The sequence below is a fragment of the Allobosea sp. LC85 genome, from assembly GCF_000735605.1.
In the GTDB taxonomy this organism is placed as follows: domain Bacteria; phylum Pseudomonadota; class Alphaproteobacteria; order Rhizobiales; family Beijerinckiaceae; genus Allobosea.
In genome coordinates this window covers 1-57,088 of record NZ_JPKG01000016.1, presented here as the reverse complement: position 1 = coordinate 57,088, position 57,088 = coordinate 1, and the positions used below count along the sequence as shown (strand labels likewise).

Genomic DNA, 57,088 nt, shown 5'->3' with positions numbered 1-57,088 from the left:
CTGCGCAATCGCGTCTTCGACATCATCTTGCTCGATATGCACATGGGCGGAATCGACGGAATCGAAACTGCGCTCGCGGTCCGCGAGCTGCCGAACATCACGCAACCCCGAATCGTCGCGCTGACGGCCGACGTCGCCCCGGAGACGATGCGGCGGATGCGAGCGGCAGGGCTGACGGCGATCCTGTCCAAGCCCATCACCTCCGCCGCGCTGCTCCAGGTGATAGGGCGCGGGAGCAGCCGCAACGGCCAAGGTCCGGTCGTGTCCCTCTCGGTGGACCAACCGGTCGACGCGGCCTTCTTCCAGACGCAGAGTCGACTGATCGGACGCGAGCGCACGCGACAGCTCGTGTCGCTCTTCGCGACCGTATCCGAGAAAATCCTGAAGGGAATGCGAGTGGCGCTCCGGACTGACGACCGGGCTGAGCTCGGCCGCCTGGCTCACCAGCTCGCGAGTTCGGCCGGCGCCGTCGGCCTCGGGCGTGTCTTCGCACAAGCGAGCGCGCTCGAGCGCGACGCAACGGTTGCCGATCGCGAGGCGCTTATCCTTGCCATCGAAGCGCTCGACCGCGACCGGAGCGAAGCCCTGGAGGCCCTCGTCAGGTTGGAGGACAAAACGGCAGCCGGAGCTGCCCGTCAGGTGTTGCGTTCGACTGGCACACCGAGCTTGTAGCCGATCCCGCTGACGGTCGCGATCATGCCCGGCTTTCCAGCGTGTCCGAGCTTCCTCCGCAAGCGCGCGACCAGGGCATCCACGCTGCGCGCGTCGACATCGGTATAGCGATTGCTGACGACCTCGATCAGATAATCGCGACTCAAGGGGCGGCCATCGCTTTCGACAAGAGCCGCAAGCAAGTCGAACTCGCCTCGCGTCAGGCGAATGGGATCGCCATTGATCGTAGCGAGTTCACGGCGCAGAAAATCCATGATGAAGGGGCCAAAGGTGGCGGTGGTGCTGCGGCGGGCCATGTCCCGCTCGATCTTGCGCCGCCGCAGCAGGGAGCGAGTCCTGGCGAGAAGATCACGCAGGTCGACAGGCTTGTTGACATAGTGGTCCCCGGCAAGCTCGAGACCGACGATCCGATCGATGTCGGCATCGCGACGAGTCACGAAGATGATTCCAGCGTCGGAAACCGATTGAAGCTCCTTTGCCAGCTCGAACCCGTCTCCGTCAGGCAAGACGACGTCGATGAAGATCAGCTCCGGCTTGAAGCGCTGGATCGTCCGCCTGGCCTGGGCGATGGTCTCCGCCTCCTGGACGTGAAACCCCTGGTCGATGAAATAGCCTGCAATGACCGCGCGGGTGACCGGGTCATCTTCGACGATGACGAGCCGCTCACGGGGTGTCGTATCCATCGGCACTTGGTCTTCCCTGGCCATCAGAATGTCAATGAGGCCGTGCTACCTGACAGAGCGGACGATCCAACAGGGACTGACGCGCGGCAACCTGCCGAAGCCCCGATTGTGAACGGCTGTTCGCTTTTCAAGCGAAGCGGGGCGGTTTGCCTGCGGACGGTAGGACGCTCGTCCTGGCCCATCCGGACTGCGCCACTTCGGGCTTGTGCTTCTTCCAGGGCATGGCCGGCATCCTCGGCTCAAAGGCCTATTTCAGCGAGAGCCACGTTCCAGGGGCCAAATCACTACGACGGAGAAATGGACGAATGTTCGGGCGCGCTGGAGCGTGCGAGGGGCGCACCGGCAAGTCGGGACGGCTCAACCGGCGCGATCGTGACGGGAGGCGGGGGGGCGAGGCTGCTCATGTCGATAGAAACGAGCGGGACGGCGTCTTATTCCCTGAGGTCCGCACCGCAGCAGCTTGGCCTCTCGCGTGGCGGAGCTGGCGCTGCATAGACAGGGCCGGCGTCAACCTCCTGACGCCGGCCCTGTCCTGTCTTGCGAAATATGTGGCTCAGGCTACCAGCTTCAGTTCGGCCTGGGCAGCGTTGATCGCCTGCTCGCGTGCCTCGGGGCCGAAGGCGAGCTTCTCGACGCGAATGAAGGTGACATCGGTGATGCCCATGAAGCCAAACAGGGTGCGCAGATGCGGCTCCTGCGAGTCCATGATCTGGGCCGGGCCGCTGCTGTAGAGACCGCCGCGGCTCTCGACCACGATCGCGCGCTTGCCTGTCATCAGGCCTTCCGGGCCGGACTCGGTGTAGCGGAAGGTCACCCCGGCGCGCAGCACATAGTCGAACCATGCCTTCAGCGTTGACGAGATGCCGAAATTGTACATCGGCGCGCCGACCACGATGATATCGGCCGCCTTCAGTTCCTCGACGAGCGCGTCGGACAGCTTGCGGGCTTCCGCCTGGGCCGAGTTGGCTGGCTCGCCGCCGCGAATGGCGGTCGCGGAATCGAGAGTCAGATGCGGGACAGGCGCAGTGCCGATGTCGCGTTCGACGACCTTCAGGGCCGGGTTCAGGGCGGTGAGGCGGGTAACGGTATCCTGGACGAGCTGCTTCGAAACGGAAGCCGAACCGAGGGCGCTGCTGTTGAGAACGAGAAGGTTGGACATGGTTGCGATCCTGAAACGGGAGGGGTGGCTTCGATGCGATGCAACATAGCGGTTCACTTCACGCACCAGAACGCCCATAGTGGGAACCATACTGTTGCTCTCAGAGGAACGCTTTCATGTCGGAGCTCGATGACATCCGCAGCTTCATTGCCGTGGTCGAGACCGGTGGCTTCGGGCGCGCGAGCAAGGTGCTGGGTCTGTCGAAGTCGATTGTCAGCCGTCGCATCGCGCGGCTCGAGGCCGATCTCGGTACCCGGCTGCTCAGCCGCACGACCCGCGGCATCAGCCCCACGGAGGCCGGGATCGAGTTCAAGGCGCGTGGCGAGCGCATCCTTGCAGACCTGGCGGAGGCGCGTGAATCGGTGGCGCTGCAAACGGGAGGCGTTGCCGGGCGGCTGCGTCTGTCGATGCCGCTGACCTTCGGCGTGCGCCATGTCGCGCCGGTCCTGGCCGAGCTCGCGCATCGCCACCCCAAGCTGGAACTCGATGTCGAGGCCAGCGACCGTTATGTCGATCTGATCGGCGAACGTTTCGATGCGGCGATCCGGATCGGCACCCTCAAGGATTCCAGCCTGGTCGCGCGACGCATCGCACCGGTCTACGGAGCCGTGGTCGCGAGCCCGCACTATCTCGAACGCCGGGGCCGCCCCGTCTCGCCGCTCGATCTGACCGAGCATGACTGCCTCATCTACACGGGTACGGCGACGACGGACTGGACTTTCCGCATGAGCAAGCGCTGGGTTTCGGTCAGGCCGACCGGTCGGCTGCGCTCGGACAGCGGAGAGACCCTGGCGGAGTGGGCGGAGGCTGGGCTCGGGCTTGCCGTGCTACCGACCTTCATGCTCACGGACGCGATCAGCAGAGGCGCCCTCGAGCACTTGTTGCTGGACTATCCGATGAAGGAGCAGGGGCTTTTCATCGTGCGCCCGCCAGGCGCCTATGTTCCCGGCAAGGTGCGCGTTCTGATCGATCTCTTGGTCGAGCATTTCGGAGGCGAGCCGAGCTGGGATCGCTGCCAGATGGCGGCCAAGGCGCGCGGATTGTCCTTCAGTGCGGAGCCCGTTTCCGATGATGCTGTTGCGCCGGAAGCCGAGCTGCCTGCCCATCAATTGGCGTGATCTTCGCTATCACATGATTTGGCGTTGCATTCCTTGAACGAGCCGGCAGTCTGCACGCGCTCGGAAACGGAGATTGCGATGCTGCTCGTTGGAATGCTGGACAGCCCCTATGTGCGGCGTGCCGCCATCACCGGAGCCCTGCTCGAGGTCGGTTTCGAGCATCGCTCGGTCTCGGTGTTCCGCCATATGGATGCGTTCCGGGCGATCAACCCCCTGATCAAGGCGCCGTCGCTGGTTTGCGACGATGGCACGGTGATCAGCGAGTCGCTGCTGATCATCCAGCATTTCGAGGATGTCGCCGGCCGTTCCCTGCGACCGATCGAAGACACTGCGCGGGTGCGTGATCTCAGCCTGACCGGCATTGGCATCGTCGCGGCGGACAAGGCCGTCTCGGTGGAATATGAGCGCAAACGTCCGGAAGCCCAGCGCTACGCGCCCTGGCAGGAGCGCATCGTGACGCAGTTGCACACGGCGCTCGATCTGCTCGACCGGGCAGCCCAGCGCGGTGAACTCGGTTCTGGGCCGGAGCTTGAGCCTGCCGATATTGCGGCTGCCATCGCCTGGGGATTCTGCCGCTTCGTGATCCCGGACTATGTCGAGGAGAGCCGCTGGCCGGCTCTCGCTGCTCAGGCGCGCGCCTGCGAGGAGCTGGACGTGTTCAAGGCCTGGCCAATCGATAGGGAGTGAGCGGCCGGTTCAGCCTGTTCAGTTCTGCACGAAGTTCGTCGGCAGCGGCCTTACGGCAGGGCCGCTGAAGCTGCCGGTCTTGGCGTCGCTCGGATCGGCATGGCTGAAGCCGAGCGAGGCGGCAGGGCTGGGGCCCTGGACCCAACCGGATGGCGGGGCCGAGGCGGCCTTGGCGCGAGCGGTCGCAACCGTCACCTTGCGACCTTCAGGCAAGGGACGGCTGACCGCGGCGAAGAGCGAGTCCAGGTTCGAACGGTCGGCATCATATTGCGCAACGATCGGCGTGTGCGGAGCGCTGCTGCTGTTGTTTCGTTCGGTTCGGGCAATGGCCGTGCTGCCGATTTGTGGCCGGCTCGGCGGCATTGGGTGAGCGATCGTGACCAGTTTGCCTTCCTGCTGGATGGCCGGTGCCGGGTCCGCGTCGCTGCCGCGCAACGAGGCCGTGGCGAGGTTTGCGAAAGCGACCGGACGCGACGGCGGCAGCGGCGCTGCCATCGGTTGGCCCGCGACGATCGTCTCGACCAGCGTGGTCATTTCGCCGGGGCGGCGCGGCGGCAAAGAGGCCAGGATCAGTTTCTGCTCTTCGCCAGCGCGACCGCCGGGCGCAAGCTGAGGTGCGAAGGCAAGCGCTCCGCCTTGCTGCGGCAGGGCAGCGACCTGGACAGCGCCCTGCTGCGCTGCCGGCGGGGTGAGGCCACCGGGGCGTGCGATGGGGAAAGGGGCGTCGATCAGCTTCGGCCTGATCTCTTCAGCAGCGGGAGCCGGAGCAAGCGCCGCGACCTGAACCGGCTGCGGCTCAGGGGGGACCGGTGCCTGACGGCTTGGGCGCGTCACGCGCGGAGCGGGCTCCGGCGCCGGGGCTGCGAGGAGCGATGCGCCGAAGCGCGTGCCGCCATCCTCGGAGCTGCTGTCGGCATAATTCTGGCGGGCATAGGCCATGACGACCGGCTGCGGCTTCGGCGCCGCGGCGCGCCCGCGCTGAGGCCGCGCATCCGCCTCCTCGTCATCGCCGCCGAAGAGGGCGGCCCACAGGCTCTTGCGCCCGGATGAGATCACTGCGCCTTCGTCGAGATCAGCGGCAGCATAACCAGCTACGGCGCCCCCGCGCGCCAGGACGTCGGCCTTGGCCAGTTCGTATCCGGCAAGCGGCTGGCCATCGGCCGGCAGGTGCACGGTCTTCTCGTCCGGGAAGAGGCGTACCAGTTGGTCGCGGGTCATGCGCGGCCAGGAGCGGACCGAGCCGGCGTCGAGATGGACAAAGGGGGTATGCGCGCCCGGATAGAAGCCGACGCCGCCGCGTTGCAGCCGCATGCCGGCTTCGCGAATCCTGGCTGTCGAGGTATCCGGCAGGTAGAAGTCCATTGCCTTGCCGAGCGTATGCTGGCTGTGCTTGGCGACGCCGCGCGAGCGCCGGCGCAGCATCGAGTTGGTGCCGGGCGAGCGATAAGCTGAGACGACGTGGAAGGGCTGTTCGGAGCCGACGGCGCGCTGAACCTCCCAGGCGACGTCGAACAGGCGAGGATCCATCTTGATGGGTTCGTCGACGCGCCAGTCGCGCAGGGCCCAGTTCAGCTTTTCCAGGGCTTCGGCCACATAACGCCCGTCGCGCCTGAAGGTAACGGTGATCTCCTCCTTGGTGTGCATGTGCCGGATGGAGATCGTGCGGGTGTCGCCATTGGCGACGGCGTTCTGTGTGCCGCGGACACCGCAGACGAGGGCCGCGAATGCAACGGCCAACGTCAGTCCGCCACGGAAGCCCGGCATCACGCGCAGCAGAAGCCGTCTCGGCATGGTGGCTGAGGATCTGCTCAAGCTACTTGACCCGTCTCGAAGCGCCGGCAAGGAGCTCGGCAAACGTCAACGAACAGTTGCGGAGATGCGTTAACAGCAGGTTAACAAGCAGGTAACCTGCCCGCCACGATTCTTTCCGCCGAAGCTGGCTAGCTGTGGATCGTGGCGAAAAGGTGCCCGATCCCTATTTCGCCACGATCTTAGCCGCGCTGCTCCAGAGCCTGTCGCACCAGACGGTGGAAGCCGTAGATATCGTCGAAGGTCACCAGCTTGCCGTCCGGCTGGACGACGTGGGTGTTGTAGACAAGGTGGATCTGCAGCGGCTGCGGCAGCCGGATGGTGCGCTCGCCAGAGCCGATCAGACGCTTCAGGCGCTCTGTCGTCCATTCCGGGCCAAGCACCTGGTCGGCGAGCAGGAAGGGATTGTCGAGGCGTACGCAGCCATGGCTGTAGGCCCTGCGCTCCGTGGCGAAGAGCCTGCGGTTCGGCGTGTCATGCAGGTAGACGGCATGGTCGTTCGGGAACATGAACTTGATCCAGCCGAGCGCATTGCGCTCGCCCGGCGGCTGGCGCACCGAGATGTTGCTGCCGCGGCGGGTCACGATATAACCGCGCTTGGCGGCATAGTCCGGATCGGCGGCGAGGCCGGGCAGGAACTCCTTCTTCAGGATCGATGGCGGCACGAACCACGACGGATTGACGACGACATGGTCCATCCGGTGGGAGAAGATCGGCGTCGCCGATTCCGGCTTACCGACGATGGTCCGGGCGTGGTGTACCACCTTGCCGTCGCGGATCACCCGCATCTGGAACTCCGGCACATTGACCGTGATATGGGTCTGGCCGAGATCGGCCGGCAGCCAGCGCCAGCGCTCCATTTGCGCAACGATGTCCTGCTGAGCGCGGTTGGTCGCCGGCGTGCCGAGCGCCGCGATCGTCTGGGCGCTGAGGATGCCGTTGGCGCGCAGGCCGGCCTGTTTCTGGAACTCGGCGACCGCAGTGGCGGTCGAGCGATCGAACACCGCTTCGTCGGACGGACCGAGCCCGAGCCGGGCGCGGATCAGGTGTACGCGCTCGTCGCGCATGCCGAGCTTGAGCGGAGGTCCGGCCGGAATGCGCACCATGGGCGCATCGTCCTGATGCCGACGCAGTTCGGCGAGCTTGGCCTTCAGCCGGCGATAGCCTTCATGCGGCGGGTTGTAGGCTGCCAGCACCTTGCCCGGGTCGGGGACAGCCGCGAGCTCGGAGAGGACCTCGGTGGCCGAGGGCAGATACAGTGTCGGCGTGATCAGCTTGGAAAGCCGGCGCGGGTCGATGCGGGCGCCGCGCGCGTCGCGGGCATAGAGCACGGCGAGCGCGGAAAGCCGGACATCGGCCTCGGCGAGGCTGCCCTTGTCGCTGGCCTCGAAAACGGGCAGCGGATAGTCGGTCGGCCGCAGGCCATCCTCGCCGGCGCGGCTCAACTGCGCCACGAGCAGCTTGGCGGCCGCACTCCAGCCCTTGCCGTCGATCCAGAAGGGACGGTTCTCGAAAGCCTGATAGGCGGCGAGGATTTCGCTGCGCTCGCGCTCCGCGAGGCGCGGCAAGGCCAGCGCTTCCGGCGCGCGTTCAGCTATTTCTGCAGCGAGCGCGGGTCCGGCGGGAAGCTCGACCACGACCTTGGGCAGGTCCGGTGGCGCAATCACAGGTTCGGCCGAGCGCAGCGGTGCGGGCCTGGCGGCGGGCGCAAGTGCCGGATCGGAGGGCGGCAGATCGATAGCCGGGATGTCGAGAACCACAGGCTCGTCGAGGTCGACGCCGGGCGTCGTGGCAGGCGTCGCCGGGACCTCGAGCGGAGCAAGCCCGCCCTGCGGCTGGGCCGAGGGAGCAACCGTGCCGGTCACCATCTCCGGCTCGGCGTTTCCGGCCTTCGGGGCTGTCTCGACGGTGACGACAACCTCGGGCAAGACCGGTGGCGCCAGGCTCTCGGGCGGCTTGTCGCCGTTCAGGATCAGCAGCGTCGGCTGCTCGGGCAGGGGGATTCCGAGTTCGGGCTCAGCAGTGCCCTGCGCAAACGCATATGCGGTGCCGAGGGCCAAGGCCAGGACCGATGCAGAGGCAAAGCTCGCCCAGTGGCGACGACGCATGGTCCAGTTCCTCATAGCTCTGCCCGATATCCGCGATACCTGCGCGACTCGGTCTGTTTCGACAAGATGCGGGGGTGCAACAGCGGGCATCTTTCAGCTCTACAACGCCTATGCCGCATCCGAGTTCGCAGATCCGTCATTGCCCTCGATCAGCCCGTAATCCTTGAGTTTGCGATAGAGCGTCGATCGACCGATGCCGAGCTTGCGCGAGACCTCGGACATGTGTCCGCGATAATGCGCCAGGGCGAATTTGATGATCTCGCGCTCGAGCTCTTCGAGCTTGCGGATGTCGGAGCCGGCGACCAGATCGAGCGCATTGGGATCGCGCACCGGCACCTGAATGATGCGCGGCGCCTCGTCGCGCGGCTCGGGGCGGGCGGTTGCGGCTGGCGCGGCCGGGATGCGGACATCAAAGCCTTCCATCTGCGCCGCGATCTGCGGAAACTCGGCGACGGTCAGCTCATCGTCATCCGCGAGCACGACCGCCCGGAACATCGCATTCTCGAGCTGGCGGACATTGCCCGGCCAGTCATAGCCATTGATCAGGTTGAGAGCCTCGGGCGAGATCGCCCGCAGCTTCTTGCCTTCTTCGGCGGCGAAACGGACGAGGAAGCCGCGGGCCAGATCGGCGATGTCCTCCCAGCGTTGCCGAAGCGGCGGCAGCGTGATCGGGAAGACATTGAGGCGATAGTAGAGATCCTCGCGGAATTCGCCGCGCTTCACCTGATCGAGCAGGCTCTTGTTGGTGGCTGAAATGATCCGGATGTCGACGCGCACCGATTTCTTGCCCCCGACGGGGTCGACCTCACCCTCCTGGATGGCACGCAGGAGCTTGACCTGGGCATCGAGCGGCAATTCACCGACTTCGTCGAGGAAGAGCGTGCCGCCATTGGCTTCGACGAACTTGCCGATATGGCGTTCGGTGGCGCCGGTGAAGGCGCCCTTCTCATGGCCGAACAGGATCGATTCGACGAGGTTATGCGGGATTGCGCCGCAGTTCACCGTGACGAAGGGCTTGCCCTTGCGATCGCTGGAGCCTTGGATGGCGCGCGCCAGCACCTCCTTGCCGACGCCGGATTCGCCCTCGATCAGGATCGGGATGTTCGATTTCGCGGCGCGTTCGGCCAGTCCGATGACGCGGCCCATGTCCGGGCTCTTGGTGGCGAGATCGCGGAAGCCGAGCTGTCCCGAGGCGCGGCGCTTGAGATAGCGCAGCTCGTGTTCCAGCGCGCCGAGCTTCAGCGCGTTCTTGATCGATATCTGCAGTCGCTCGGCGCCGACAGGCTTGACCACGAAGTCGACCGCACCGGCGCGCATGGCCGAGACCACGGTTTCGATCGAGCCGTTCGCGGTCTGCACGATGACCGGCGTGTCGATGCCGCGCTCACGCAGCCGGGAGAGCACGCCCATGCCGTCGAGATTGGGCATGACCAGGTCGAGGACCACCGCGTCGAAGGCTCCGGTCTCGCCATTGCCGAGCAAGGCAAGCGCCTCGTCGCCACTCTCGGTCACGACGACGTCGTAGCCGAAGCGCTTGAGCATGGCGTCGAGCAGTCGGCGCTGAACGGGGTCGTCATCAACGACGAGAACGGTGGTTGTCATGAAACCTCGATACCGGTCGCTGCAGAATCAGTGTTCCGTTTCGGGGCACTGTCATCCAGAACGGTTAAGCCGCTCTTAAGCGCCGGCGCCTGGCGGTGGCGTTGATCGCGCGGCCTTGTCCGCGCATATGGGTATGGATGGTTTCGCCAGCGAGGTGCCTTTGACATGACGATTGCTTTCGACGGGACGATCTCCGCCAACGTCGCAAGAAGCGCGGCGAGCAGCGCCGCCAAGGCCGCGAAAGCACTGGGCAAGCTGCCGGAATGGGATCTCAGCCATCTCTACCCGTCGATGGATTCGCCCGAATTCAGCGCCGATCTCGAGCGCGCGCTGACTGAGTCGCAGCGCTTCGCGGCGCTCTATCGCGGCAAGCTGGCGGAACTCGCCGCCCGTGACGATGCGAGCGCGACACTCGCCGAGGCCGTGCGTGCCTATGAGCAACTGGAAGACCTGCTCGGCAAGATCATGTCCTATGCCGGCCTCGTCTACTCCGGCGACACCACCGATCCGACGCGCGCCAAGTTCTACGGTGACACCCAGGACCGGATGACGACCGCCTCGACCGAACTGCTGTTCTTCGGGCTCGAGCTCAACCGCCTCGACGAGGCGCTGCTGGCGAAGGTCGCGGCCGAGCCACCGCTGAGCCATTGGCAGCCCTGGATCGAGGATCTCGCCAAGGACAAGCCGCACCAGCTCGAAGACCGGATCGAGGAATTGTTCCACGAGAAGTCGGTGACCGGGCGTGGGGCCTGGAACCGGCTCTTCGACGAGACCGTCGCCTCGCTGCGCTTCACGGTGAATGGCGAGGAGCTGACGCTCGAACTCACCCTGAACAAGCTGCAGGACGCCGACGGTGCGGTGCGCAAGGCCGCCGCCGAAGCCCTGGGTGGGGTTTTGCGCGGCAATCTGCGCACGTTCTCGCTGATCACCAACACGCTTGCCAAGGACAAGGAAATCTCCGACCGCTGGCGCAAATTCGAGGATGTCGCCGATTCGCGGCATCTGGCGAACCGGGTCGAGCGCGAGGTCGTCGATGCGCTGGTTGCGGCCGTGCGCGAGGCCTATCCGCGCCTGTCGCATCGCTACTACAAGCTGAAGGCGCGCTGGTTTGGCCGTGAGGCGCTCGATTTCTGGGATCGCAACGCGCCGCTGCCGAAGGTCGAGCAGCGCACGATTCCGTGGACCGAGGCGCGCGACACGGTTCTCGACGCCTATGGCGCTTTTTCGTCGAACATGGCCGGCATTGCCCGGCGCTTCTTTGACGAGGGCTGGATCGATGCGCCGGCCCGGCCGGGCAAGGCGCCGGGTGCCTTCGCGCACCCGACCGTGCCGTCGGTCCACCCTTATGTGCTGCTGAACTACCAGGGCAAGCCGCGCGATGTGATGACACTCGCCCATGAGCTCGGCCATGGCGTGCATCAGGTCCTGGCGGCGCCGAACGGGGCGCTGATGGCACCGACGCCACTGACCTTGGCCGAAACGGCAAGCGTCTTCGGGGAGATGCTGACCTTCCGCAAGCTGCTTGATGGAACCACTGATCCGAAGCAGCGCAAGGCGATGCTGGCGGCCAAGGTCGAGGACATGATCAACACGGTCGTGCGCCAGATCGCGTTCTACTCCTTCGAGCGCAAGGTGCATGAGGCGCGCAAGGCGGGGGAACTGACGGCGGACCAGCTTTGCGAACTCTGGATGAGCGTACAGGCGGAAAGTCTCGGGCCGGCGATCACACTCGGACCGGGCTACGAGCCGTTCTGGGCCTATATCCCGCATTTCATCCATTCGCCCTTCTATGTCTATGCCTACGCCTTCGGGGATTGCCTGGTGAACTCGCTCTACGGGGTCTATCAGAACTCTGCCGGGGGCTTTCAAGAGCGCTATTTCGCCTTGCTCTCGGCCGGCGGAACCAAGCACCATTCCGAGCTTCTGAAGCCGTTCGGTCTCGATGCGCGCGATCCCGCTTTCTGGCAGATCGGCCTCACCATGATCGAAGGGCTGATCATCGAGCTGGAAGGAATGGAGTGAAGCCGCAATAGCGCCGGAGCGCGGGCATGGCTGACGGTCCCCTCGTTTTCGATCGTGATCTCGCCCGTCGCCGCCTGGCACGGGCGGTGGCGGGCGGCTATCCCGATTTCCTGCTGGCCCGCGCCAGCGAGGATCTCGACGAGCGGCTCGCCGCGGTCTTGCGCCGCTTCGCGTTGGCAGCCGATCTCGGCACGCCGCTGCCGGTTACAGGTCCCGTGCTGCGCGCCAAGGCCGAGGCGCTCTGGCGAATGGCGGAGACCGAAGGGGCCGGAGGCGATGTCGTCGGCGATCTCGAGCGCTTGCCGCTCGCAGCGGCTTCGATCGATCTCGCCGCCTCGCTGCTCGCGCTGCAGGGCGTCAACGACCTGCCGGGGGCGCTGATCCAGATCAGGCGCTCGCTTAGGCCCGATGGTCTCTTCATCGGCTGCCTGCTTGGCGGTCGTACTCTTCAGGAATTGCGCGAAGTCCTGGTGGCCGCGGAAGCGGAGACGACCGGTGGCGTGAGCCCGCGGGTCGCGCCCTTCGCCGATCTGCGCGACATGGGCAGCCTGCTGCAACGCGCCGGATTCGCACTTCCGGTGGTCGACAGCGAGCTGGTCACGGTGCGCTATCGCGACCTGTTCGGGCTTCTGCGCGATTTGCGCGCGATGGGCTGGGCCAATGTGCTGACCGACCGGCGCAAGGCGCCGTTGCGTCGCGACACGCTGATGCGTGCAGCTGGGCTCTATGCCGAGCGCTTCGCCGATTCCGACAGCCGGTTGCGCGCGACATTCGAGATTGTCTGGCTTTCCGGCTGGGCGCCTCATGAAAGCCAGCAGAAGCCGCTCAAGCCGGGCTCGGCCAAGGCGAGGCTGGCCGATGCGCTCGGCGTGCCCGAGATCGGGACAGGCGAGAAGCCGGGGCAGTGACGGGGAGCAGCGGCCGATGAGCGAACGCGCGGTGCGGCTTGGTCGCTCCCATTTCAGGTTGTTTCGCGCGATTCCGACGCGCTGGGCCGATAATGACGCCTATGGTCACGTCAACAACGTTGTCTATTACTCTTGGTTCGACACGGCGGTGAATGCTTGGCTGATCGAGCAGGGGCATCTCGATCTTGCCGGAAGCGAGAGTGTCGGCCTGGTGGTCGAAACGGCCTGCACCTATTTCGAAAGCGTCGCCTTCCCCGAGACGATCGAGGCCGGAATTGCGGTCGAGAAACTGGGCCGCAGTTCGGTGACCTATCGGATCGGCATTTTCCGGCGTGGTGGTGAGCAGGCGGCGGCGCAGGGCCGCTTCACCCATGTCTATGTCGGGCGCGCCAGCCAGAAGCCGATCCCGATTCCGGACGGGTTGCGCGGCGCGCTCCAGGCGCTCACCGCATCAGGCGCACCGGACTGATCTCGGCGGGCGCGCCAGTTGGGGCTTTCGCGGGCGGAACAGCTTCGAATGCACGCCTGCATGGCATCGATCGGCGGGAATGCGTTGTCTCCGGCGGACAAGCAGGCTATGCCCCGCGCATCAGAGGCGGGCCGGGCGTCCGCGATCAGGGACCAGGCGAGCCGTGATTCCCAACGAGATCAAGATCACTCCGCAACTCGTGGCCGAGCACGGCCTCAAGCCGGACGAATATCAGCGTTTCCTCCACCTGATCGGCCGCGAACCGACGATCACGGAGCTCGGCATCGTCTCGGCGATGTGGAACGAGCATTGCTCCTACAAATCCTCGAAGATCCATCTGAAGACGCTGCCGACCAAGGCGCCCTGGGTGATCCAGGGTCCGGGCGAGAATGCCGGCGTCATCGATATCGGCGATGGGCTCGCGGTGGTCTTCAAGATGGAGAGCCACAACCACCCTTCGTTCATCGAGCCCTATCAGGGCGCGACGACCGGTGTCGGGGGCATCCTGCGCGACGTCTTCACCATGGGTGCGCGCCCGATCGCGGCCTTGAATGCGCTGCGCTTCGGCGATCCCTCGCATCCCAAGACCCGCCACCTTGTTTCCGGCGTCGTTGCCGGCATCGGCGGCTACGGCAATTCCTTCGGCGTCCCGACGGTCGGCGGCGCGGTCGGCTTCCATACGCGCTATGACGGCAATATCCTGGTCAATGCCATGGCGGTCGGCCTCGCCAAGACCGACGAGATTTTCTACGCCAAGGCCTCGGGTGTCGGGAAGGCGATCGTCTATCTCGGTTCCAAGACCGGTCGCGACGGCATCCACGGCGCGACCATGGCGTCGGCTGCCTTCGGCGAAGGCGGCGAGGAACGCCGCCCGACCGTGCAGGTCGGCGACCCCTTCGCCGAGAAGCTGCTGCTGGAAGCCTGCCTCGAGATCATGGCGGCCGGCCATGTCGACGCGATCCAGGACATGGGCGCAGCCGGGCTGACCTGCTCGGCCGTCGAGATGGGCGCCAAGGGCGATCTCGGCGTCGAGCTCGATCTCGACGCGGTGCCCTGCCGCGAAGAGCAGATGAGCGCCTATGAGATGATGCTCTCGGAGAGCCAGGAGCGCATGCTCATGGTGATCAAGCCGGGCCATGAGGAACCGGCCGAGGCGATCTTCAGGAAATGGGGTTTGGATTTCGCCGTGGTCGGCAAGACCACCGACACGCTGCGCTTCGTCGTGAAGCACCAGGGCGAGACAATGGCCGACCTGCCGATCAAGGAGCTCGGCGACGAGGCTCCCGAATATGACCGGCCCTGGATCGAGACGCCGAAGCTGGCGATCGTCGAGGCCGCTTCGGTGAAGCCGCCAATGTCGAACGGTGATGCCTTGCTGACGCTCGTCGGCTCGCCGGAGCTCTGTTCGAAGCGCTGGGTCTATGAGCAGTACGACACGCTGATCCTCGGAAACTCGGTGGTCACGCCCGGCGGCGATGCCGGCATCGTCCGCATCGAGGAGGGGCCGAAGGGCCTTGCCATGACCGCCGACGTGACGCCGCGCTATTGCGAGGCCGACCCGTTCGAGGGGGGAAAGCAGGCGGTCGCCGAGGCCTGGCGCAACCTCACGGCCGTCGGCGCGACGCCGCTCGCCATCACCGACAACCTGAATTTCGGCAACCCCGAGCGTCCCGAGGTGATGGGCCAACTCGTCGGCTGCATCAAGGGCATCGGCGAGGCCTGCAAGGTGCTCGACTTCCCGGTCGTCTCCGGCAATGTCTCGCTCTACAACGAGACCAATGGCGTCTCGATCCTGCCGACCCCGACGATCGGCGGCGTCGGCGTTCTGGCCGATGTGACGAAGCACGCGACTGTCGGCTTCAAGGCTGAAGGCGAGAGCGTGATCCTGATCGGCGAGACCTCCGGCTGGCTCGGCCAGTCGGCCTATCTCGCGACCATCTGCGGCCGGGAAGAAGGCGCGCCGCCGCCCGTCGACCTCGCGATCGAGCGCCGTAACGGCGAGTTCGTGCGAGCGCTGATCACGGCCGGTCGCGTCAGCGCCTGCCATGATCTGTCGGATGGCGGCCTCGCGGTCGCCTTGAGCGAGATGGCGCTTGCCGGCGGCGTCGGCGCGACGGTGACACAGCTTCCAGCGGGAGCGGCTCATGCGGTCCTGTTCGGCGAAGATCAGGCGCGCTACCTGGTCACCGTGCCGTCGAGCGAGGCGGACGGGCTGCTGACCGAGGCCAAGGCAGCTGGCGTGCCTGCTGCTCTTATCGGCCGGACGGGCGGAAACGCCCTTGTGCTGCCTGGGGAGGCTCCGCTGGCGCTGACCGCGCTCGACAAGGCGCATGAGGACTGGTTCCCGAGTTATATGTCGGCCAAGGGCGCGTAAGGAGACACGATCATGGCGATGGACGCGCACGATATCGAAGCGATGATCAAGGCGGCGCTGCCGGATGCGGTGGTCGAGATCAAGGATCTCGCCGGCGATGGCGACCATTACGCGGCGACCGTGATCTCAGCCGCCTTCAAGGGCAAGAGCCGGGTTCAGCAACATCAGATGGTCTATGCCGCGCTGCAAGGCCGCATGGGCGGCGTGCTGCACGCCCTTGCGCTGACGACGACGGTTCCCCAGAATTAGTAGAGACAATCCAGCGGGCCTTGACCCCGCCTCAGGAGAGAAGACAGATGAGCGACGTCAACGCCCGTATCGACGCCGAAGTGAAATCCAGCGACGTGGTGCTCTTCATGAAGGGCACGCCCCAGTTCCCGATGTGCGGTTTCTCCGGGCAGGTCGCCCAGATCCTCGGTTATCTCGGTGTGCCCTACAAGGGCGTGAACGTGCTGGAAGACCAGGAGATCCGCGAGGGCATCAAGGCCTATTCCAACTGGCCGACCATCCCGCAGCTCTACGTCAAGGGTGAGTTCATCGGCGGTTGCGACATCACCCGCGAGATGTTCCAGGCGGGCGAGTTGCAGGCGCTCTTCGAAGAAAAGGGTATTACGGTCAAGCAGGCGAGCTGAGGCTCGCCTGACGCATCCGCGGAGTTTCGGCGCGGTCTTCAGGCCGCAATGCATTGCGGGTGAGGCTTGCGGATCCGCTCCTGCGAGGGCGGGTATTTTTCCAGCTTGTCGGCGGGCCTGATCGGCCTGCGCACAAGTTCGCCGCCGCAATTCGGGCAGGCACCCCTGAAGCGCGTCTCGCTGCAGTCGGCGCAGAAGGTGCATTCGAAGCTGCAGATCATCGCGTCGCGCGCCTCGGGCGGCAGGTCGCGGTCGCAGCATTCACAGTTCGGGCGAAGTTGCAGCATGGCATCCTCCAGGAGCGGTGGAGAGACCATGCGGCCGGCGACGGTGCGCCGCCAGCGCGACTTGCTGATGAAACCCATCAGCCCAGGCGATCACTTCACCAGAAGCCAGTCCTCCACGACCAGCGCATCGAGACCGCTGGTATAGAACATCAGGATCGCATCCTCGGCCGTGTGCAGGATGGGCTTGCCCATGATGTTGAACGAGGTGTTGAGGATCACCGGCACGCCGGTGATGGCATGAAAGGCCGAGATCAGCGCGTGATAGCGCTCGTTGCGCTCGGCCGTGACGCTCTGGAGCCGGCCCGTCGCGTCTTCATGGACCACAGCGGGAACGCGTCCGCGCACCGGCGGCTTCCAGACCAGCGTGCGCTCCATATAGGGCGAGTCCTGGTAGTTCTCGAACCAGTCCGCACCATGTTCGGCGAGAATCGACGGAGCGAAAGGGCGGAAGGCCTCGCGATACTTGACCTTGGCGTTGAGCAGCTCCTTGGCATTGGCCGGGCGCGGATCGGCGAGGATCGAGCGGTTGCCGAGCGCGCGCGGGCCGAACTCGGCCTTGCCCTGGACCCAGCCGACAAGCTTGCCTTCGGCAAGCAACTCGGCCGTCGCCGGGGCAACCTCCTTCGGTGCGAGGCGCTTCAAGCGGGGCTCCCAGGCCGCCATGCGCTCCAGCGGTTCGGTCGAAACGCGCGAGCCGAGATAGGGCGTCATCGGTCCCTTCGGCGCACGCCATTCCGGATGTGCCTCGGCATGGGCCAGCCAGGCTGCCCCAATGGCATTGCCGTCATCGGCGGGAGCTGAGGGTACGAACACCTCGCTGAATCCGTGACGGCCAACGATCTTGCCGTTGAACGAGGAGTTGAGCGCGCAGCCGCCCGAAAGCACCAGATTCTCGGACGGCACCAATGCGCCTGCTTCCGCCAGCAGTGCCGCCATCATCTCGGCGAAGACATCCTGGCCGCAACGGGCAAGGTCGGCCCAGCCCTGGTCGAGCGCATCGGCAGGCCGCCGTGCCAGGATCTTGGCGGAGACCGCGCGTATGGTGGCCGCATCAGCGAAGGAGAGCTTGTTCTCCTCGATCCGGTAAAGGCGGCGCAGCAGCGCCAGCAGTTCGGCATCCTGCTTGCCATAGGGCGCAAGCCCCATGATTTTCCACTCCTCGCCCCTCGCCTGGTCGAAGCCGGCCAGGTCGGTGACGAGGCCGAAATAGAAGCCGATCGACTCGCGGCCGCGATGACGCTTCACCTCGCTGATCTCGCCATCGCGTAACGCGAGGATGGCCGAGGCCCCGGTCTCGCCCATGCCATCGACGACGAGGCAGGTGGCATCGCGGAAGGGAGACGACCAACAGGCATAGGCCGCGTGGCCGAGATGGTGGCCATAGCGCTTGAGGCCGGTGACGTTCGCCTTGCCGAAGGCGCGGTCGAGCCCGAGCAGCGTGCCGAGGCCTGCACGCTGCTGGCCGAGATGCAGCGAGGCGATCAAGGCCCGCTCGGAGCGCTCCGGCACCAGCGAGCGGTTGAGCTCGGGGGACAGCTTGAGCAGTTCATCGATCGTGAAAGCGCCAGTCCGGCTCATATGCTCGAGGAAGCCGGTGAACTCCCCGCTCCAGCTCGTCGCGATCTGCACCGGAGCGCCTGCCGGGATGTAGCGCTTGAGCAGGCTTTCCATCCGCGGCGCGGAATCCGGCTCGCAATTCGGTGCGCGCTTATATTGCAGGTAGCGCTCGGTCGCCTCGGCGAAGAGGACCTCGCCATCGGGGCCAACGATCGCGATCGCGGGATCGTGGAAGGTGGTGGCCAAGCCGATCGTGTAGCTCATGCCGCAACGATATGGAGCAGTGCGCGATCAGGCAAACCGCGGCGGCTCAGCGTCCGAGCGCGGTGCGGATGAAGGAGAGCGCGTCCTGGCTCGCCCAGTCGGCGGGGCCTTGCAGCATCGCGAGTTCACAGCCCGACGCGTCGACCAGGAAGCTGACCGGCATGCCCTCGATCTTCTTGGCCGAGCGCAGATCCTGGAAGACCTTGGCCTCCGGATCGGCGTAATAGCCGAGCTGGCCGATCTTGCGCTCGGCAAGCCAGGTCTTTGGTTTTTCGAGGTTCCGGGTGTCGATATTGATCGCCAGCACCGCGAAATCCTGGCCGCCGAGCTTGCCCTGCAGCGCGTCCAGCGAAGGCATCTCATGCAGGCAGGGCAGGCACCAAGTCGCCCAGAGATTGACCAGGACGGTCCGCCCCTTGAAGGCGGACAATGTCGTCGGCTGGCCGTCAGGGCCGTTGAAGACGAGGTTGGGCAGGGGCTGGGATGCCGTTGCAACCTCCACGGCCGCAAGTTCGCCACGTGCCAACGGACGCAGTTTTTCAGCGGTCGCTGCCGCCGCAGAGCATGATCCTGAATTGCCGGCCCGGCCCTTGACAGAGTAGAAGGCCGCGACGCCGCCGAGTGCAATCAAGGCGAGAGCGCCGAAGGCGGCATAAGTTTTCGAACGAGACGTCATTGCACGTCCAAAAAGCAGGAAAGAGCGTCGTGAGCAATCGCATGTGGGGAGGGCGTTTCGCCACGGGGCCGGATGCCATCATGGAGGAGATCAATGCCTCCATCGACTTCGACCAGCGCCTGTGGCGGCAGGATATCCGGGGCTCGCTGGCGCATGCAGCGATGCTGGGCGAGACCGGCATTCTGACCCGCGAAGATGTGAACGTGATCAGTGCTGGGCTCAAGGGGATCGAGGCAGAGATCGAGGCCGGCACGTTCACGTTCTCGCGCGCGCTCGAGGACATTCACATGAATGTCGAGAGCAATCTCAGGGAGCGGATCGGCGGCGCCGCGGGCCGTCTGCACACGGCCCGTTCGCGCAATGATCAGGTTGCGACCGATATGCGCCTCTGGGTGCGCGATACCCTTGAGACGCTCGATCGGCAGATCGCCGACCTGCAACTGGCTCTCGCCGAAAAGGCCGATGCCCATGCCGGCGCGGTGATGCCCGGTTTCACGCATCTGCAGTCGGCGCAGCCGGTGACTTTCGGGCATCACTTGCTCGCCTATGTCGAGATGCTGGCGCGCGATCGCGGCCGTGTCCGCGATGCGCGCGAGCGCCTCAACGAATGCCCGCTCGGCGCGGCGGCGCTGGCCGGCACCTCCTTCCCGATCGACCGTTTCCACACGGCCAAGGCGCTCGGCTTCGACCGGCCGACGGCGAATTCGCTGGATTCGGTCTCGGATCGCGATTTCGTGCTGGAGACGCTCGCGGCGGCATCGATCTGCGCCATGCATCTCTCGCGTTTCGCCGAGGAGATCGTGCTGTGGGCGACGCCCCAGTTCGGCTTCGTCAAGCTCTCGGACAAGTTCTCGACCGGCTCCTCGATCATGCCGCAGAAGCGCAATCCCGACGCTGCCGAGCTGGTGCGCGGCAAGGCGGGGCGCGTCTTCGGGCATCTTCAGGCGCTGCTGACGATGATGAAGGGGCTGCCGCTCACCTATTCCAAGGACATGCAGGAGGACAAGGAAGGCACCTTCGACGCTCTGCAGTCGCTCTCGCTATGCCTCGCCGCCACGTCGGGCATGGTCCGCGACATGGAGCCCAATCTGAAAGTGATGAAGAAGGCAGCGGGCCTCGGTTACGCCACCGCGACCGATCTCGCCGACTGGCTGGTCCGGGTTCTGAAGATGCCGTTCCGGGACGCGCATCACGTCACCGGCAAGCTGGTTGGCATCGCGTCGGCCAAAGGCGTCGGGCTGGAGAAGCTGACGCTCGCCGAGATGCAGGACGTCGAGCCGAAGATCACCGAGGCCGTCTTTGCCGTGCTTGGCGTCGAGCAGTCTGTGAAGAGCCGTGTCAGCTATGGCGGCACGGCGCCGGCGAATGTCCGTCGTCAGGCCAAACGCTGGCTGAAGCAGCTCGCCAAGGAGCAGCAGTGACGATTCGCGGTCATGCCCGGGCTTGACCCGGGGCATCTCCCACCAGGGATTCCCGGGTCTGCCCTGCACTCTGCCCGGGAATGACGATCCGTCGCTGCAAAGGCTCGCAAGCGCGCACGCCATTCGCTACAGTCCCCGCCACATATTGCCCGAGGATTCCCGTTCGTGCCGCATCCCCGCCTGAAACTCGGCCGCGCCATCGTGGTCGCCGGCCTGCTAAGTCTCGCTTTGACGGCCTGCGGCCGGAAGGGGCCGCTCGAAGCGCCGCCGAACGCGACAAACGCCATCGACCTGCCTGATGCGGACATCGGCGCGGTCGAGAATCGCGTGCCGGAGACCACAACCTCGCCGATCGCCAAACCGCCGAAATCGAGCCGCGCCATCGTCATTCCGAACAAGAGCTTCGTGCTCGACCCTTTGCTCTGAGATCCCGATGCATCACTTTGCCTATCGCGACGGCGCGCTCTTCGCCGAGGATGTCGATCTGCGCCGGATCGCGGCCGGGGTCGGGACGCCGGTCTATGTCTATTCCTCGGCGACGATCGAGCGGCACTACCGGCTGTTCGAGAGCGCGATGCGCGGCATCGATCCCACGGCCCCGGCCCCGCATGTCTTCTATGCGGTGAAGGCGAATGGCAATCTCGGCGTGCTGAAGACGCTGGCTGCGCTTGGCGCGGGTGCCGACACGGTCTCGGAAGGTGAAGTGCGCAAGGCGCTTGCCGCCGGTTTCGCTCCCGAGAAGATCGTCTTTTCCGGTGTCGGCAAGAGCGAGAGTGAACTCGCCTTCGCTGTCGGGGCCGGCATCTTCCAGATCAACATCGAGTCGGAAAGCGAGCTCGAACTCCTGTCGAAAGTGGCGGCAAGGCTCGGCAAGCGCCAGGAGGCGGTCTTCCGCGTCAACCCGGATATCGGCGCCGGCGGCCATGCCAAGATCACCACCGGCTCGGCCGCCAACAAGTTCGGCGTTTCCTTCGAGGAGGCCAGCCGACTCTACGCACGCGCCGCCAATATGCCGGGCGTCCGGATGATGGGACTGGCGGTCCATATCGGCAGCCAGATCCGCGAGACCGAGGCTTTCGAGGCGGCTTATGCCAAGATGGTGGGCCTTGTTGGCAGTCTGCGAGCCGAGGGGCACCGGGTCGACCGGCTCGATCTCGGCGGGGGCCTTGGAATTCCCTATGAGATCCCGAAGGATTTCGATCACGGTCCGAGCCTGATCGAGGATTACGCGGCCATGGTCGGGCGCGTCACCAAGGGGCTCGATGTCGAACTTGGTTTCGAGCCCGGCCGTCTGATCGTCGGCAATGCCGGCATCCTGCTGACGCAGGTGCTGCATCTCAATTCGCGTCCCACAAAGCAGTTCCTCGTCGTCGATGCGGCGATGAACGACCTGATGCGGCCGGCGATGTACGAGGCCTATCACGAGATCTGGCCGGTGGCTGAGCCTGCAGCCGATGCGCGCAAGCTGGCCTATGACGTGGTCGGCCCGATCTGCGAATCGGGCGACACCTTCACCACCGATCGCCTGCTGCCGGAACTGAAGCAGCACGACCTGATCGCCTTCATGACCGCAGGGGCCTATGGCGCCAGCATGTCTTCGACCTATAATCAGCGGCCGCTGGTCGCCGAAGTGCTGGTCAAGGGCGCGGAATTTGCGGTGACGCGCCCGCGCCAGAGCTATGAAGACCTGATCGGCACGGATCGTGCACCGCCCTGGCTGGCCTAACGCTGCGGTTCACGAAACGCGGAGCGGCCTGTGTGTGACGGGTCTGCGCTCTGGCCTTGCCACATTCACGTGCTAGCGTGGTGTTACTTGGTGAGGCTCAGGCAGAGCGGGGGCGGCTCGGAGCGACGGCATGAAAGAGGCGCAGCGCCGCACGGCGCTTGATCCGATCGGGAGCATCCGCCAGCGCCTTGGCAGGCTGGCCGCGGTGTCGCGCGCCTCGCTTGCCTGGGAGCGCCTCTGGCCTCGGTTCTGGTTGCCCGCAGCAATCATCCTCAGTTTCCTGGCGTTGTCCTGGCTTGGGCTCTGGACGCATCTGCCCTGGCAGGGCCGCGCCATCGGCGTCGCGCTCTTCTTCGCTGCGCTGGTTGCCGGCATCTGGCATGTTGCGCGCACGCCTTTGCCGTCGCGGCGTGATGCGCTGGCGCGGCTCGACCAGTCGCTGCAAGGGGCGCATCGCCCGGCCTCGGCGCTGGAGGACAGTCTCGCAGTCGGTTCAAACGATCCGGTTTCGCAGGCGCTGTGGAAGCTTCACGTCGAGCGCCAGGGTGCGCAGGTCGCGGGCTTGCGGGTCGCTCCGCCACGGCCACGCATGGCCATGCGTGACCGGCTTGCCATTCGCGCCGTGCCGCTGCTGGCGGCCGTCACCGCATGTTTCATCGCTGGTCACGAGGCTGGACCCCGCATCTGGGCTGCCTTCGACTGGCGTGGCCCGTCCGCACCGGTCGCCGCCGCCCGGATCGACGCCTGGATCGATCCGCCCGCTTATACCCGGCTGCCGCCGATCCTGATCGATTTCGCCCGGTTGCACGGCACCGCCTTCACCGCGCCGGAGAAATCGACCGTGGTGATCCGCGTTGCCGGCAAGAGCGGCATGGATGTCGTGACGACGGGCCGGCTCGATGTGCTGCCGCCGCAGCAGGCGAAGGATGGCAAGCCGGTCGAGGCGGCCTCTGTTGCCGTGCTGGAAAAGCGCTACATGCTGACCGGCAATGGCACACTGAGGATCACCGGTGGGGGGGCACCGCAGGCGACGCTCACCCTGACCGCGGTTGCGGACCAGCCGCCCCAGATCAGCTTCGTCGAGCCGCCGAAACCGGTCAGCGGGGTGCAGGGCGGGCTGGGCCTGACATTCCGTGCCAAGGATGATTACGGCATCGCCTCGGCTGAGGTTGTCGTCTCGCGGACCGGGCCGCCATCTGGCGGGCGCTCGCTGGTCGAGCCGCCAAAGCAGGGCCTCAGCGTACCGTCCTCCCCGTCAGGCGAGGAAGAACTGAAGAACACGGTCGATTTCTCGGCTCATCCCTGGGCGGGAGCCAAGGTCAAGATGGTGCTCGTTGCCCGCGATGAAGCCGGGCAGGAGGGCCGCAGCGAGACGATCGAGGTCGTGTTGCCGCAGCGCACCTTCACCAAGCCGCTGGCCAAGGCACTGGTCGAGCAGCGGCGCAAGCTCGTCATGGATGTCGATGCGCGCAAGCGCGTCCAGCTCGCCATGGATGCGCTGCTGATCGAGCCTGATCGCTTCATGAAGGAGACCGGTGCCTATCTGGGCATGCGCCTGATCGGCGAAAGGCTGCGGCGTGCGGCCAATGACGACCAGCTGCGCGATGTCGCCGATCTGATGTGGGGCATGGCGCTCCAGCTCGAGGATGGCGATCTCTCCGATGCGGAGCGCGATCTGCGCGCCGCCCAGGAACGCCTGCAGCAGGCTCTGGAGCGCGGGGCGTCCGAGGAGGAGATCCGCAAGCTCACCGAGGATATGCGGCGGGCACTCGACAAGTTCATGCGTGAGCTGGCCCAGCAGATGCAACGCCAGCAGCAGAATGGCGACCAGAACCAGGCGCAACTGCCGGAGAATTTTCGCTCGGTGACGCCGCGCGACCTGCAGAACATGCTGAACCGGATCGAGGAGCTCTCCCGGCGCGGCGACATGGCAGAGGCACAACGGCTGATGGAGGAGCTGAACAACCTCCTCAACAACCTCCAGATGGCGCGGCCTGGCCAGCAGGATCCGCGGCAGCGCGAGATGAACCAGGCGCTCGGCGATCTCGACCGGATGACCCGCGACCAGCAGAACCTGCGCGATGAAACCTATCAGCAGGAGCAGCAGCGTCAGAATCGGGCCCAGCAGGGCCGGCGCCCTGGCCAGCAGCAGGCACGTCCTGGCCAGGGACAGCGCCAGCAGGGCCAACGCGGCCAGCGTGGACAGCAGCAGCCCGGACAAGAGGGCGAAGAAGGCGAGGGCGAGGACGGGCAGCAGGGGGCCGAAGGCCAGCAGGGTCAGCAGGGTCAGCAGGGGCAGGGATTGTCGCAGCGCCAGCAGGCCCTGCGCGAGCGCCTGCAGGATCTGCAGCGGCGGATGCGCGGCATGGGCGCCCCCGAATCTGGTGAGCTCGGCGAGGCCGAGGACGCCATGCGCGAGGCGGAAGGTCAGCTCGGCCAGGGCCAGGGCGAGGGTGCGCTCGAATCGCAAGGCAAGGCACTCGACGCCTTGCGCCGTGGTGGGCAGAACCTTGCCCAGCAGATGCAGGGGCAGCCCGGTGACGGCGACGGCACGGAAGGCGCCTTCGGCGAGCCGGACGGTCAGCCGGCCGGCCGGCCTTCGGCACAGCAGCGCGGCCGCGACGATCCGCTCGGGCGGCCGCAGCGGCAGCGCGACTGGGCCGATGGCCGCGTGCGCGTGCCGGGAGCCGATGAAAGTGCGACGCAGCGAGCGCGTCGGATCCTCGAAGAGCTCCGCCGTCGACTCGGAGATCCGTCCCGGCCGCTCGAAGAACTCGACTATCTTGAGCGGTTGCTCAGGCGGAACTGAGCGCGTTCAGGCCTTGCGTGAGCTCGCAACCAGCGCCCCGGCCACGATCAGTACGCAGGACGCCGCGAGCAGCCAGCTCGCGGCCGCATAGCCTGCGATCACGAGGATGAGGGTGGAGAGGACCGGTGCGGCATAGGAGGCGACGCCGAGGAAGGCGACATCGCCTCGCTTCATGCCGATATCCCAGCAGATGAAGGCCAGCCCGATCGAGCCAAGGCCGAGCCCGAGCGCACCCGTCCATTCAACGCTCGTCAGCGACCAGAGTGTCGTCTCGAAGGCTGCGTGGCACGCAAAAGCCGCCGCAGCGCAGCCAAGCAGGGTCACGCCAAGACTTTCGGACGGCACCTCGGCAAACCGGCGCGACAGCACCGAGTAGCTCGCCCAGACGAAGGCACCAAGCGCCGCGAGCCCGTGTCCGAGCGAGAGGCCGCCGCCGGTACCGAGCCCGCCCGAGATCAGTAGTGCGGTCGCGGCGAGGCCGATCAAAGCCCCGATCAGATGGCGCGGCTTCAAGCCACCGCCCGGCAGCAGCGCGGCGAAAAGCACAATCAGCAGCGGCCAGAGATAGTGGATCAGGTTGGCCTCGGCCGGCGGCGCGGTTTTGACCGCGGCATAATAGAGCGCGGTATCGCCGAAGGGACCGTAGAGGCCCAGCGCGAAGGAGCCCCAGGTCGGACGAACGCGGCGCAGTTGCCCGCGCGCCGCAGTGATGCAGAGGATCAGCAGGCTGCCGACGGCAAACGTCATGCCAACGAGCTGGAACGGGGGCACGCGACCGGACATGGCGGTGAACAGCGCCAGCGTCGACCAGAGCAGGATGGCGCCAAAGCCGGTGAGGGTCGCGGTGCGGGTGGTCATCAACGGAAAGCTGCTCGGGGGCGGGTGCCGCAGGCGATATCAGATCGACGGCCTGCTGCCCATCGATCGCGGCGCTGAACCGAGATGTGGGACGGAGGTCGCGTGCTCGCAGGTCCCGAGGCGCTGATCCCGCGGCCGTGGCGAACAAGATTGTGGCGCCGCCCGGCTTACCGTCCCGTTATGATCTTGATGGGGGCGCCCAGAATCTTGAGGGGCACCGAGACGATCGCTTCGAGCGAGTCGCCCAAGGCCTCCCGAGCATTCTCGGACGCGCGAGCCTGCCTGCCAACGCCGCGCTCCAGTGTGCTCTTCAGTTGGGGGGCAATCTCCGCCAATTGCGCGAATTTGCCGTGATTGCTTGAATCGGTCGCCTTGACGTCGGTCATGTCAAGGACAACGGCGCCAAGCTCCGCCAGTTCATCTGCGTTCTGGGCATCCCCGACGCGGCCCTGGCCACCGGCAATGAAGCTCGATGCGCCAAGCGCCTTGTCGTCCTTGGAGAGCACGATGAAGAATGGCTTCTTTGGCTTTCCGAAGCGCCGCATCTGAGTCTTGAAGACGTCGATGTCGATATCGGGCGCCGCCAGGATGACGATGCCGACCTTCTCGGCGCCGGCGATCCCGCCGGAGATCTTGATCTGGCGCAGGGCTTCGACAGTGACCCAGTTGCCCATGGAATGGGCCAGGATATTGACCTTCTCAGCATTGCTGGCCAGGAGCAGTCGGATCGTCCGTTCCAGGTTGTCGCGCGCCGCCGTCGCGCTGTTCGAGTCATAGACGTATTGTGTCAGTGCCCCGCGCGATGCCCAGGTGAACAGCACCGGCACGGCGGGGGCCTGGGAATCGTGCATGACCTGGGCGAAGCGGTAGAGCCCTTCTGCGAACATGGTGTTGTAGCCATGGATGAAGAGCACGACGTTGCGGCTTCCGCGCGGACGCAAGGCAAGCTGGGCATTGAGCGACCTTATGAAGGCCTGCTCGCCTTCGAGATAGCCGGCCTGGCGCACGACGAAATTGGCCCTGGGATCGCCTGGAGCCGCCGAGGCCCATTCGATCTCGCCGGGTGCGTGCGTTGGCGGAACGGATACATCGATCCTGGCGAAATCGAGTGGCATGGCACGCTCGCCGTTGAAGAGCGTCCCTGGTCGTTCATCGCGCTGGCGGGTGGTGGCGACCAGGATGGTGTGAGAAGTCGACCCGGTTTCGACTGCGGCAACGGGGGCCAGGAACCCGGTTTCGGGCCGTGAGGCGCAAGCGCCCGCAAGCGCAGCCGCCATGATTGCAGCGACGATCGCCGTCCAACGCATGCGAGACGATAGTAAAGAGCTCCGGCTCGAACGACGAATCCTGTACCCCAAGCCCGCTTGCAAAAAGGTCATTTACGGCTCCCCGGCGTACAGAGCGTATGACGCGCAGCCCAGGCCGTAAAGAAGTGGCCCTGCATGTGCTCCGATCGGCCCATTTTTTTGGGGCCGAGTGCGGCCGATTCTACGCTTTGGCACCGCAATTCGTGCGGGCTCAGCGCTTGCCGCCGCCAAAACTGTCGCTTGCGGTCACGGTGGGACTGAGCTCGCGATCAAGAATGTGCCGGAGATGCAACCGCTCGAGCTCAACGCTCGCGCAGCCAATCCATCATCTGATAGCGCCAATAGGTCGCCTGGACAGCGACAGTGCCGAATACGCCGCCGTTCCAGACGAGGCCGAAGGGGGCGAACAGCCGATGGCGATCGCTGGTTCCGAGAATGGCCTCGGCCATGACGCGGCCGCCGATCGCGGTGGTGTTGAGCCCATGCCCGCCAAAGCCAAGACAGTGCCAGACATTCGGGCCGAGCTGGCCAATCTGCGGCATCAGATGGCGGGCATAGGACATCAGGCCCGACCATGCGATCTCGACCTTCAGCGCTTCGAGCTCGGGATAAGTCGAGCTCATGGTCCGGCGCAACAGGGCGGCGAGATCGCGCGGCTCGCTGGTGCGGGTGGTGATGCGGCCGCCCCAGAGCAGGCGCCGGCCATCCTCGACGATACGGTAGTAATCCCCGGCACGGCGGTCATCGCTGATCGCAGCGCGCGTCCGGATGACCTTGGCGATCATCTCTGGCGCCGCTTCCGTCGTCAGCACATAGGTCGCGATCGGCAACTGGCTAGCGCGCAGCTTGGGCACGAGGTTGTCGGTATAGCCGCCGCAGGCGATCACGACCTGCCGGGCGCGCATCTCTCCCGATGCGGTGACCAGGCGTTTCTCGGGACCGGAGAACTCGGCCGAGACAACGCGCGAGCCCTCGATGATCCGCCCTCCCAGCGACTCGATGGCGTCCGCCAGGGCGCGCACGTAGTTGAGAGGGTGGATGTGGAAGGAATGGGGATCAAACAGGGCCTGGTGGTACTTCGGCGAACGAAGCACCTCGCGAACCTGTTCGGTCGGCCAGAAATCGACGGTGTAGCCGTGGTCCTTCGCCAGCCGGTCGCGAGCCCGAGCGAGAGTGTCGCCGCTGTCATAGCGGACGACGCCGATCTTGCCCGTCCGCGGATCGGCACTGGCGATGTCGAGATCGCGAATGTTGTCGGAGATGATGCGCATGCCCTCGATCGAAAGGCCGTGGAGTTCGTTCGCCTTGGCCACTCCGATGGCGCTCGCGATCGAGGCATGGCTGCGCGCATAGCCGGGACCGACGAAGCCGCCATTGCGGCCCGATGCGCCCCAACCGACCGCCTCGGCCTCCAGAACCGCGACCGAGCGCCCAGCCCGGGCCAGCTCATAGGCGCAGGTAAGGCCGGCGAGCCCGCCGCCAATGATGCAGGTATCGACCTCGGCGCGGCCTTGCAGCGGGCCCCTCTTGTTCGTCGTCGCGGCGGTGCGGGCATAGAAGGTATCGGGATAGGTCAGCATGATGCCCAGCAAGGCTCGTGTCGCAGGAGGAGCGAAGGAGTCCGGCTAGACCATCGGACCGGATATCGTATCCGGTCCGATGGTCTAGCCTTCTGTGTTCGCATCGACTTTGCCCCGAAAACCGCAATCCACTTTTCGGGCCGATGCTTTAGGTGGCCGGACTGCGATCGTGATCGGTCTTGAGTCGACGCTCAAGGAACCGGCTATAGGACCCCATGCCATAGCTGAACAGGGCATAGACCAGAGCGGCAAACACATATCCCTCGATCACGGCGATACCTTGCCAGTTCGGGTCGCGCAGCGATCCGCGGACCGTATCGAGAAAGTCGAGAAGGCCGATGATGGTAACCAGCGTCGTGTCCTGAAAGAAGCCGATGAAGATATTGACGAGGGGCGGGATCACGATCTTCAGCGCCTGCGGCAGGATGATCTTGCGCATCGACAGCCAGTAGCCGAGCCCGAGTGCCGCAGCGGCTTCGTGCTGGCCCTTCGAGACCGCCTGCAGCCCGCCCCTGACGGTTTCCGCGATATAGGCACCGGCGAAGATGATGATCGCGATCTGTGCCCGGAGCAGCTTGTCGACCGTGAGCCCGTCCGGCATGAACAGCGGCAGCATCACCGAGGCCATGAACAGGATCGAAACCAGCGGCACGCCGCGGACGACCTCGATGAAGACGATGGCGATGACCTGAATCGCCGGCAGCTTCGAACTGCGTGCCAGCGCCAGCACGACACCCAATGGGAAGCCGAACGCCAGGCCGACCGACGACAGCATGAAGGAGAGCGGCAGGCCACCCCAGTTCGTGGTGCTGACCACAGGCAGGCCGAACACGCCGCCATACATCAGCACGCCGCAGATCACCGGTACGGCCAGCCAGAGCCAAAGCAGCCGTCGCGACCAGAAACGCGGGATCATCGAAACGATCATCGCGCCGAGGAACAGGATCACCGCGAAGGCCGGCCGCCAGTGTTCGTCGTAAGGGTAGAAGCCGAAGATCATGAAGCGGAGCTTCGCCGCCAGGAACGGCCAGCAAGCTCCGGATCCGACTTTGCACGCCTGCGGCCCGCCCTCCAGCACCGCGCGCGTCACGAGCCAGCCCCAGGCTCCCGTGGCCAGGCGAAAGATCAGCCACATGCAGGCCAGTGTGATGACGGCATTGATCGGCGTGCCCAGGAAGGGCTTCATCCGGGCCGTCAATTCGCGTCCGCGTGGCGGCGGCAGGTCTTCCCGCGCCAGATTGAGTGTTTCCATTTCGGCGGCGCTGACCATCTCAGCGCTCCACCAGCGCGACGCGGGCGTTGTACCAGTTCATGAACAGGGAGATCGTGATCGACATGCTGAGATAGACCAGCATGAAGATGGCGATGCCCTCAATCGCCTGTCCCGTCTGGTTCATCGTGGTGTTGGAAACCATCACGAGATCGGGATAGCCGATGGCAATGGCGAGCGACGAGTTCTTGAACGTCGACAGATAGGAACTGGTCAGCGGGGGCACGATCACGCGCAGAGCCTGCGGCAACACGACGAGCCGCATGGTCTGGCGGTCATGCAATCCTACGGCACGCGCCGCTTCCCATTGGCCACGCCCGACCGAAAGAATGCCGGCGCGCACGATCTCCGCAATTCCGGCCGAGGCGGAGAGGCCGAGCCCGACCAGCAATGCCGTGAATTCCGGGGTGACCTGAACGCCGCCGGTGATGCGGAACCGGCCCTTCTCCGGCCAGTTGACCACGAAATCGGGCTGCAGCAGCAGCATCGCCAGCAGGGGAGGGCCAAGAAGGGCGGCGAGGATGAGCGGCCATGCCTTCTGGTTCTGTCCGGACGCGACGCGCCTTCTGCGCAGCCTGGATGCCGCGAAGAACGCGAGCGCGATACCGACGATCACCGCCACGAGGACGCCGGTATGCGCGGATGACCAGCGCAGCGACGGAACAATCAGGCCGCCATTGCTGAGGAAGACCTCGGGCAATGGCTGCCAGGCTTCGCGCACAGGCGGAAAAACTGCAACGATGAGCGCATACCACAGGAAGAGATAGAGAAGCAGCGGTACGTTGCGCAGCGCCTCGACATAGATCAGTGCCAGGAAGGCCAGAAGCGGATTGCGCGACAGCCGGGCGATGCCGACGATCAGCCCGAGCAACGTCGAAACGGTGACCGCGAAGATCGATACCCAGATCGTGTTGAAGATGCCGACGAGCAGTGCGCGCGCGTAGGTGTCGCCGGAATCATAGAGGATGAAGGACTGGCTGATGACGAAGCCGGCGGGCCGCGAGAGATAGTCAAATCCGGTCGCGATGTTCTGTTCCGCCAGCTTGCGCGAGACATTGCCGAACAGATAAAGCCCGACCCCGACGACGAGTGCCACGGCGACGACCTGATAGAGCACGGCGCGCACGCGCACGTCATAGAGCAGCCGCACCGGGCTGGATGCAGAGGAAGCCATCGAGCTGTCCCGGGCTGGAGTGCCGCCGGCAACGGAGCGCTGCCGGTGGTCTCAGTTCAATCGAGGGAACGCACGGTGGCTGTGATCACCGGAACGGTGGCGAATAGAGCAGGCCGCCCTTGTTCCAGAGCTGGTTGGGGCCGCGGCTCAGGCCAAGCGCGGTCTTCTCGCCCAGGCTGCGCTCGAAGATCTCGCCGTAATTGCCGTTCTGCTTGATGATGTTATAGGCCCATTTGTTATCGAGATTCAGCATCTTGCCGAGATCGCCATTGACGCCGAGCATGCGCTGGATCTCGGGATCCTTGCTCTTGAGCTGCTCATCGACATTGGCCTGGGTGACCCCGTATTCCTCAGCCGCGATCAGCGTATTGACCGACCAGGAGACGATGTCCTTCCAGTTGCTGTCGTTCTGGCGAACGACAGGCGCGAGCGGCTCCTTCGAGATCGTTTCGGGCAGGATGACGAACCGCTTGGGATCGTTCGCAACGGCGCGCACCGAAGCAAGGTCGGAGCGGTCGGTGGTGATGACGTCGCAGCGGCCCGAGAAGAAGGCGTTGCGCCACTCGTTGTTGTCCTCGAAGACGACAGCCTCGTATTTGATGTTGCGCGGCTTGAAATAGTCCTCGAGATTCTGGAGTGTCGTCGTGCCGGGCAGCAGGCAGATCGCCGCCTGCGAAAGCTCCGAGGCATTCTTCACCCCGAGCTTGGTCGAGACCATCAAGCCCTGGCCGTCATAGAAAACGATCGGCGCGAAATCGAGCCCGAGCGAGTTGTCGCGCGAGAAGGTCATGGTCGTCTGGCGCGATAATACGTCGATCTCGCCGGATTGCAGGGCCTGGAAGCGGATATTGGTGTTGAGCGGGACGAATTCGACCTTGTCGGGCGCGCCGAAGACGGCAGACGACACTGCCCGGCAAACATCTGTATCGAATCCCTGACGCACGCCCTTGTCGTCAGCGTAGGAGTAGCCGGCGGAACTTGGCGAAACACCGCAAAGGACCTTGCCACGCTTCTTCACGGCATCGAGCGTCGCCTGTGCCGAGGCCGGACCCGCAAATCCAGCGAGCGCGGCGGCGGCGATCCCGAGCGCAGCAATTTTATTGATCATTTTCGGCATTGTTCACTCCCCTAGGCCCGCCTTTTTTCCGGCGTGTAGCAACGAGCCTATTTGTGCTCGAAAACAACTTCAAGTGTCCTGACCCGCACGGTCGTCATGCGGTGGAACCCGGTTCCCAACGCTGCCATCGAGGTGCTGCAATCGCAGGGCGTGCGTCAGGCACCGGTCAAGGACGCCATCCCGGATCATGCGAGACCCAGTGGCCGCGATGGCGTTCGTGAAACCGCCGTGAGCTGATGCGTTCTTCAGCAAGGCGCGGTGCAGAATGCCGCGCCGCGACAATCTCGAGGGGGGATCACACGATGAGCGATGGCAAAGGACAGGTCGGGACGACGGTTATCCGGAACTGCGACTGGATCGTCGCATGGGACGCTTCAACATCTTCCCACGTCTATCTGGAGAACGCGGATTTCGCCTTCGCCGGCAATGAGATCACCCATGTGGGTCCGGACTATCCCGGATCGGCGGACACCGAGCATGACGGCCGCGGCGTGATGCTCATGCCCGGCTTTGTCGACATTCACAGTCATCCCGGCCACGAGCCGGGTTGGAAGGGGATGCTCGAGGAGTTGGGGAGCAAGCGACTGGGGCAGAGCTCGCTCTACGAGTTCATGCCGGTCTTCAACATCGGTCCGAAATATGCCCGTCATGCCTGCCGGGTGGCGACGTCGGAACTGTTGCGGAGCGGCGTGACCACCATCTGCGATCTCGCGGCACCCCGTGCCGATTGGATCGGCGACTATGAGAACACCGGGATTCGCGCGGTTCTCTGGGCGATGCATCGCTCCGGGGCCTGGCGGACGCGCAATGGCCATTCCGTCGAATATGACCTGGATACGGAACGCGGGGACAGGCTGCTGCTGGAGGCCATCGCGGTGGCCGACGAAGCGAACAAGCATCCAAGCGGGCTGATCAGCGGATATTTCGGCCCCGCGCAGATCGATACCTGCACCGAAGGGCAGATCCTTGGCGCCCTCGAAGCCGCACGCGAGCGCGGCCAGCCGATCCAGATTCATGCCGCGCAGAGCATCGTCGAATTCCAGGAGATCGTGCGTCGCACCGGTTGCACGCCGATCGAGTGGCTCGACAAGATCGGTGCGCTTGGTCCCGACACCGTGATCGGGCACTGCATCTTCCTCAACGATCATCCATGGCTGCATTGGCCGCAGGGCAACGACTTCGAGCGGCTTGTGCAGAGCGGCGCGCAGGTGGCCCATTGCCCCGTCGTCTTCGCGCGCCGGGGAATCGCGCTGAATACGCTTGCCCGCTATGTCGATGCGGGAATTCCGGTCGGCATCGGGACCGACAGCTTTCCGCACAACATGCTGGATGAGCTGCGGATGGCTTGTTACGCCGGCCGTATCGTTGCGGGGAGCTTCACCGCCGCGCCGACGTCCCATGCCTTCAGCGCCGCCACCAATGTCGGAGCCGACATCATTCGCAGGCCTGATCTCGGCCGCCTCGCCGCCGGCTGCAAGGCCGATTTCTCGATCGTCGACATGACGAACCCCTATATGCAGCCTGACTACGATCCGATCCGCAGCATCGTCTATTCCGCGAATGACCGGGCGATCCGGGACGTCTACGTGGATGGGCGACAGGTCGTTGCCAACGGGCAGGTGCTCCACTTCGATATCGGGAATGATATCGAGATGCTGCGCCAGGGGCAGCGGGACGTGATCAAGACCGCGAGCGAGCGGGATTGGGCCGGACGGGAAATCGAGGAACTGACGCCGCGCGTCTATGCGATCAAGCACCCGGGCCGGACAATCGGTTAGTCCCCGCCCGCCAGCGCGCGCGCTGCAATCGACCGGCATCGTGCGCGGCTCTTGTGCGGCTGACAGCCCGATCAAGCTGCCGGGTCTGAGGCGATGGAGGGCGCCATCGGAACGGCACCCAGAAGTCGGCGAGGCTGGTCCTTCCTTGCCGGCGCCTTTCCCATGGCGACGTAAGAGTGCCCTCTCGCGAGGGCAAATCAGACGCGGCGTGGAATGCCGTGAGACGAGATCGAGCCGGTCGCCATCCACTGGTGGTCGTCTGGTCGCTTGCGCGGCCCGAAACCGGTCAATCGGCTTTGCAGCACCGGTTGCGCGGCTATGCTGCGGCCGAGTGATTGAGGTAATATCGCGCGCTTCACGCTGACTGGCGATGTTGGTTGGAAGGAGAGACGGCTTTGCGTTTCATGCCCTCCGCCTTTGCCGCAGCCGCTGGCCGAATGCGGCGGCGTGATTTTGTCGCGCTCGCCGGTGCAGCGATGGCCTGGACCGTCCCGGTTCGCGCGCAGCAGCCGGCCATGCCGGTCATCGGGTATCTCGGCTCCGAGTCCCCGGGTCCCTATGCCAGTCGCCTCCGGGCTTTCCGTGACGGCCTGGCGGAAGCCGGATTTGTCGAGGGGCGCAATCTTGCGATCGAGTATCGGTGGGCGGAGGGCCAGTATCGCCAATTGCCCGCCCTGGCGATGGATCTCGTCAACCGTCAGGTGACGGTGATCGTGGCGCCCGGCGGGGCTGAGGTCGCGCTTGCGGCAAAAGCGGCGACTACGACAATCCCGATCGTCTTCGAAATGGGAGGCGACCCCATTGCCCTCGGTGTGGTGGACAGCCTGTCCCGGCCGGGAGGCAATCTCACGGGCGTGTCGAGCCTCAGCGTGGAGGTCTCGCGCAAGCGGCTGGAGTTCATGCGCGAATTGCTCCCGGCCTCCAGGGGCTTTGCCGTAGCCGTCAATCCAACCAGCCCGACCTCGAACTCGCAAATGAAGAATCTCCAGGCCGCGGCGGGCAGTCTCGGCCTCCAGCTTCACGTCCTGACAGCCAGCACAGAACAGGAGTTCGACGGCATGTTCAGGGCCGTGTCTCAGATGCAGCCGGGCGGGCTCGTCTTCACCTCCGACCCCTATTTTGCCTATCGCAGTCAGCAGCTTGCCGCGCTTGCGGTCCAGCATGCGGTGCCGGCGGTGACCCAATCCCGCGACTTTACGATCGCTGGCGGGCTGATGAGCTACGGAGGCGATTTCGAGCAGTCGCACCGTCACGCCGGAAACTATGCTGGTCGCATCATCAAGGGCGAGAAGCCTTCCGATCTGCCGGTCCAGCGGGTGACCAAAGTCGAGATGTTCATCAATCTGAAGGCCGCCAACGCGCTGGGCCTGTCCTTTCCGCCCTCGCTGCTGAGCAGCGCCGATGGGGTGATCGAATGACCTGGCCGGTGAGCCGGCGCGTGAGCTAGCCCGGTGCCCCATTCGCCCGACGCCCCACGAACCTCGCTGTTTACGAAGTATTTTCTCGCCCTGTTCGCGGCGGTCGTCCTGCCGCTTCTGATCGCGAGTGGGAGTGAAGCCTGGTTCGGCTATCACGACCAGCGCGCCAGGCTGAACGATCTTCTGGACGCAGAAGCCCGAGGGGCGGCGGCGAAGATCCAGGATTTCATGGAGGGGATCCGCGATCAGCTTGGATGGATGGTGCAATTGCCGTGGTCGGAGAATACCGACGAGCGGCGCAGGCTCGACGCGTTGCGCCTGTTGCGCCAGGTTCCCGCCGTGGTCAGCCTCCGCCTCATCGACGCTGCCGGCAAGGAACGCCTGTTCGTGTCGCGCATCGGCCTGAACAGGGTCGAGGGCGGCGAGGACCACTCCGCGAATCCGGCAGTAGCGGGAGCCCGCTCGGGGCGGGTCTGGTTTGGGCCTGTGACGTTCTATGGCGGCTCGGAACCTTTCATGACTGTCGCGGTCGCTGGCAACCGCTCGGCGGTCGGGGTGGCGGTCGCGGAGGTCAATCTCAAGTTCATCTGGGATGTCATCTCGGCGATAAGGGTGGGGCGAACCGGCGAGGCGTTCGTACTCGACCAGCCGGGGCGCCTTGTCGCCCATCCCGACATCAGCCTGGTGCTGCGCGCCGACGAAACCGCGACGCGACCGCTTCAATCCTTGCGCGCCGCCATTCTCGCGCGCCCCGGCCAGGCGATTACCGGCCAGGATATCGCGGGAAACTCGGTGCTGGCCGCGATGGTGCGCATCCCCGACGTCGATTGGAGCGTCATCGTCAAGCAGCCCGTCGCGGAGGCATTCCGACGGATCAATGCTGCACTGTGGCGCACCGGGGTGCTGCTCATTGCCGGAACGGCCCTTGCGGCGGTGCTTGCCTACTGGCTGACCCAGCGCATGGTCGGGCCGATACGACTCCTGGAGGAGGGCGTCGGACGGATTGGCGCAGGACAGTTCGACCACCGGATCAGCCTCAGCACGGGTGACGAGTTCGAGCGGCTTGCCACCCGGTTCAACGAGATGGCTGGTGAACTGGCGGTGTCCCAGGAGCGCTCGGAGCGCATCGGACGGCTCAGGCGGTTTTTGGCGCCGCAAGTAGCCGAACTCGTCGACCGCACGGGGGACGACAGCATGCTCGACGGGCGGCGCGTCGAGGTGGTCGTGGTCTTCTGCGATTTGCGGGGCTTCACCGCCTTCTCGGCACAGGCCGAGCCCGACACCGTGATGGGCGTGCTCGGCGAGTACTACGGCGCCATCGAAGCGGTGGTCAGCGCGCATGGGGCGACGCTCATGGGGTTTTCGGGCGACGGAGCCATGGTGCTGGTCAACGCGCCGGTTTCCTGCCCCGATCCAGCAGTGCGCGCCGTCACCATGGCGAGCGACATGCAAATGAGCGTGCAGAAGCTGCTGGTCGGATGGCGCACCCGAGGCCACGAGCTCGGCTTCGGCGTGGGGCTGGCAATGGGGCCGGCCACGGTCGGGCGGATCGGCTCGGAAGGCCGCCTCGATTACGCTGCGATCGGCAACGTCACCAATCTTGCATCGCGCCTATGCGCAAGCGCTCGGGATTCCGAAATCCTGATCGATCGGGTCGCGGCTCGCGCGGTCGGTTCGAGCGTACCGCTGGCTGAACTGGATCCGCGGAGTTTGAAGGGGTTCGACCAACCCGTCCCCGTCTTCGCCGTTGTCTTCGGCATCGGACAATAGATCACGCTGCGTTTGGACGAAATCGCCCAAACGCAGCGTGATCGACGCTCATAGTTTAGAGCGTGCTTTATACGAAAAACCGTTGCCACTTTTTCGCAGCATGCTCTCGGTGCCGGCGGACGAGCTCATTGAGCAGATTGGCTCCTGAGGCGTCGGCAACGACGGCGGGTGATCAGGGGCAAACATATCCGGTTGCGTCGGGGAGGCATCGCGCGCCCGTGGGCAGCATCAATGCGCCGCGCGGATCCCGCCGGACATAGTCACCGTTGGGCAGCTGGAAGCCGCCGCTTTGATCCGGTGTCACGCGCGTGCCGTCAGGCAGCACGAGATCGCTGCCCGCCCTCATGATGCGCTTCTCTGGCGTGCCGTCGGGTACGATAACCTGACGGACCGGTGTCGGGCTGCATGCCGTGAGTGTGGTGACGCAGAGCAGCGTCGCAAATGGCGTCCTGATCATGGGGCATTGTTGCCGGAGGACAGGAGCAAGCGCAAGGCGGATGCTCGCGCGTTTGCGCCGGCGAGGTCAGAGGCGATTGCTACCGTCCAGGTCCATTGCAGTTCGTCGCGGGCCGGGGCAGGCCGCACCAAGGTATGCGCGGAACGAATTTCGCCGGGACGGCCGGGACCGAGCGAAGATCGTTCCGCGCTGTCGGAAGCATCGGCATAACCAGGGATATCAGGCAGGTGGCGCGAAGGAGGCACGGCTGCCGTCTTCACGCCCGAACCTGCCTGCTACTCCACAGCGACGATCTTGCCGGCCTCCCATTTGAACATCGAGAACGCCGGCGAACTGAGGTCGCCATTCTTGTCATAGGCCAGCTTGCCGATGGCCGTGGTGATGGGCCCTCCGGACTTCAGCGCTGTGGCGACCGCGGCGGCGTTGGTGGCCTTGCCGGCTTTCTCGATGCCGGCCTTCAGCACTTCGACTGCGGCATAGGCATTGAGCGTGAAGGCTTCCGCCGGGATACCCTTGTCCTTGAGAACCTTGACCGCTTCCGCGGAGTCGGGATTCTTGAGCGCATCTGTCGCGTTGGTGAAGAGGGTGCCTGACGCCGTCTCATCGGCAATCGCCCAGAATTCCGTATTGGAAAGCCCTTCGCCGCCGATTATGGCGGCCTTGAGCCCGGCGTCGCGAAGCTGACGGGCGAGGAGGCCGCCCTCCGGGTGATAGCCGCCGAAATAGATCAGGTCGACATTGCCGGCCTTGAGACGCGTGGTGATAGCTGACAGATCCTTTTCGGCTGGGGTCAGCGACAAGTAGAGCGTCTCGTTCAGGCCGCCGGCATTGATGACCTTCTTGAAGGCATCCGCCAGGCCTTTGCCGTATGTGCCCTTGTCGTGGATGATCGCAATCCGCTTATCCCTAAGGTTCTTCAGGACATAGTTGGCGGCCACCTCCGCCTGCTGATCATCGCGGCCGCATGTCCGCAGAACATTGGTCAGCCCACGGGTGGTGAGTGACGGCGACGTAGCTGTCGGCGTCACCATCAGCACGCCGTTCTCGGCAAAGACATCGGAAGCCGGAATCGCGACGCCCGACGTCACCGGCCCGACGACGAAGCGCACCTTGTCTCCGACCAGCAGATTGGCGGCCGAAACACCCTGCTTGGGATCACCGGCATCATCGGCAAGCTTGAGCACCACCTTCTCGCCGAGCAGGCCGCCCTTCTTGTTGATGGCCTCGACCGCCGCCTCTGCGCCGTTCCGCACCTGATCACCATAGGCTGCGACCGGACCGGTCAGCGGCGCGATGAGGCCGATGACGATATCGGCCCGCGCCGCCGGCGCCGAGACGAGCAGCGTTGCGGCAAATGCCGCACTGACAAAGAACTTGAACTGGCTCATCACAATCCTCTCCTCAACTGGCTCGCCGTTCCTGTCCTGGATGCGAGCCTTCGCGGTGAAGCGGTCGAATACCCAGCCACAGCGAGGGGAACCCAGGCAGAGGCGAAACATGCATAAAGATCGCTCGCGGGTTTTATAGGGCAGAGGGCCCGCCTCCGGCACTGCGCAGGCCAGGTGGGGTGGGTGTCAAAATTGCTGGGTCGGCCGGGCGAGCGGTTGCCTTCCAGCTGTGGGCACGCCGTAGCCGCCACGCCACCAAAACTGCGTGGACGTCGTCCCTGCGGAGCTCGTGATTAGCTTTGCCGCGCTGCTGCGAACCGTGCCGCAGCCCGCAACATCTCCGCCTCCGCGCCAAAGCCCGACAGCGCCGCGACAGCCTCGTCGCAGAGCCGGTCGCGCTCGCGCTTGGCGCCGGCGAGACCAAGCGCGCTGATCAGCGTCGCCTTGCCCTTGTCCTGGTCCTTGGCCGTGGCCTTGCCCATCTGTTCCTGACTGGCCTCGACATCGAGCACGTCGTCGGCCACCTGGAAGGCGGCGCCGACCGCCCTGCCGTAATGCCCAAGTGCGGCAAGGGCGGTCTCACCGGCTCCGCCAAGGCGCGCACCGATCTCGACGCTGGCCGCCAGCAGCGCACCCGTCTTCATCGCCTGCAATCGGCGGATCTCGTCCTCGCCAAGCCCGTTCGAGCCCGGATTGAAGCGTCCCTCCGCCGCAAGGTCGAACATCTGGCCGCCGACCATGCCACCGAGCCCGGACGCCCGGGCGAGGCACAGCACCAGCGCGGCGCGGACCGCACCCGACTCGTGGGTGGCAGCGTCCGCAAGGACTTCGAAGGCGAGCGTCTGCAGCGCATCGCCGGCCAGAATCGCGGTCGCTTCGTCGAAGGCCTTATGGACCGTCGGCCGGCCGCGGCGCAGATCGTCATCATCCATCGAAGGCAGGTCGTCATGGACCAGCGAATAGCAATGCAGCAGCTCGACGGCTGCGCCGGCGCGCAAGGCCTGCGCTTCGTTCGCCCCGAAGAGCAGTGCCGCCTCGACCGTCAGAAAGGGCCGCAGGCGCTTGCCGCCGCCGAGCGCGCCATGGCGCATGGCCGCGAGCAGCCGTTCGGGCCGTGCGAGCTCGCCTGCTGCCGGAGCAGCCTGAAGCAGATCGTCTAGCAGGGCCTCGATCGCATCGGCCGTCTGTGAAAGCCGGGCCGGAAGGGCGTCATCTGCGGCGGAACTCATGCGCTGATCTCGCGTTCGCAACGGTGGCGGGGGCTTGCCGGATGGGGGCGGGATCGTCAAGTTGCGGGGGCATGACGGTCATGGCGGGTTACGAGCAAGCGCGGCGGCGAGGGATTGTCGGCCGCGCAGTGGGGTGGTGTTTCCGCATCCTCGTCGGGCTCGCCGTTGTCCTCGCGCTCGGGCTGGTGATCTTCCGGTTCATGCCCGCTCCATCGACACTGATGCTCGCGCGCTGGCTGACCTTGCAGCCGGTGGAACGGCAATGGGTGCCGCTTACGCAAATCTCGCCTGCGCTGATCCGCGCCGTGATCGCTGCCGAGGACCAGCGCTTCTGCAGTCATTCCGGCGTCGACTGGATCGAGCTCAACGCCGTGCTCGATGATGAGGATGGCCCAAGCCGCGGCGCTTCGACGCTGACCATGCAGACGGCCAAGAACGTCTTTCTCTGGCCCGGACGCTCTTATCTGCGCAAGGCGCTCGAGATTCCGCTCGCCCTGGCGATCGACCTGGCCTGGCCGAAACCGCGGATCATCGAGGTCTATCTCAACGTTGCCGAGTGGGGCGACGGCGTCTTTGGCGCGGAAGCCGCCGCCCAACGCTATTTCCGCAAACCGGCCGCGCGCCTGAACACCGGGGAGGCTGCGCGACTCGCCGGCGCGCTCCCGAATCCGATCCTGCGCAATCCCGCCAAGCCGAACCGCGGCCTGCAATCGGCGAGCGGGCGAATCCAGCGCCGTATGGCGCAGCTCGGATCACTTGGGGATTGTGCCGTGCCTTCCGGCATGAAAGATGTCGATTAGGCCTAGTCATCCCGCCTGCGAGCGTGTATGGCCATCGCCTCACGAGATTGATCCGTCGTCGTGGCGGTGGCGTGGCTCTGCGGCCTGCGCTTCCGGACGGCGGCACGATGGAGAGTACAATGGCCGTTCCGAAGAGAAAGACTTCGCCGTCGAAGCGCGGCATGCGCCGCTCGGCCGATGCGCTGAAGCAGCCCACCTATATCGAAGACAAGAACTCCGGCGAGCTACGCCGTCCGCACCATGTCGATCTGAAGAGCGGCATGTATCGCGGTCGCCAGGTGCTGAAGGCCAAGACCGAGGCCTGAGCCCCGGTCGGAGGCTTGCAAGTTTGGGAGCCGGCCGTGAGGCCGGCTTTTTCTTTGCCCTGTTTCCGCTGGCGCCTGCCAGGCCCTCTGCCGAGGAGCGATCTGTGATCGCGCCTCGATAGAAGCCTCCGGCGCGGCTTCCGGATGTTCCATCGCGACACCGCTATGCGGCTCCTCGGCAGAGGGCCTGGCCTCACGCGACCAGGCGCTGCCGCTTCCGCCCGACGCGCTGTGCCTGGGCCTCGTAGCTCCGCGCCGCGACCTGTGGCGTCTCGCGCGCCCGGCGCGCGAACGGGCCGATTTCGGCATGGCTGGCCGCGATCTGCAGCAGCAGCATCGTCGATGTCTCGGGAAGCGCTTGGCGGCTTCTCGCCCCGTACTGCTGATCCCGCATGTGCCACTCCGGAACGCTAGGGTTGCGCTGGAGCGAAAGTTGCAATCCTGGGGCCGGCCTTAACCGGGCGTTAAGCCAGAAACCTGCATCGTTTCGAAACATCTCCCGATCTCGTTCGGCCAGGACGGCACGACGCCAAAAGTGTCCCGCGGCCTGCGTCCCTAAGGCCCTGCTCCGATGCCTGCGCCATCGATCCTGAGTTCCCGCGAAGAAACGATCGTCGACCCGCGCAGCCTGCTCTCCTCGATCGGCGAGGTGGTCTACAGCTGGGACATCGCCAGCGATTCGCTGAACTGGGGTCCTAACGCCGCTGAGGTTCTGGGGCCCGTTCCGGAGGCCGCGATGAGCCGCGGTCTCGCCTTCGCCGGACTGGTGGAGCCCGGCAGCGGCCGCAGCCGCTACGATGCGATCTTCTCGACCGGTGGACAGGACCATGGCGAGGGCGCGATCTACCGCACCCGCTATGCAGCCGACCTCGGCGGCCGCAAGATGTGGATCGAGGATGCTGGACGCTGGTTCGTCGGCATCGACGGCCAGCCCGCCATGGCGCGCGGTGTGCTGCGCATCGAGCGCTCCGTACGGCCCGACGAGCTTGCCGCGCAGAGCCGCGACGTCTGTGATCGCGGGGCGCTGGTCGAGCGCCTCGAATCATCGCTGCAGGAGCATCTCGCGGCCGAGCGCCCGGTCGTCGTGCTGATCGCGGCGATCGACGAACTCGCACGTCTCAACGATGATTTCGGCCATGAGGCCACCGACGAGATCATCGGCGTGGTCCAGGAAAGGCTGCGCTCGGTGATGCGCCGCCGCGACCATCTGCTGCGCTATTCCAGCAATCGCTTCGCCATCCTGCTCGCCGGCTGCCCGCAGAGCCAGATCGAGGCGGCAGCGCGGCGCTTCACCAAGGCCGTCGCGCAATCCGCGATCGAGACCGGGCGCGGCATCGCGCTGGTGCGTCTGCGCGTCGGCGCGGCTGTCGCGCCGGACCTCTCGCGCCATGCCGGTACGCTGGTATCGGCCGCGGAGAACGCGCTTGCCGGCGCCAAGGCGGGCGCAGTCGACACCGTCGTCCTCGCGCGTCAGCGCGAGTTGCGTGAGCCGGCGCCGGACCACAGCGGCTTCGATGTCCAGGCCATCGCCGCATTGAACGAGCGCCGTGTCAGGCTGGCGCTGCAGTCCGTCGTGGAGGCCAGGACGCGCGAAATTGCCTTCCACGAAGCCCTGCTGCGGGTCGGTCATGGTTCGGAAGGACTGTTCTTCTCGGCGGCAGAGCTGATTCCGCTGCTCGAGCGGCGCGGGCTCGTCCGGCTCTTCGACCACCGCGTGCTCGAACTCGCCGTCGACATGCTCGCGGCCGATCCGAAGATGACGCTGTCGATCAACGTCTCGCCGCGCTCGCTCGGCGATCCGGAATGGCTCGACGCCTTCCTGGCCTGCACCCGCTCATCCCGCGGCCTCGCCGGGCGCCTGATCGTCGAGATCACGGAGACGGCGACGATCGAGGACCCGCGCCGCCTGGCCCGGCTGCTCGGCACGATCAAGGATCAGGGCGCACGCATCGCGATCGATGATTTCGGGGCCGGCCACACCTCGCTGCGGCATCTGCGCGCCTTCCCGATCGACATCCTGAAACTGGACGGCGCCTTCACCCAGAACCTGCGACGTTCGACCGATGACCGTTTCTATGTCCGCACCCTGATCGACCTCGCCCGCCATCTCATGGTCGACACTGTCGCCGAGTGGGTCGATGACGAGCTGCAGGCGAACATGCTCACCGATTGGGGCGTGACCTACCTGCAGGGTCATCTCGTCGGCAAGGCCGAGCTCTGGCAGCCTGCGGTACCATCAGAGCTGCATCGGGTTGCGGGCTGAGCCGAGCGAGGCAGGGGAGCAGCCTCGAGCAAGCGACCAGCCCGAGAACGCTCTTGATCAGATCGTGCCCGGGGCAAGTCCGGGCCTGGGGCGCTGCCCGCTCACTTCGCCTTGGCGAGCTTGTCCAGCCGGTCGCGCATCTCGGAGAGTTCCCGCTTCAGGTCACCGAGTTCGTCGCCCTTGCCCGCGGCTGGCGCTGCATCGGCCTTCGACTGGGCGGAGGCCGCGGCCGCAAAGGGGTTGAACAGCCGGAACGCCTCCGTGAACATCGCCATATTGGCGCGGGTCTGGGCCTGGATTGCGTCCAGCCCGTTGCTGCCGAAGGCACCGCCGGTGAAGGCCTTGCCCATCATGTCGCGGAACTGATTCTGGTCCTTCGTGAGATTCTCCATGGAGAATTCGAGATAGCGCGGCACCAGTGCCTGCATGCTGTCGCCGTAGAAGCGGATCAACTGGCGCAGGAAGGTGATGGGAAGCAGGTTCTGCCCGTCCTTGCTCTCTTCGTCGAAGATGATCTGGGCCAGGACCGAGCGGGTGATGTCCTCGCCGGACTTGGCGTCATAGACCACGAAATCCTCTCCGCCGCGAACCAGGCCCGCCAGATCCTCTAGGGTGACATAGGAGCTGGTGCCCGTGTGATACAACCTGCGATTGGCGTATTTCTTGATGACTGTCGGTTCTTTTTCGCTGGCCATCATACCCTGCATCGCGTTGATCCGGGCCTGACTTTTCAGGTCCAGCGGAACGTTCCTCCCGCCAACGATAACCTGTCAGCAGCTTGCTGCAAGTTTTTTGAACGATTTTGAATCAATCGCACCGAGTGAAGGGCGAGGCGGCCGAGTCGGTGCTGCGGTGCAGCACGGTCGCGCGCAGATGAACCACGCTTTGCCTCCCTCGGCTGGCTTGACGCGGCCGCGGCAGCCTTCGAAGGTGGGAGCTGAACCTGGTGGCCCGGCCCTGGCGAGCCATCACGACAACAGCGAGGAACTCTCCATGGCCGATACTGACATCGTAATCGTCGGCGCTGCGCGCACGGCGGTCGGCGCCTTCAACGGCGCTTTCGCCAATACGGCGGCTCACGATCTTGGCGCTGCCGCGATCAAGGAGGCGCTCGCCCGCGCCAAGGTCGAGGGTGGTGAGGTCGACGAGGTCATCATGGGCCAGATCCTGACCGCCGGTCAGGGCCAGAATCCGGCTCGCCAGGCCGCGATGAAGGCTGGAATCCCGCAGGAAGCGACCTCCTGGGGCCTCAACCAGCTCTGCGGCTCGGGCCTGCGTGCGGTCGCCATCGGCCTGCAGCAGATCGTCAATGGCGACGCCGACATCATCGTTGCCGGTGGCCAGGAATCGATGTCGATGGCGCAGCATGCCGCGCATCTGCGCAACGGCACCAAGATGGGCGACACCAAGTTCATCGACACGATGATCAAGGACGGGCTCTGGGATGCCTTCCACGGCTACCATATGGGCACCACCGCCGAGAACGTCGCGACCAAATGGCAGCTCAGCCGCGAGGAGCAGGACAAGTTCGCTGTCGGCTCGCAGAACAAGGCGGAGGCCGCGCAGAAGGCCGGCCGCTTCAAGGACGAGATCGCTCCCTTCACCGTCTCGACCCGCAAGGGCGATATCGTCGTCGACCAGGACGAATATCCCCGTCACGGTGCGACGCTGGAGGCCATGGCCAAGCTGAAGCCCGCCTTCTCGAAGGACGGCACGGTGACGGCCGGCAACGCGTCGGGCCTCAATGACGGCGCTGCCGCTCTCGTCCTGATGACTGCCAAGGAAGCCGCCAAGCGCGGCCTGACCCCGCTCGCCCGCATCGCCTCCTGGGCGACTGCCGGCGTCGACCCGGCGATCATGGGCACGGGCCCGATCCCGGCGACGCGCAAGGCTCTGGAGAAGGCCGGCTGGAAGATCGGCGACCTCGACCTTGTCGAGGCCAACGAGGCCTTCGCGGCGCAGGCGCTCGCGGTCAACAAGGACCTCGGCTGGAATCCCGATATCGTCAACGTCAATGGCGGCGCGATCGCGATCGGCCATCCGATCGGCGCTTCCGGCGCGCGCGTCCTGGTCACGCTCCTGCATGAGATGGCCAAGCGCGACGCCAAGAAGGGCCTCGCCACCCTCTGCATCGGCGGCGGGATGGGTGTCGCCATGGCGGTGGAACGCTGAGCCTTCGCCATGGCGAAGCAGACGACGCTTTATCGCTATCTCACGGGCCCCGATGACGCCGCCTTCTGTCATCGGGTCTCGGAAGCCCTGAGCAGGGGCTGGGAGCTCTACGGCCCCCCGACCCTGACCTATGACGCCAAGGAACAGCGCGTCATCTGCGGCCAGGCCATCATCAAGGACGTGGAAGGGCCCTATTCGCCCGACCTGAAACTCGCGGAACAATAGCTCAAAAGATCAAAACCAAGAGGGGACAACCAGATGACGAAGGTCGCGTTGGTCACGGGGGGAACGCGGGGTATCGGCGGAGCGATCAGCCGGACACTGCAGGCGGCAGGCTACAAGGTGGCGGCCAACTATGCCGGCAATGACGAGGCGGCGGCCAAGTTCAAGGCAGAAACGGGCATCCCGGTCTATAAATGGGATGTCGGCGATTACGATGCCTGTGCTGCCGGCATCGCCAGCGTCGAGGCCGAGAACGGGCCGGTCGAGATCCTGGTCAACAATGCCGGCATCACCCGCGACGGCTTCTTCCACAAGATGACCAAGGACCAGTGGTCCGCCGTCATCCGGACCAATCTCGATTCGCTCTTCAACATGACGCGGCCGGTGATCGAAGGCATGCGCGGGCGCAGCTTTGGCCGCATCATCGTGATCTCGTCGATCAACGGCCAGAAGGGCCAGATGGGCCAGGTGAACTACTCCGCGGCCAAGGCGGGCGATATCGGTTTCGTCAAGGCGCTCGCCCAGGAGAACGCCAACAAGGGCATCACGGTCAATGCGATCACGCCCGGCTATATCGGCACCGACATGGTCGCCGCGATGCCGGAGGAGGCGCTGAAGCGCGTCATCGCCGGTATCCCCACCGGGCGGCTCGGCAAGCCCGAGGAGATTGCCCAGATGGTCGCTTTCCTCGCTTCCGATCATGGTGCCTTCACCACCGGCGCGACGTTCGCGGTGAATGGCGGGCAGTACATGGCGTGAGCGTGATCGGGGCTGTCGGCGCAACCGCGCCGACAGCCCTCGTCGCGACGATGCGCCCGTGGCAAATTCGGCGCCCGCGGCAAATTCGGCGTCGGCTTTTGAGGCAGGCGGGAATACGACCGTCTTTACGCCGAGGCTTCCTGCCAGCGCCGGTAAAGCCCGACGATGTCGTTGGAGCAGAGCAGATCCATCCTGTCCTTGATCTGCTCAAGCGGCCAAAGCCACCAGGCCATCTCCAGAAGCATGGCGATTTCGGCTTCGGTGAAGCGCTTGCGGATCGGCCTGGCCGGGTTGCCGCCGACGATCGTGTAGGGCTCGACATCCTTGGTGACGAGGGCGCGGCTGCCGATCACGGCGCCATGGCCGATCCGGATGCCCGGCATGATCATCGCCTCGGCGCCGATCCAGACATCGCTGCCGACCACGGTGTCGCCGGCCGGGCGGAAGGCATCGCGCGCGCCGGCGAAGGCGGGCTCCTCCGACATGTAGAAGAAGGGAAAGCTGGAGGCCCAGTCGTTCCGATGCCCCTGGTTTCCGGCCATCATGAAGCAGGCGCCGGTCCCGATCGAGCAGAAGCTGCCGATGATGAGCCTGTCGACATCCGTCCGGTCGGGCAGCAGGTAGCGGGCGCAATCGTCGAAGGAATGCCCGTGATAATAGCCGGAATAGTAGCTGTAGCGGCCGACGATGATGTTGGGGTTGGTGACCTGTTCCGACAGCTGCCTGCCCTTGAACGGGCTTTCAAACGCATTTGTCATCCGGAACCTCCCGTCGTTCAGCGCAGCTCTCGCAGCGCAGCTCTCGTTGGATTGAAGCGGGCAGGTCGTCCCGGGCGGCCGAAGGGAGGTCCGGGAACCACTCCGAAGCGTCACCGATCAGCGCTCCGCATCGATCCCGGCCCAGCGCTGCCGTGGCGGCTGGGCGGGGAAGAGCAATCCCTTCGATTCGGCATGAGCGGATGGCGCTTCCGGCGAAAAGCCGCTGAGAGGGGCGGCTTCTCATTCAAGCTCTAGAACGCCCTGCGTCCGTTCGGACGCAGGATGGGCGATCTGTCTCTTTGTTTAAGCATCGGATTTTTCCGAAAACCGGATTCCAGTTTTCGGTCCTATGCGCTAGCGCCAGCGTCCGAACGCATCGGCGAGCGTCTGGCTGCCCGAGACACCCTTCTCGAAGGTTATGATGCCGCGCCGTCCGGACGCGAAACGCAGGGGGATGTCGATCCAGCTGCGGGTCTGCATCAGCTCGACATTGCGGTCGATTTCCACCGGCACATTCGAGAGCGCGGCAACGAAGAGATTGTCGCCGAGCGCGGAGGCGATGGCGGAGAGCGGTGCGCCTCGTTCGTTCTCGTCGGCCTTGAGCTGCGGCACGCCGACTTCGCGGATCGCATCGTTCGTGGCATCACCCGTCCGCGTGAAGCGCAGGCCAATGATATGCGAGGCGGGGAAGGCGCTGTCGGTGTTGCGGCGGATGGTGAAGTCGAGGCTCAGACCAGCATCCGGCACTTCGACGCTGGCACGCACGATCGTTTCGACCGGGCGGCCTTGCCCAGCGCTCTCGCTGTCGAGCCGCCAGACGACCCGACCGCTGACGGCCTTCGGTTGCTGCGGCGTTTCCGGCACCTCGGTGTAAAGGATGGCGCGCTGGGCGACGGCGATCTCGCTGCCCTGTGAGGCTGTCGCCCCTGCCGGGCCACCGGGCCGCGCGGCCGGTCCTGCGCCTGTCGTTCCGCCTTCGCCGACCCGATCGTTCAGCTTGCCGGCGTTGTCCGGCTGCGACGGCTGGGGCTGCGCCTCGGTCCGGGGGCGCTGCGCCGCCGTGTCGGAGGGATTGACCTTGTTGACATAGAAGGCTGTGGCCGCGATCGCGACGACCGCAAGCGCGACGCCACCGCCGACGATGGCGGTGCGGATATGACCGGGGTCGACGCGGCGTTCGCGAGGGGGCGCGACGCGCGGGCGGACCGGCTGCGTGTCGACCGGCTCCTGGGTCTCGACCGGGCGGCCTTCGAAGGGGTCGATGACCGGGCTGGCACCGACTTCCTCATGGGCCGTATCGGCCGGAGCGGGCTCCGGTTCCGGCTCCGGAGCGGGGCCGATCGTCGTCGTGGCAGGGCGCTGGGTCTCGCCCTCATCGTAATCGGCCTCGACACGTGACATCGCCTCGTCGAGCGCCAGGCGCTCACGCATGATCTCAGCCTCGCCGACCGGCGGATCGAGACTGCGCAGCTGCGCGACCAGAGCTGTCCGCGCGCGGTCATAGACCGCGCGGCGGGCTTCCGGGGACTTGTCGGGCAGCCCGGCAATCGCGCGCGCCAGGATCGGATAGAAATCGGCCATTGGCCTCAATTGTCCGTGTTGGGCCCGCCCGTCAACCCTCGAAAGGATTGTGGACCAGGATGGTGTCGTCGCGCTCGGGGCTGGTCGAGAGCACGGCGACGGTGGCGCCGATCAGCTCCTCGATGCGGCGGACATATTTGATCGCCTGGGCCGGCAGGTCCGCCCATGAGCGGGCGTTGGCGGTCGAGCCTTCCCAGCCTTCGATCGTCTCGTAGATCGGTTCGACGCGGGCCTGATCGCTCTGGCCGGCAGGCAGATGCTCGAGCACGGCGCCGTCGAGGCGATAGCCGATGCAAACCTTGATCTCCTTGAAGCCGTCGAGGATGTCGAGCTTGGTCAGCGCGATGCCGTCGATGCCGGAGGTCTTCACTGTCTGGCGCACCAGGCAGGCGTCGAACCAGCCGCAGCGGCGCTTGCGCCCGGTGACGACGCCGAATTCCTTGCCCTTCTGGCCGATCAGCTCGCCGGTCTCGTCAAAAAGCTCGGTCGGGAAGGGGCCTTCGCCGACGCGGGTCGTGTAGGCCTTGGCGATGCCGAGGACATAACCGACCGCGGAGGGGCCGAGGCCGGAGCCGGTCGCGGCCTGGCCGGCGACGATATTGGAGGAGGTCACGAACGGGTAGGTGCCGTGATCGACATCGAGCAACGCGCCCTGCGCGCCTTCGAACAGGATGCGCTTGCCGGCGCGGCGCTCGGAATCGAGCAGCGCCCAGACCGTGTCGGCATAGGGCAGGACCTGCGGCGCGACCTTGGTCAGCTGCTCGAGCAGCTCGGAAGCATCGACCTCGCCGATGCCGAGCCCGCGGCGCAGCGCGTTGTGATGGGCGAGCAGGCGCTCGATCTTGGCCTTCAGGATCGCGGGATCCTTGAGGTCGATGACGCGAATCGCGCGCCGGCCGACCTTGTCCTCATAGGCGGGGCCGATGCCGCGCTTGGTCGTGCCGATCTTCAGGCCGGCATTGCTGGTCTCGCGGAAATGGTCGAGCTCGCGATGCAGCGGCAGGATCAGGGTCGCGTTGTCGGCGACGCGCAGGTTCTCGGGCGAGATTGCGACGCCCTGGGCCCGCAGCCGCTCGATCTCCTCGACGAGATGCCAGGGATCGACCACGACGCCATTGCCGATGACCGAGAGCTTGCCGGGGCGCACGATGCCCGAGGGCAGCAGCGAGAGCTTGTAGACGACACCGTCGATGACGAGCGTATGACCGGCATTGTGGCCGCCCTGAAAGCGCACCACGACATCGGCCTGGCTCGACAGCCAGTCGACGATCTTGCCCTTGCCTTCGTCACCCCATTGGGCGCCGACCACCACCACATTCGTCATCGGACTGGTATCCCTGCCTCGTTGCCGCAAGCGCCGCGCACATGAAAAACCCCGACGCAAGGCCGGGGTTTCGGGGCAGGTCCTTGCAAGCCCTCATGGGCCAACATTGCGGCGAGGTCAAGATTGACCGCGTCCCGGAGATGCGGCTGTCCGCACCGGGTTGCGCGCATCGGGCCTGATCCTGCGACCATCTGACACTCGCGTGGGGATCAGCGGGCATCGAGCCGCACGAGTTCGATCAGCCTGGCGCAATCGGCCGCAAGCCGCCGTTCCGCGAGATTGGTGATGCCCAGCAGCAGGCCGCCGTGGTCAGACGGCTCGGCATACCAGGGTGAGAGCGGCACCGGCGCGATACCGAAGGGCAGGGCGCGCGTGGCGATGTCGATATCGTCGGTGCCGGCCGGCAGCTCCATCCGCACGGAAAGACCGCCGGTGGCATGGATGGGGAAAGCCCCTTCTGCGGTCTCCTGCAATTGCCTGAGCAGCAGTTCGCGCCGCGCGCTGTAGAGCCGTTTCATGCGGCGCAGGTGGCGCAGATAATGGCCCTCGGCCAGGAAGCTGGCCACAGCATGCTGAACCGCGGCGGACGGAGCCGGAGCGAGGCAGGCGGCAATGGTGCCGAAAACCTCGGCAACGGCTGCCGGGACCACCAGAAAACCGAGCCGCAGCGCCGGGCTGATCGTCTTGCTGAAGCTGCCCGCATGCAGGACGTGGCCATCCTGATCGAGCGAGGCGAGCGCCGGCGCAGCGCGGCCCTTGAGCTGCAACTCGCTGAGATAATCGTCCTCGACGATCCAGGCACCCGCTTGTCGCGCCCAGTCGAGCAGAGCCAGTCGGCGCGCCAGCGACAAGGTCACGCCGAGCGGAGCCTGCTGCCCGGGGGTGACGACGGCGAGTGCCGCTTTCGGTGCGCGCCGTATGCCCTCGGAGACCGACAGGCCCTCGCCATCGACCGGCACCGGAATGGCCTCGATGCCGGCAAGCTGGAGGGCACTGCGCGTCAGGGGAAAGCCGGGGTCTTCGAACCAGGCTGGGCGGCCCTCGAGCCGCAGGGCACGGATGATGAGACCGAGCGAGCCTGCGAAGCCGTTCGTGACCAGGATCTGGCCCGGCGTGCAGCGAATGCCGCGCGCGATTGCGAGATACGCGGCGATCTCGCGGCGCAAGTCCGGATGCCCGCGTGGATCGGGATAGCCAACCGGCGCGACCGCCGCTTGCCGGGCAGCGCGTGCCATCACTCGCGACCAGAGGGTGAAGGGAAAGGCATCCTGCGCCGGAACGCCCATCTGGAAGGCGAGCGGCACACTCTCGAAGTCGGGGAACAGCTCGGGAAAGGGCGGCCTCTCCTTGAGCTGCTCGGTTGCCGTCAGCACCGGCATCCTGTCCGCGACGCGTGTTCCGGCGGCGCCTTGCGACAAGATCCACTGCTCGTCGCTCAGTCTTTCATAGGCGGCCCTGACCGTTCCACGGGCGATGCCGAGCTGCGCCGCCAGATCGCGCCAGGAGGGTAGCCTCGCGCCGCCGGCGAGCTGGCCCTCCCGGATGGCATCGCGAATGGCGGCGTGAATCTGCAGGGCGAGCGGCGCCTTGGCGCTGCGGTCGATCTGGATGCGGAGCAGAGCTGTCATCGCATCATGGTACACTCATTTCTGCCGATCTTGGTGCTTTCTCATGCATCATCCAGCGCGCATTCTCCCGCCATCGAAACGATCGGAGAACGGAGATGAGCTATCGAGCCTCTGCAGCCGGCGCGGCCCTGCTTGCCGCGTTCGCCCTTCCCGCCATCGCCGCGGCGCATTCGCCCAGGCCGGGTGGGGAGACGGTCAAGCCGGTGTTCCGGCAGGCGATTCCCAATATTCCCGGCAAGAGCCTGGTCAGCGTTGTGGTGACCTACAAGCCCGGCGCGGCTTCGGCCTCGCACCATCATGCCGGTTCGGCTTTCATTTATGCCCATGTGCTGTCGGGTGCGATCCGCAGCCAGGTCGACGACCAGCCCGCCCGAATCTACCGGGCCGGCGAGACCTGGTTCGAGGTGCCGGGCGCGCATCACAAGATCAGCGCGAATGCCAGCAAGACCGAGCCGGCCCGCCTGCTCGCCGTCTTCATCGTCGACAGCACCGAAGAGGTGCTGACCACTCCGGATCACCAGTAAGGAACGACCCCATGACCCAGCGTCTCGACTACACCGCTGTTTCCCCGGCCGGAATGAAGGCTCTTGGCGGCGTCTATGGCTATGTCGGCCAGTCCGGCCTGGCCAAATCCCTGATCGACCTGGTCTATCTGCGGATCTCGCAGATCAACGGCTGCGCCTATTGCATCGACATGCATTCGCGCGATCTGCTCAAGGGCGGCGTGGCCGTCGAGAAGCTGGTGCTGGTGCCGGCCTGGCGCGAGGCGCCGAGCCTGTTCTCCGAGCAGGAGCGGGCCGCCCTGGCCTGGGCCGAAACCGTGACGCGCGTCGCCGATACCACGGTGCCCGACGCGGAGTTCGCGGCCGCTTCTGCCCAGTTCAGCGAGAAGGAACTGGCCGATCTGACGATCGCAATCGGCCTGATGAACGCCTATAACCGCATGGCGATCAGTTTCCGCGCCGTCCCTGCGGCGGCGCGGCACTGAGCCCCAAAGCATCGGCCCGAAACGTGGATTGCGGTTTTCGGGAAAGTCGATGCCAACACAGAAGCTTAGATCATCGGACCGGACACGATATCCGGTCCGATAATCCAGTCAGTTCTGCGCCAGCGGGCGCGGCATCGCTGCCGGCTGGATTGGCCTGGGCTCGAACATGACCTCGCGGTCGCCCGGCCATTTCAGGCGATAGGCGAGCTTGATCTCCTTCTCCGCGCCGGGGGCGAGATCGAAGGTCCAGGCCGAGACGCCGCGCTTGTCGCCGACCTGCTTCTCGGTCGGCGGCGTGGTCTGCGGCAGGGTCTCAACGGTGATCGCGCTGTTTTCCGAGAAGGGCACGCGCTCCATGACGGTGACCTTGACCGGTTGCGCGTGGAGGCTCTTCACCACTGTCCTGAACTCGCGCAGATCCGTGCGCGTCTGGCCGAGCCAGGTCGGCTCGTTCTCCCGGCGGCGCACCGGCACGCGGCTCACCTTGAGCTTGTCATCGGCGCCGAAACCGAGCTCGACCTTGTCGCCGGGCGCGACCAGCCCGAGCCGGCCGCGGCCGATATAGGCGCCGTCACGGTGCAGCAGGACCTCGCCTGGAAGAAGCGGTGCCTCGTCCTCGTGGAGGAAGACGGCTTCGAGATAGGCCTTCTCCTCGAGTTCGGGCGTGGCGCGGGCGGAGAGCGTCGGGCCAACCTGGCCCTGGCTCAGCACCACGGCCTTGGAGGTCCCGCCCTGGGGGACCGTGACGCGGCCCGGCACGATGAAGCTTGCCTGATAGGTGCTGGTCTCGACCTGGGCTGTCTGGACCTCGGCCGGGCGCGCTGAATCCGCCGTCTTGCGCGATTTTTCGGCCTCGAGTTCGGCTTCGGCCCTGGCTCTCGCGGCCGCCATCGGGGTCGGCGCGGCGCCCAGGCGCGCGCGGCTCTCATAGAGAACCGTTGCATCGAGGAAGGCGACCTGCACCGGGGCGAGCTCGGGTGCGCGCGTTCCGCCTGCCGAGCGCGTGGTCGAGAGGATCAGCGCGACGTCGGTCCAGTCCTCGCCGGTGCGCTGGCGCAGCTCCGCGCGGCGAATGAAGGTGATCTCGGGCTTGGCGGTGGCGCTGCCGGTCGCCAGCCTGGCCTCGTAGCTCGGCAGCCAGTTCGCGCTGGTGACGCGGTAGCTGACGGTGAATTCGGCTGCGAGCGGCGCCTTGGCCTCGACCGCGATCGCAACGTCGCGCTTCGGCGCAGTGCCGCGGCCGGCCTGCGGCCTCGTGCGCTCCAGCGCTTCGATCTCAGCTTGCGTATCGGAGACGCGGCTGCGCGCGATGCGCAACTCGTCATTGACCTTGACCAGCGCGGTGCCGATCGCGTCGAATACGGCCGGCCAGTCGCTGATCGGCAGTGCCTTGCCATCGGGGCCGAGCTTGTCCGGGCCCGTCTGGCCGAAACGCTCGATGGTCGTGCGCTTGGCCTCGATCGCGCTGACCTGGCCTTCGAGCGTCTCCTTCTGCTCGCTCAGGGCCTTGAGCTTGGTCTCGATCACCGCATCGAGACCCTGCCTGGCATCGCCGGGAACGGGACGGACATCGACCGCGCCAATCGCGAAGGCGCCGTCGCCCTGGCCTTCGACACGGATCGAGGCGGGATCGACCGCTGCCGGAAGGCCCCGCAGCACGACCTGCGAAGCACCTTGCATCAGTTCGGCCTTGCCGAGTCGCGTCACCACCGCGCCGTCGGGATAGACCGTGACGCGGTCGATCCGTGTCGGCAGTTCGATCTCGGCAGCGCTGGCAAGGCTCGGGGCGAAGATCAGGGCGGCGGCAAGTCGGCTTTTCATCAGGCATTCCCCCGAGGCAAATCAGTGCCACGGATTGGCGCGTCGGAATTCGGCGCGGCCAAGGCGGAATTGGGCCGGAATGCGGTAGTGCCCTGCGTTTCAGGCTCTGGCGCGCATGCTCATAAGAGGCTTGACGCGATTTGCGATGAAATTCCGCAATTCGGTGACGCGCCGCTCGCTGTCCAGAACCTCGTCGTCGAGGCCATGCGCCCAGGCGAGGTCATGCCGCGTCGGCTCGGCATCGAGGGCGTAGAGATCGGCAAGCCAGCTCTCCGCCGCCGCTTCATCCTTGCGGAAGCCTTCCGCGATCAGGGTCGGGACCATGCGCCCGAGGATCGAGGCGACCTGGCCGAGCGGGAATTCGGGATGATATTGCACGCCCCAGAAGGTGCCGCCGTCATGGCGGATCTCGGCTGCATGCACGGTGCTGTAGGCGTTCGAGGCGAGGACCGTCGTATCCGCCGGGGGCAGGGCGATGGTGTCGAGATGGATCGCGGGCGCATCGAAGCTGAGCGGGCGGCCGGCGAGCAGAGGATGCGAACGCCCGGCCTCGGTCAGGGTGATCTTGCGCGCGACGCCGATCTCGCGGCCTCTGGGGTTGGCGACGACGGTGCCGCCGGCGGCGACCGCGCCCATCTGGATGCCCCAGCAAGAGCCGAAGCTGGGCGTGCCGCTGGCATAGATCGCCCGCATCAGCTCGATCTGGCGCGTGACCGACGGTTCGAGGTTGTAGATGTGCAGGGCCGAGCCGGTGAGGAAGATGCCGTCATAGGACGCAAGCCCGGCGCCGTCCGGCAGGTTCGCGCCGGCATCGGCCGGCAGGCAGATATCGGTGATGCTCTCGGGCGCGATGGAGCGCACGACATCGGCATAGGCTTCGCCCGGTCGGGCGCCGTAGCCGGCAGCATGGCTCTCGCGCTGCTCCCTTGTGTTGCCATCGACGACGAGCAGGCGCAGCGGTCTCGAAACATGCAGCATGGTGGCAAACGCCTCTTGGGAGGGATGCGTCGGGCGACGGGCAGCCTTGCGCCTCATCTCATAGGATGCGACGGGGACACAAGGCTATTGAAGCGCATTCCGCCCCCGCACAGGCCGCAACCTTGTCCCCAGCCACCACCCTGCCGCAGCGTGTCTGGGGCAATGCCTATCTGCTCCTGATCCTCACCACCTTGATGTGGGGCGGCAATGCCGTGGCGAGCCGGCTTGCCGTAGGGCAGATCTCGCCGATGGCGTTGACCTCGCTGCGCTGGGTTTTCGTCTGCGCGATCCTGCCGCTGATGCTGCGGCGCGAGCTGAAGCACTATGCGCCGGTATTGCTGGCGCATCGCTGGCGCATCATCACGCTCGGCGCCCTTGGCTTCACGGTCTTCAACGCGCTGATGTACCTGGCGGCCTATTCGACGACCGCGATCAATATCGGGATTCTGCAAGGCTCGATCCCGGTCTATGTGCTGATCGGTGCTTTCATCGCCTATCGCACGCCGATCGGCTGGATGCAGGCGATCGGCGTCGCGGTCACCATGCTTGGCGTGCTGGTGACGGCGAGCCGCGGAGATTTCGCGACGCTCGCGAATTTCAGCTTCGTGCCAGGCGATGTCTGGATGATCATCGGCTGCGTCTTCTATGCCGGCTACACAGTCGGCATCCGCGCGCGTCCGGCCGTGCCGGGGCTGGTCTTCTTCACGGCGATGGCGATCGTCGCCGGCATCGTTTCGCTGCCGCTGCTGGGGCTCGAGATCTGGAACGGCAGCATCATCTGGCCGACCCTCGAAGGCTGGGCGATCCTGGCCTTTGTCGTGATCGGGCCGTCCCTGCTCTCCCAGCTCTTCTTCCTGCGCGCGGTCGAGCTGATCGGACCCGGCCGAGCCGGGGTCTTCGTCAACCTGGTGCCGGTCTTCGCGCCGATGCTCGCGGTGCTGATCCTGGGCGAGCATCTCGCGCTCTATCACGGGCTCGCGCTGGCGCTGGTGCTCGGCGGCATCTGGATCGCCGAGCATCGCGCCGCCAGGGCATGAGCCCTTATACCGAGTCCCGGAGATCGTGACTCGGGCCGGCTTCTCAAATCAGCCCCGGCCTGATTCAACATGGCGAACGAGGGAGGTTCGCCATGGCTATTCCGCTTCGGGCTGATTTCGATG

Annotated in this window: 50 protein-coding genes (1 of these 50 cut by a window edge); 25 read left to right on the top strand and 25 right to left on the bottom strand. The window is 65.7% G+C overall.

All coding sequences use genetic code 11. The features are described 5' to 3' along the window. Positions 1–672: the end of an ATP-binding protein gene (locus FG93_RS06705; protein WP_052513440.1), read on the top strand. The gene continues 2,022 nt to the left of window position 1, outside the view; only the last 672 of its 2,694 coding nucleotides appear in the window; its start codon lies off the left edge, out of view; the stop codon is at positions 670–672. Here the strand turns inward: FG93_RS06705 and FG93_RS06700 are convergent. Together FG93_RS06700 and FG93_RS06695 are read right to left on the bottom strand one after the other, a co-directional pair. Then, complete coding sequence (locus FG93_RS06700; protein ID WP_043233169.1) at positions 636–1,355, bottom strand: response regulator; 720 nt, start codon at positions 1,353–1,355, stop codon at positions 636–638. The genes FG93_RS06705 and FG93_RS06700 overlap by 37 nt on opposite strands. 553 nt (positions 1,356–1,908) lie before the next feature. Beyond that, positions 1,909–2,514 (bottom strand): FMN-dependent NADH-azoreductase, encoded by a 606-nt coding sequence (locus tag FG93_RS06695; protein ID WP_043233167.1) that lies wholly within the window; start codon positions 2,512–2,514, stop codon positions 1,909–1,911. Positions 2,515–2,630: 116 nt separating this feature from the next. Here FG93_RS06695 and FG93_RS06690 point away from each other — a divergent pair, with 116 nt between their 5' ends. Beyond that, on the top strand, positions 2,631–3,632 hold the full coding sequence (locus tag FG93_RS06690; RefSeq protein ID WP_043233166.1) for a LysR family transcriptional regulator: 1,002 nt from the start codon (positions 2,631–2,633) through the stop codon (positions 3,630–3,632). A gap of 78 nt (positions 3,633–3,710) precedes the next feature. Further along, positions 3,711–4,319: a glutathione S-transferase family protein gene (locus tag FG93_RS06685; RefSeq protein ID WP_043233258.1), complete on the top strand. Its 609-nt coding sequence runs from the start codon at positions 3,711–3,713 to the stop codon at positions 4,317–4,319. 18 nt (positions 4,320–4,337) lie between these two features. On the opposite strand, the gene FG93_RS06680 is transcribed toward FG93_RS06685, so the two are convergent. From FG93_RS06680 to FG93_RS06670, 3 genes are all read right to left on the bottom strand, one after another. Then, complete coding sequence (locus FG93_RS06680) at positions 4,338–6,110, bottom strand: DUF882 domain-containing protein (RefSeq protein ID WP_052513438.1); 1,773 nt, start codon at positions 6,108–6,110, stop codon at positions 4,338–4,340. 200 nt (positions 6,111–6,310) lie between these two features. Beyond that, positions 6,311–8,236 carry a murein L,D-transpeptidase gene (locus FG93_RS06675; RefSeq protein ID WP_161783783.1) on the bottom strand — a complete coding sequence of 642 codons (1,926 nt, stop codon included), beginning with the start codon at positions 8,234–8,236 and terminating at the stop codon, positions 6,311–6,313. A 108-nt stretch (positions 8,237–8,344) separates the two neighbouring features. Next, on the bottom strand, positions 8,345–9,838 hold the full coding sequence (locus FG93_RS06670; protein ID WP_043233165.1) for a sigma-54 dependent transcriptional regulator: 1,494 nt from the start codon (positions 9,836–9,838) through the stop codon (positions 8,345–8,347). A 165-nt stretch (positions 9,839–10,003) separates the two neighbouring features. Between FG93_RS06670 and FG93_RS06665 the strand changes: the two genes are divergently transcribed. The 6 genes from FG93_RS06665 to grxD all read left to right on the top strand — a co-directional run bounded on the left by FG93_RS06665 (position 10,004) and on the right by grxD (position 16,243). Continuing rightward, positions 10,004–11,860 (top strand): M3 family oligoendopeptidase, encoded by a 1,857-nt coding sequence (locus FG93_RS06665; protein WP_081881348.1) that lies wholly within the window; start codon positions 10,004–10,006, stop codon positions 11,858–11,860. Between the two features lie 26 nt (positions 11,861–11,886). Next, on the top strand, positions 11,887–12,768 hold the full coding sequence (locus tag FG93_RS06660) for a methyltransferase domain-containing protein (protein WP_043233163.1): 882 nt from the start codon (positions 11,887–11,889) through the stop codon (positions 12,766–12,768). A gap of 16 nt (positions 12,769–12,784) precedes the next feature. Next, the gene (locus FG93_RS06655) at positions 12,785–13,237 is read left to right on the top strand and encodes a thioesterase family protein (RefSeq protein ID WP_043233161.1); all 453 of its coding nucleotides are present in this window, start codon (positions 12,785–12,787) and stop codon (positions 13,235–13,237) included. Between the two features lie 163 nt (positions 13,238–13,400). Beyond that, complete coding sequence (purL, locus tag FG93_RS06650) at positions 13,401–15,611, top strand: phosphoribosylformylglycinamidine synthase subunit PurL (RefSeq protein ID WP_043233160.1); 2,211 nt, start codon at positions 13,401–13,403, stop codon at positions 15,609–15,611. Between the two features lie 12 nt (positions 15,612–15,623). Next, entirely contained in the window at positions 15,624–15,860 is a 237-nt protein-coding gene (locus FG93_RS06645) for a BolA family protein (protein ID WP_043233157.1), read from the top strand. Between the two features lie 47 nt (positions 15,861–15,907). Further along, positions 15,908–16,243, top strand: coding sequence for a Grx4 family monothiol glutaredoxin (grxD, locus tag FG93_RS06640; protein WP_043233156.1), 336 nt, complete (start codon positions 15,908–15,910; stop codon positions 16,241–16,243). A gap of 38 nt (positions 16,244–16,281) precedes the next feature. Here grxD and FG93_RS06635 read toward each other — a convergent pair whose 3' ends face one another. The 3 genes from FG93_RS06635 to FG93_RS06625 form a co-directional block, all read right to left on the bottom strand. Continuing rightward, positions 16,282–16,530, bottom strand: coding sequence for a DUF1272 domain-containing protein (locus FG93_RS06635; RefSeq protein ID WP_043233253.1), 249 nt, complete (start codon positions 16,528–16,530; stop codon positions 16,282–16,284). Between the two features lie 90 nt (positions 16,531–16,620). Next, positions 16,621–18,351 carry a carbamoyltransferase C-terminal domain-containing protein gene (locus FG93_RS06630; RefSeq protein WP_043233155.1) on the bottom strand — a complete coding sequence of 577 codons (1,731 nt, stop codon included), beginning with the start codon at positions 18,349–18,351 and terminating at the stop codon, positions 16,621–16,623. A 46-nt stretch (positions 18,352–18,397) separates the two neighbouring features. Further along, a complete protein-coding gene (locus tag FG93_RS06625) occupies positions 18,398–19,027 on the bottom strand; it encodes a TlpA disulfide reductase family protein (RefSeq protein WP_043233154.1) in 630 nt (209 codons plus the stop codon). Between the two features lie 29 nt (positions 19,028–19,056). On the opposite strand from FG93_RS06625, the gene argH reads away from it, so the two are divergent. The 4 genes from argH to FG93_RS06605 all read left to right on the top strand — a co-directional run bounded on the left by argH (position 19,057) and on the right by FG93_RS06605 (position 24,983). Further along, positions 19,057–20,448: an argininosuccinate lyase gene (gene argH, locus FG93_RS06620; RefSeq protein ID WP_043233153.1), complete on the top strand. Its 1,392-nt coding sequence runs from the start codon at positions 19,057–19,059 to the stop codon at positions 20,446–20,448. 165 nt (positions 20,449–20,613) lie between these two features. Then, on the top strand, positions 20,614–20,874 hold the full coding sequence (locus FG93_RS06615) for a lipoprotein (protein WP_043233152.1): 261 nt from the start codon (positions 20,614–20,616) through the stop codon (positions 20,872–20,874). Positions 20,875–20,881: 7 nt separating this feature from the next. Continuing rightward, positions 20,882–22,174: a diaminopimelate decarboxylase gene (gene lysA / locus FG93_RS06610; protein WP_043233150.1), complete on the top strand. Its 1,293-nt coding sequence runs from the start codon at positions 20,882–20,884 to the stop codon at positions 22,172–22,174. 130 nt (positions 22,175–22,304) lie between these two features. Next, entirely contained in the window at positions 22,305–24,983 is a 2,679-nt protein-coding gene (locus FG93_RS06605; RefSeq protein WP_043233149.1) for a TIGR02302 family protein, read from the top strand. Positions 24,984–24,989: 6 nt separating this feature from the next. On the opposite strand, the gene FG93_RS06600 is transcribed toward FG93_RS06605, so the two are convergent. From FG93_RS06600 to FG93_RS06575, 6 genes are all read right to left on the bottom strand, one after another. Next, positions 24,990–25,841 carry a DMT family transporter gene (locus tag FG93_RS06600; protein WP_043233148.1) on the bottom strand — a complete coding sequence of 284 codons (852 nt, stop codon included), beginning with the start codon at positions 25,839–25,841 and terminating at the stop codon, positions 24,990–24,992. A gap of 167 nt (positions 25,842–26,008) precedes the next feature. Continuing rightward, positions 26,009–26,956, bottom strand: a complete 948-nt coding sequence (locus FG93_RS06595) for an alpha/beta hydrolase (RefSeq protein WP_244448519.1) — start codon at positions 26,954–26,956, stop codon at positions 26,009–26,011. Positions 26,957–27,450: 494 nt separating this feature from the next. Beyond that, on the bottom strand, positions 27,451–28,725 hold the full coding sequence (locus FG93_RS06590; protein WP_043233252.1) for an FAD-binding oxidoreductase: 1,275 nt from the start codon (positions 28,723–28,725) through the stop codon (positions 27,451–27,453). A 151-nt stretch (positions 28,726–28,876) separates the two neighbouring features. Continuing rightward, the gene (locus FG93_RS06585) at positions 28,877–29,998 is read right to left on the bottom strand and encodes an amino acid ABC transporter permease (protein WP_052513436.1); all 1,122 of its coding nucleotides are present in this window, start codon (positions 29,996–29,998) and stop codon (positions 28,877–28,879) included. 1 nt (position 29,999) lies between these two features. After that, positions 30,000–31,172: an amino acid ABC transporter permease gene (locus FG93_RS06580; protein WP_043233146.1), complete on the bottom strand. Its 1,173-nt coding sequence runs from the start codon at positions 31,170–31,172 to the stop codon at positions 30,000–30,002. A gap of 85 nt (positions 31,173–31,257) precedes the next feature. Next, on the bottom strand, positions 31,258–32,280 hold the full coding sequence (locus tag FG93_RS06575) for an amino acid ABC transporter substrate-binding protein (protein ID WP_043233144.1): 1,023 nt from the start codon (positions 32,278–32,280) through the stop codon (positions 31,258–31,260). Positions 32,281–32,591: 311 nt separating this feature from the next. Here FG93_RS06575 and FG93_RS06570 point away from each other — a divergent pair, with 311 nt between their 5' ends. The 3 genes from FG93_RS06570 (at position 32,592) to FG93_RS06560 (ending at position 37,255) form a co-directional block, all read left to right on the top strand. After that, a complete protein-coding gene (locus tag FG93_RS06570; protein ID WP_043233143.1) occupies positions 32,592–34,067 on the top strand; it encodes an amidohydrolase family protein in 1,476 nt (491 codons plus the stop codon). A 437-nt stretch (positions 34,068–34,504) separates the two neighbouring features. Further along, the gene (locus FG93_RS06565; RefSeq protein WP_043233250.1) at positions 34,505–35,485 is read left to right on the top strand and encodes an ABC transporter substrate-binding protein; all 981 of its coding nucleotides are present in this window, start codon (positions 34,505–34,507) and stop codon (positions 35,483–35,485) included. 33 nt (positions 35,486–35,518) lie between these two features. Beyond that, positions 35,519–37,255, top strand: a complete 1,737-nt coding sequence (locus tag FG93_RS06560; protein ID WP_043233141.1) for an adenylate/guanylate cyclase domain-containing protein — start codon at positions 35,519–35,521, stop codon at positions 37,253–37,255. 172 nt (positions 37,256–37,427) lie between these two features. On the opposite strand, the gene FG93_RS06555 is transcribed toward FG93_RS06560, so the two are convergent. From FG93_RS06555 to FG93_RS06545, 3 genes are all read right to left on the bottom strand, one after another. Then, positions 37,428–37,712 carry a hypothetical protein gene (locus tag FG93_RS06555; protein ID WP_043233140.1) on the bottom strand — a complete coding sequence of 95 codons (285 nt, stop codon included), beginning with the start codon at positions 37,710–37,712 and terminating at the stop codon, positions 37,428–37,430. A 275-nt stretch (positions 37,713–37,987) separates the two neighbouring features. Then, a complete protein-coding gene (locus tag FG93_RS06550) occupies positions 37,988–39,100 on the bottom strand; it encodes a branched-chain amino acid ABC transporter substrate-binding protein (RefSeq protein WP_043233139.1) in 1,113 nt (370 codons plus the stop codon). Between the two features lie 293 nt (positions 39,101–39,393). Then, entirely contained in the window at positions 39,394–40,329 is a 936-nt protein-coding gene (locus FG93_RS06545; RefSeq protein ID WP_043233138.1) for a polyprenyl synthetase family protein, read from the bottom strand. 71 nt (positions 40,330–40,400) lie between these two features. Here FG93_RS06545 and mtgA point away from each other — a divergent pair, with 71 nt between their 5' ends. Then, positions 40,401–41,129, top strand: a complete 729-nt coding sequence (gene mtgA / locus FG93_RS06540; RefSeq protein WP_081881346.1) for a monofunctional biosynthetic peptidoglycan transglycosylase — start codon at positions 40,401–40,403, stop codon at positions 41,127–41,129. A 119-nt stretch (positions 41,130–41,248) separates the two neighbouring features. Then, positions 41,249–41,434, top strand: coding sequence for a 50S ribosomal protein L32 (gene rpmF, locus FG93_RS06535; protein ID WP_043233137.1), 186 nt, complete (start codon positions 41,249–41,251; stop codon positions 41,432–41,434). A gap of 193 nt (positions 41,435–41,627) precedes the next feature. Here rpmF and FG93_RS32325 read toward each other — a convergent pair whose 3' ends face one another. After that, positions 41,628–41,828 carry a hypothetical protein gene (locus FG93_RS32325; protein ID WP_152579340.1) on the bottom strand — a complete coding sequence of 67 codons (201 nt, stop codon included), beginning with the start codon at positions 41,826–41,828 and terminating at the stop codon, positions 41,628–41,630. Positions 41,829–42,005: 177 nt separating this feature from the next. On the opposite strand from FG93_RS32325, the gene FG93_RS06530 reads away from it, so the two are divergent. Then, positions 42,006–43,697, top strand: coding sequence for a phosphodiesterase (locus FG93_RS06530; protein ID WP_043233135.1), 1,692 nt, complete (start codon positions 42,006–42,008; stop codon positions 43,695–43,697). A 101-nt stretch (positions 43,698–43,798) separates the two neighbouring features. Here FG93_RS06530 and phaR read toward each other — a convergent pair whose 3' ends face one another. Continuing rightward, entirely contained in the window at positions 43,799–44,392 is a 594-nt protein-coding gene (gene phaR / locus FG93_RS06525) for a polyhydroxyalkanoate synthesis repressor PhaR (RefSeq protein WP_152579339.1), read from the bottom strand. Between the two features lie 298 nt (positions 44,393–44,690). Between phaR and FG93_RS06520 the strand changes: the two genes are divergently transcribed. Genes FG93_RS06520 through phbB form a run of 3 tightly spaced genes read left to right on the top strand, consistent with a single transcriptional unit; the run spans position 44,691 to position 46,850 of the window. Continuing rightward, positions 44,691–45,869 (top strand): acetyl-CoA C-acetyltransferase, encoded by a 1,179-nt coding sequence (locus tag FG93_RS06520; protein ID WP_043233132.1) that lies wholly within the window; start codon positions 44,691–44,693, stop codon positions 45,867–45,869. Between the two features lie 9 nt (positions 45,870–45,878). Then, positions 45,879–46,094, top strand: a complete 216-nt coding sequence (locus FG93_RS06515; protein WP_043233131.1) for a DUF1737 domain-containing protein — start codon at positions 45,879–45,881, stop codon at positions 46,092–46,094. A 33-nt stretch (positions 46,095–46,127) separates the two neighbouring features. After that, the gene (phbB, locus tag FG93_RS06510) at positions 46,128–46,850 is read left to right on the top strand and encodes an acetoacetyl-CoA reductase (RefSeq protein WP_043233129.1); all 723 of its coding nucleotides are present in this window, start codon (positions 46,128–46,130) and stop codon (positions 46,848–46,850) included. Positions 46,851–46,975: 125 nt separating this feature from the next. Here phbB and catB read toward each other — a convergent pair whose 3' ends face one another. The 4 genes from catB to FG93_RS06490 form a co-directional block, all read right to left on the bottom strand. After that, positions 46,976–47,608: a type B chloramphenicol O-acetyltransferase gene (gene catB, locus FG93_RS06505; RefSeq protein WP_043233127.1), complete on the bottom strand. Its 633-nt coding sequence runs from the start codon at positions 47,606–47,608 to the stop codon at positions 46,976–46,978. Positions 47,609–47,962: 354 nt separating this feature from the next. Further along, positions 47,963–49,189 carry a hypothetical protein gene (locus FG93_RS06500; protein ID WP_043233126.1) on the bottom strand — a complete coding sequence of 409 codons (1,227 nt, stop codon included), beginning with the start codon at positions 49,187–49,189 and terminating at the stop codon, positions 47,963–47,965. Positions 49,190–49,220: 31 nt separating this feature from the next. Then, entirely contained in the window at positions 49,221–50,513 is a 1,293-nt protein-coding gene (locus tag FG93_RS06495) for an adenylosuccinate synthase (RefSeq protein WP_043233125.1), read from the bottom strand. 209 nt (positions 50,514–50,722) lie between these two features. Then, positions 50,723–52,141 carry a PLP-dependent aminotransferase family protein gene (locus FG93_RS06490; protein WP_043233123.1) on the bottom strand — a complete coding sequence of 473 codons (1,419 nt, stop codon included), beginning with the start codon at positions 52,139–52,141 and terminating at the stop codon, positions 50,723–50,725. 95 nt (positions 52,142–52,236) lie between these two features. Here FG93_RS06490 and FG93_RS06485 point away from each other — a divergent pair, with 95 nt between their 5' ends. Then, complete coding sequence (locus FG93_RS06485; RefSeq protein WP_043233122.1) at positions 52,237–52,665, top strand: cupin domain-containing protein; 429 nt, start codon at positions 52,237–52,239, stop codon at positions 52,663–52,665. Between the two features lie 11 nt (positions 52,666–52,676). Further along, positions 52,677–53,129 (top strand): carboxymuconolactone decarboxylase family protein, encoded by a 453-nt coding sequence (locus FG93_RS06480; RefSeq protein WP_043233121.1) that lies wholly within the window; start codon positions 52,677–52,679, stop codon positions 53,127–53,129. Between the two features lie 108 nt (positions 53,130–53,237). Here the strand turns inward: FG93_RS06480 and FG93_RS06475 are convergent, their stop codons facing one another. After that, complete coding sequence (locus FG93_RS06475; RefSeq protein WP_043233120.1) at positions 53,238–54,950, bottom strand: mucoidy inhibitor MuiA family protein; 1,713 nt, start codon at positions 54,948–54,950, stop codon at positions 53,238–53,240. Between the two features lie 99 nt (positions 54,951–55,049). Then, positions 55,050–55,928 (bottom strand): type 1 glutamine amidotransferase, encoded by an 879-nt coding sequence (locus tag FG93_RS06470; RefSeq protein WP_043233248.1) that lies wholly within the window; start codon positions 55,926–55,928, stop codon positions 55,050–55,052. A gap of 122 nt (positions 55,929–56,050) precedes the next feature. On the opposite strand from FG93_RS06470, the gene FG93_RS06465 reads away from it, so the two are divergent. Then, on the top strand, positions 56,051–56,965 hold the full coding sequence (locus FG93_RS06465) for a DMT family transporter (RefSeq protein WP_052513435.1): 915 nt from the start codon (positions 56,051–56,053) through the stop codon (positions 56,963–56,965). The last annotated feature ends 123 nt before the right edge of the window (positions 56,966–57,088 follow it).

Bases quoted from the DNA above. Each gene is read 5' to 3' on its own strand.
- FG93_RS06700 (WP_043233169.1), bottom strand. From the start codon at position 1,355: ATGGATACGACACCCCGTGAGCGGCTCGTCATCGTCGAAGATGACCCG.
- FG93_RS06695 (WP_043233167.1), bottom strand. From the start codon at position 2,514: ATGTCCAACCTTCTCGTTCTCAACAGCAGCGCCCTCGGTTCGGCTTCC.
- FG93_RS06690 (WP_043233166.1), top strand. From the start codon at position 2,631: ATGTCGGAGCTCGATGACATCCGCAGCTTCATTGCCGTGGTCGAGACC.
- FG93_RS06685 (WP_043233258.1), top strand. From the start codon at position 3,711: ATGCTGCTCGTTGGAATGCTGGACAGCCCCTATGTGCGGCGTGCCGCC.
- FG93_RS06680 (WP_052513438.1), bottom strand. From the start codon at position 6,110: ATGCCGAGACGGCTTCTGCTGCGCGTGATGCCGGGCTTCCGTGGCGGA.
- FG93_RS06675 (WP_161783783.1), bottom strand. From the start codon at position 8,236: ATGCGTCGTCGCCACTGGGCGAGCTTTGCCTCTGCATCGGTCCTGGCC.
- FG93_RS06670 (WP_043233165.1), bottom strand. From the start codon at position 9,838: ATGACAACCACCGTTCTCGTCGTTGATGACGACCCCGTTCAGCGCCGA.
- FG93_RS06665 (WP_081881348.1), top strand. From the start codon at position 10,004: ATGACGATTGCTTTCGACGGGACGATCTCCGCCAACGTCGCAAGAAGC.
- FG93_RS06660 (WP_043233163.1), top strand. From the start codon at position 11,887: ATGGCTGACGGTCCCCTCGTTTTCGATCGTGATCTCGCCCGTCGCCGC.
- FG93_RS06655 (WP_043233161.1), top strand. From the start codon at position 12,785: ATGAGCGAACGCGCGGTGCGGCTTGGTCGCTCCCATTTCAGGTTGTTT.
- FG93_RS06645 (WP_043233157.1), top strand. From the start codon at position 15,624: ATGGCGATGGACGCGCACGATATCGAAGCGATGATCAAGGCGGCGCTG.
- grxD (WP_043233156.1), top strand. From the start codon at position 15,908: ATGAGCGACGTCAACGCCCGTATCGACGCCGAAGTGAAATCCAGCGAC.
- FG93_RS06635 (WP_043233253.1), bottom strand. From the start codon at position 16,530: ATGCTGCAACTTCGCCCGAACTGTGAATGCTGCGACCGCGACCTGCCG.
- FG93_RS06630 (WP_043233155.1), bottom strand. From the start codon at position 18,351: ATGAGCTACACGATCGGCTTGGCCACCACCTTCCACGATCCCGCGATC.
- FG93_RS06625 (WP_043233154.1), bottom strand. From the start codon at position 19,027: ATGACGTCTCGTTCGAAAACTTATGCCGCCTTCGGCGCTCTCGCCTTG.
- lysA (WP_043233150.1), top strand. From the start codon at position 20,882: ATGCATCACTTTGCCTATCGCGACGGCGCGCTCTTCGCCGAGGATGTC.
- FG93_RS06605 (WP_043233149.1), top strand. From the start codon at position 22,305: ATGAAAGAGGCGCAGCGCCGCACGGCGCTTGATCCGATCGGGAGCATC.
- FG93_RS06600 (WP_043233148.1), bottom strand. From the start codon at position 25,841: ATGACCACCCGCACCGCGACCCTCACCGGCTTTGGCGCCATCCTGCTC.
- FG93_RS06595 (WP_244448519.1), bottom strand. From the start codon at position 26,956: ATGCCACTCGATTTCGCCAGGATCGATGTATCCGTTCCGCCAACGCAC.
- FG93_RS06585 (WP_052513436.1), bottom strand. From the start codon at position 29,998: ATGGTCAGCGCCGCCGAAATGGAAACACTCAATCTGGCGCGGGAAGAC.
- FG93_RS06580 (WP_043233146.1), bottom strand. From the start codon at position 31,172: ATGGCTTCCTCTGCATCCAGCCCGGTGCGGCTGCTCTATGACGTGCGC.
- FG93_RS06575 (WP_043233144.1), bottom strand. From the start codon at position 32,280: ATGATCAATAAAATTGCTGCGCTCGGGATCGCCGCCGCCGCGCTCGCT.
- FG93_RS06570 (WP_043233143.1), top strand. From the start codon at position 32,592: ATGAGCGATGGCAAAGGACAGGTCGGGACGACGGTTATCCGGAACTGC.
- FG93_RS06565 (WP_043233250.1), top strand. From the start codon at position 34,505: ATGCGGCGGCGTGATTTTGTCGCGCTCGCCGGTGCAGCGATGGCCTGG.
- FG93_RS06555 (WP_043233140.1), bottom strand. From the start codon at position 37,712: ATGATCAGGACGCCATTTGCGACGCTGCTCTGCGTCACCACACTCACG.
- FG93_RS06550 (WP_043233139.1), bottom strand. From the start codon at position 39,100: ATGAGCCAGTTCAAGTTCTTTGTCAGTGCGGCATTTGCCGCAACGCTG.
- FG93_RS06545 (WP_043233138.1), bottom strand. From the start codon at position 40,329: ATGAGTTCCGCCGCAGATGACGCCCTTCCGGCCCGGCTTTCACAGACG.
- mtgA (WP_081881346.1), top strand. From the start codon at position 40,401: ATGACGGTCATGGCGGGTTACGAGCAAGCGCGGCGGCGAGGGATTGTC.
- rpmF (WP_043233137.1), top strand. From the start codon at position 41,249: ATGGCCGTTCCGAAGAGAAAGACTTCGCCGTCGAAGCGCGGCATGCGC.
- FG93_RS32325 (WP_152579340.1), bottom strand. From the start codon at position 41,828: ATGCGGGATCAGCAGTACGGGGCGAGAAGCCGCCAAGCGCTTCCCGAG.
- FG93_RS06530 (WP_043233135.1), top strand. From the start codon at position 42,006: ATGCCTGCGCCATCGATCCTGAGTTCCCGCGAAGAAACGATCGTCGAC.
- phaR (WP_152579339.1), bottom strand. From the start codon at position 44,392: ATGGCCAGCGAAAAAGAACCGACAGTCATCAAGAAATACGCCAATCGC.
- FG93_RS06520 (WP_043233132.1), top strand. From the start codon at position 44,691: ATGGCCGATACTGACATCGTAATCGTCGGCGCTGCGCGCACGGCGGTC.
- FG93_RS06515 (WP_043233131.1), top strand. From the start codon at position 45,879: ATGGCGAAGCAGACGACGCTTTATCGCTATCTCACGGGCCCCGATGAC.
- phbB (WP_043233129.1), top strand. From the start codon at position 46,128: ATGACGAAGGTCGCGTTGGTCACGGGGGGAACGCGGGGTATCGGCGGA.
- catB (WP_043233127.1), bottom strand. From the start codon at position 47,608: ATGACAAATGCGTTTGAAAGCCCGTTCAAGGGCAGGCAGCTGTCGGAA.
- FG93_RS06500 (WP_043233126.1), bottom strand. From the start codon at position 49,189: ATGGCCGATTTCTATCCGATCCTGGCGCGCGCGATTGCCGGGCTGCCC.
- FG93_RS06495 (WP_043233125.1), bottom strand. From the start codon at position 50,513: ATGACGAATGTGGTGGTGGTCGGCGCCCAATGGGGTGACGAAGGCAAG.
- FG93_RS06490 (WP_043233123.1), bottom strand. From the start codon at position 52,141: ATGACAGCTCTGCTCCGCATCCAGATCGACCGCAGCGCCAAGGCGCCG.
- FG93_RS06485 (WP_043233122.1), top strand. From the start codon at position 52,237: ATGAGCTATCGAGCCTCTGCAGCCGGCGCGGCCCTGCTTGCCGCGTTC.
- FG93_RS06480 (WP_043233121.1), top strand. From the start codon at position 52,677: ATGACCCAGCGTCTCGACTACACCGCTGTTTCCCCGGCCGGAATGAAG.
- FG93_RS06475 (WP_043233120.1), bottom strand. From the start codon at position 54,950: ATGAAAAGCCGACTTGCCGCCGCCCTGATCTTCGCCCCGAGCCTTGCC.
- FG93_RS06470 (WP_043233248.1), bottom strand. From the start codon at position 55,928: ATGCTGCATGTTTCGAGACCGCTGCGCCTGCTCGTCGTCGATGGCAAC.